A 55,596-nucleotide genomic window follows, 5' to 3' on the forward strand; every position below is an offset into this window, starting at 1 on the left:
CGCATGATCAAGGTGCGCATCGCCGCGGACGGCAAGTAACCCCAATTGTTCAAAAGGATATTTCTGACATGGCCGAAATCAAGGACCGCGAGAACGCGCTTATCATGGACACGACCAAGGGCAAGGTCGTCATCGAATTGTTTCCAGATCTGGCGCCCGGCCATGTCGGCCGTATCAAGGAGCTGGCGCGCGAAGGCGCCTATGACGGCGTGGTCTTCCACCGCGTCATCGACGGCTTCATGGCGCAGACCGGCGACGTGAAGTTCGGCAATTCCAACAAGCCGTCTTTCGCGCCATCGCGCGCCGGCACTGGCGGTTCCGACAAACCCGATCTGAAGGCCGAGTTCTCCAACGCCAACCACGGCCGCGGCACCTGCTCGATGGCGCGCTCGCAGAACCCGAACTCGGCCAATTCGCAGTTCTTCATCTGCTTCGACGATGCCGCCTTCCTCAACCGCCAGTACACGGTATGGGGCCAGGTCATCGAAGGCATGGACAACGTCGACAAGATCAAGCGCGGCGAACCGGTGCAGGATCCTGACAAGATCGTATCGCTCAAGGTCGCGGCCGACGTGAAATGACCAGCCGGGCTGTCGCGGCCATCGCAATTATGCTCGCCGCGGCGGCCACTCCGGCGCTGGCAACGGAATCGATCGTCTGCAGCGCCGACGGCGGCGCGGCATCGATTGATGTTTTGATGGGACACACGGCCGTCATTGCGGTGGCGCGTGTGTGGCTGGATGCCGGCGGCAAGACATGGACCACGGACGGACAGCCAGGCTCAACGAAAGTCATCGTTGGACAGGCATTCGAAGACGACGAGCGCATGCTGATCGATCTCACTGATGAGGGCCTCAGCTCGATCGTCGCCAGATTGCGGCTGGTCAAGGCCAGCGAGCAGTCCAGCTTCGCGATGGGCGGCACATTGAGCATAGACGGTGTCGGCGCCTGGGCGGTGACCTGCCCGGAACCTTGAGGCGGGGATCTCTTGCGCGTCGACCTTTTCGACTTCGATCTGCCGGAGGAGCGCATCGCGCTTCGCCCAGCCGAGCCGCGCGACAGTGCCAGGATGCTGGTGGTCAGGCCGGGTGAGGGGCTCGAAGACCGGACGGTGCGCGACCTGCCAGCCCTGCTCGAGGCCGGTGATGTGCTGGTCTTCAACGACACCAAGGTCATTCCGGCACAGCTGAAAGGCATCAGGCGGCGCGGCGAGGCGGCGGCGCAGGTCGAAGCCACGCTGCATATGCGGATGGCGCCCGACCGCTGGCTCGCCTTCATGCGTCCGGGCAAGCGCATCGCCGCCGGCGATCGTATCCATTTCGGTCATGACGCCAATTCCTGCCTTCTCGGCCAGCTCGACGCGACCGTGATCGAGAAGGGAGAAGGCGGCGAGGTGCTGCTCGGCTTCGACCTGTCAGGTCCGTTCCTCGACGAGGCGCTGCATGCAGTCGGCCACATCCCGCTGCCGCCCTACATCGCCTCCAAGCGTGACGACGACGAACGCGACCGCAGCGACTATCAGACCATTTATGCGAGGGAGGAGGGCGCGGTCGCCGCGCCGACGGCAGGGCTGCATTTCACGCCGGAGCTGTTTGCGACGCTCGACGCCAAGGGCATAGAGCGCCGTTTCGTCACGCTGCATGTCGGCGCCGGCACGTTCCTGCCGGTGAAGGCGGACGACACCGCCGACCACAAGATGCACGCCGAAACCGGTTCGGTCAGCCCGGAAACCGCCGAGGCGCTGAATGCGGCGAAAGCAAAAGGAGGGCGCATTATCGCTGTCGGCACGACATCGCTGCGCTTATTGGAGAGCGCGGCTGGCGAGGACGGCAGGCTGGCCGCATGGTCAGGCCCGACAGACATCTTCATCACGCCCGGCTATCGTTTCAAGACCGCAGACTTGCTGATGACCAATTTCCATCTGCCGCGTTCGACGCTGTTCATGCTGGTTTCGGCCTTCTGCGGTTTGCAGACGATGCGGGCGGCCTATGCGCATGCCATCGAGAATCGCTACAGGTTTTATTCCTATGGAGACGCAAGTCTTCTGTTCAGGGAGGATACCGATGGACGATGACCTGGAAACCTTCGACCGGGAAGCCTTGATCGCCGAGGTCAGGAAACTGCGCGCCGGCATCCGCCAACACCGCGACGCCACCGGCCATGATCTGTGCTGGCACCATCCCGACCTCTGGTCACTTTTGCCCGAAAAGACCGACCCGGCGATTGCCGTGCCGCCGTGGCCGAAATTCATGCGCGGCTGCATCCGCTACCGGCAATCACTCGACAAGCAGGCCCCGGACGCGCCGGTATTCGACAAGGAGTTCGATGGCTAGGGAATTCAATGATTGACGCATTCACCTTCAAGGTGCTGGCGACCGACGGCAGGGCGCGGCGTGGTGCAATCACCATGCCGCGCGGGGAAATCCGCACGCCTGCCTTCATGCCGGTCGGTACCGGCGGCACGGTGAAGGCCATGTATATGGATCAGGTGCGCGGCCTCGGCTCGGACATTATCCTCGGCAACACCTACCACCTGATGCTAAGACCCGGCGCCGAGCGCGTGGCGCGGCTCGGCGGCCTGCATGAATTCGCCCGCTGGCCGCATCCAATCCTGACCGACAGCGGCGGCTTCCAGGTGATGTCGCTGTCGAAGCTGCGGAAACTGACCGAGAACGGCGTTACCTTCCGTTCGCATATCGACGGCGGCGCCTACGAGATGTCGCCGGAGCGTTCGATAGAGATCCAGGGGCTGCTCGATTCCGACATCCAGATGCAGCTCGACGAATGCACGGCTCTGCCGGCCAAGCAGAACGAGATCGAGCGTGCCATGGAGTTGTCGTTGCGCTGGGCCGAGCGTTGCAAGACGGCATTCGGCGAGCAGCCCGGCAAGGCGATGTTCGGCATTGTGCAAGGCGGCGACGTGCCGGATCTGCGGCTGCGCTCGGCGCAGGCGCTGAAGGCAATGGAGCTGAAGGGCTACGCGATCGGCGGGCTGGCTGTCGGCGAGCCGCAAGCGGTGATGCTGGAGATGCTCGACATCACTTGCCCGGAGCTGCCGGCTGACCGGCCGCGCTACCTGATGGGCGTCGGCACCCCGGACGACATTTTGAAGTCGGTGGCGCGCGGCATCGACATGTTCGACTGCGTGATGCCGACGCGGGCAGGGCGCCACGGCCTGGTCTACACACGGCGCGGCAAGGTCAATCTGCGCAACGCCCGCCATGCCGACGATCCGCGTCCGCTCGATGAGGAAAGCGACTGCCCGGCCGCACGCGACTATTCGCGGGCCTATTTGCATCATCTGGTGCGCTCGCAAGAGGCGCTTGGGGCGATGCTCCTGACCTGGAACAATCTGTCCTATTACCAGCAGCTGATGCGCGACATTCGTGAAGCGATCGAGGCTGGCAGGTTCGCCGAAGAAGCCGAGATCATCACGCAGCAATGGGCAAACGGTGACCTCGCCGTCCGGTAGGCATGCTCGCCAGGAATCCGGCTCCAGGGAGGAGTTGTCCCTGCCATGAACTGTTTTGAAACGACTGCCCAATAAGCATTGCCGGACGACATCGGGCGAGGATCAAGAACCTGTTCGTTTCGCGGCAAGTTTCAGTTCCTGGCACGACGGTGCGGACGAACGGCATCGCCGAGCCTTCGCCTTCGACCCCCATCGCGGTTCAGCGATGGAGGGCTGGGTCGTTGCTTGCGATTCTGGCGATCGCAGTGACCGGCCTGGTCTTGCGCTTGCTTGGCGCGCGCGGCGACCTTTGGCTGGACGAGATCTGGAGCTTTGCGCTGATCGAGCCGCTGACCTCGATCGACCAGATATTCTGGCGCGTCAATCACGACAACAATCATTTCCTCAACTCGGTCTATCTCTATCTCATTGGCCCCGATGCTTCGCCGCTGATCCAGCGAGGTCTGTCGATAGCATTAGGTGTTGCCACGATCGGTGCGGCGGCAGCGAGCGCCGCATCGCGCGGACGACAGGCGATGATTGCCACAAGCCTGTTGTTTGCCGTGAGCTACCCAATGGTCCATTACGGCTCGGAGGCGCGCGGCTATGCCGGCCTTGTGCTGTTCACGCTGCTCTCGGTGGTTTTTCTGGAGCGCCGGCTCGACAATAGACGGTGGTCTGGCGCGGCCTTGGCAGCGGCGATCCTTTTCGGCTTCCTGTGCCATCTCACAATGATCGGAATGGTGGCGGTCCTCGCAATCTGGACCGCCTGGCTCGCCTGGCAGCGTACGGCGAAGGTCGGCCGCGTCGTTGCGGACCTGGCGTCGATCTTCCTGCCGGGCTTGCTTGCCGTGCTGCCGCTGGCTGTCGGCGTGTTTGTCGGCTGCAGGCTGTTCGGCTTCAGTGTCGGTGGTGTTTCGCCATTCTCGATTGCCGCCTTCGCGCAGGGCTATGGCGGGATGATCCGCTCTCTGTTCGGCCTGCCACCCTGGTTTGGCGACGGGCCTTATATAGTTGCCGCCTGCGGTCTTGTCGGCCTCTCCGCCGGTGTCTGGCGCGGTCGTCGAGCCAGCCTTTATGCCATCGGGATTATCGGACTGCCTTTGCTCATGGCGGCGGCGCATCTGCCCAACCTTGAGTTCCCGCGCTATTTCATCATCAGCGGAACATTGCTGCTGCTCTGGGCCGGCGAGATGATTGGCCGGGGCTTGGATGCTCGCGGGACTGCCAGGCTGCTTGCGATGGGAGCGCTGGCGATCGTGGTGAGTGGAAGCATTTCGTCGCTGCTTCAGTTCTATAAATTTGAACGCGGCTCCTACGCCGCTATCGTTGATGAAATGACCAGGAACGGCGCAACCACCTATGCCAGCGACGGTAATTTCCGCACCCCGATTGTCGTCAACTATTTTGCGGCGCGAATGGATCGTCGGGCATTGCTGGTTCCAGACGACGGGATGTGCACCGAACGGCCCGCCTGGCTGGTCCTCGAGGGGGACGTGGACAAACAAGCCGAACATGTCCAACCGACGGCCGCATGCGCTCTGGCGTATGAACGGGCCGATGCGTCGAGGCATTGGGGGTTTTCTGGCCTGAGCTGGACGCTCTACCGGCGACAGGATTGAAACACCCCTTTAGGTGCTGAGCGACGTGGACGCACGCAGGCTGCAGCCGGTGATCCGAAAGCTGCCGTCAGGCTGTAGTTCGAGCGTGTAGACCGCCTCGTAGTCCTTGCCATCCGGGCCGACGATCAGCACTTGCTGGATGATCGACGTCGGGCTCGTCTCACGAACCTTGCCGAAGGAGTAGGTCTGCGGTTGGCGCACCGGTGGATACCCTTTTGTCACCATGTTCATGAAGGTATCGACGGTCGGAAAGATGCGTTTCACATTCGGTGCGGCAAAGCTGTAGGCCGTCATTCCGTCATTGGCGATGAAGGCCCTCAACTGCCCATCGATGACTGTCTGCGCCGCTTTGACTTCGGCGTCGCCAGCAAAGGCCTGGGATGCGAAAATGAATGGAACGACTGCGAATGCGAAAAACGCGCGGCGCATGGCCTGTCTCCGTTGTCCCTGAGAAATCGCTGCCTGAAGGTACATGATACCATACGCTTTGCAGTGCTTCAGGGTTTCAGCCGAGCGCAAACATTCGGCGTGGCAGTCCGTGTCCGAGCCGAGAAAGCATTGTCGAGGCGAGAACAGCCTGAGCGATTGCCGATGCTTGAAAGCCGGGCGGCAGTCTGCCACAAGGGCCGCTCGATTAGAGCGTGCGATGTGAGCAGGACCAGGCAATGAAGGCATTTTTCGTGCAGATAAAATGCGATCTGGGCAAGGCCTACGACGTTGCCAGCGCCCTGGCCGATGCCGAGATCGCTTCGGAAATCTACTCGACAGCCGGAAACTACGACCTGCTCGCCAAATTCTATGTCGACGACGAGGAAGACATCGGCCACTTTGTCAACGAGAAAGTGCAGATTCTTCCCGGCATCAAGGACACGTTCACGGTCGTCACCTTTCGCGCGTTTTGATCCGCATCCGGCATCTGCCCGGACACCAGGCAAAGCCTGATCAAGGCCCTATTGGTGCTGCCTTAATTTTAGGCAAGTGCGATATACTGATCGCCGGCGCCCAACAAATCACCGATTGCGCTTGATTTTCTCCAGCCAGGTCAGTGAAATGGCGCCACAGGGGAGTATGCGATTGGCAGCGTTCGATGAAATGCTTCCGGAAGTTTCCGGGCTGAGAAAACCGTATTCGGCTTACGATCGCTGGCTGAAGGAACAGGACCCGGCCAGACTTACCGAGAAGATGCAGGACGCCGAACGCGTCTTTCGCAAGACAGGCATCACTTTCGCCGTCTACGGCGAGCAGGAAGCATCGGAGCGGCTGATACCCTTCGATATCGTTCCGCGCATCATTTCGGGCAACGAATGGCGACGGCTGACGCAAGGCATCGAGCAGCGCGTCCAGGCGCTGAACGCCTTTCTCGACGACATCTACCATCGCCAGGAGATCTTACGCGCCGGCCGGGTGCCGAAGGAGTTGATCGCCAAGAACGAGGCGTTCCTGCCCGAGATGATCGGGGTGCGGCCGCCGGCCGGCGTCTATACCCACATCATCGGCGTCGACATCGTACGCATCAGCGAGAACGAGTTCTACGTGCTGGAGGACAACGCGCGCACGCCGTCCGGCGTCTCCTACATGCTGGAGAACCGCGAGACGATGATGCAGCTCTTTCCCGAGCTGTTCCAGCAGATCAAGGTGCGGCCGGTTGAGAATTACCCGCAGCTCTTGCGCCAGTCGCTGGCGGCAGTGCGGCCGCAAAGCACCAAGGGCGCGCCGACCATTGCCGTGCTGACGCCGGGCAGCTTCAACTCGGCGTATTTCGAACATGCTTTCCTTGCCGACCAGATGGGCGTGCAGCTTGTCGAGGGGCAGGATCTGCGCGTCGTCGATGGCCATGTCGCGATGCGCACCACCGAGGGCTACAAGCAGATCGACGTGCTTTACCGTCGTGTCGACGACTCGTTCCTCGATCCGCTGACCTTCCGCCCCGACTCGGCACTTGGCGTGCCGGGCATTATGGACGTCTACCGCGCCGGCAACATCACGATCGCCAATGCGCCGGGAACCGGCATCGCCGACGACAAGGCGATTTATTCCTACATGCCCGAAATCGTCGAATTCTATACCGGCCGCAAGGCGATCCTCGGCAACATCCCGACCTGGCGCTGCTCGGAGCCGGACAGCCTGAAATACGTGCTCGAACACATCGACGAATTGGTGATCAAGGAAGTCCACGGCTCCGGCGGTTACGGCATGCTGGTCGGTCCGGCGGCGACCAAGAAGGAATGCGAAGAGTTTTCCAAAAAGCTCGCGGCAAAACCGTCGAACTACATCGCCCAGCCGACGCTGGCGCTGTCGACCTGTCCGATCCTGACGGACAAGGGGCTGGCGCCGCGCCATGTCGATCTGCGCCCCTATGTGCTGGTTTCCGACCGTATCCAGATCGTGCCCGGCGGGCTGACCCGAGTAGCGCTCAAGGAAGGCTCGCTGGTCGTCAATTCCTCGCAAGGCGGGGGCACGAAGGATACGTGGGTGTTGGATGATTAGAGTGAAAGTAGTGAATAGTGAATAGTGAATAGTGAATAGTGAATAGTGAATAGGTAAGGATGTGGGTCGTTGATGTTGGTGAAATGCCCTGAAGTGAAGCGCGCGGAATCGTGCCCTGGAATCCGGATAGTCACCATTCACCATTCACCTTTCACTATTCACCACAGGACCGCCTGACATGCTTCTCGGCCGCACCGCCAACGGGCTCTACTGGATGAACCGCTACATCGAGCGGGCGGAAAACATGGCGCGGCTGGTGGATGCCGGCTTGCGCATGGCGCTGACTCGTACCCAGAACGCTTCGGAGGAGTGGAATTCGGTGCTGCTCAGCGCCGGTTCGGACGCCAGCTTCACGCAGAAATATTCCGACTACACCGCCGCCAATGTCGCCGACTATCTGCTGCGCGACACATCGAACCCGTCGAGCACGATGTCGTCTATCGAAACGGCCCGTAACAATGCCCGCATGGTGCGTACCGCACTGACGCGTGAGACCTGGGAAAGCATCAACGAAGCCTGGATGTCGCTGAAGCGGATGCTGGCCAAGCCGATCGACGAGCGCGACCTGCCCAACGCGCTCGACGCAATCAAGCGCGAGACGGCGCTGATCCGCGGCTCGTTCTACGGCACGATGCTGCGCAACGAGATTTTCGATTTTTCGCAGCTCGGCACGTATGTCGAACGCGCCGACAACACCGCGCGTATCCTGGATGTGAAATACTACGTGCTGTTGCCGTCGATCTCCTGGGTCGGCTCGACGCTCGACAACTACCAGTGGGAATCGATCCTGCGCTCGGTGTCGGCGCACCGTTCCTATCGCTGGGTCTATGATGCCGACTACAAGCCGAGCAACATCGCCGATTATCTGATCCTCAACGTCCGCATGCCGCGCTCGCTGACCTTTTGCTACCGCTTCCTGACGGAGCATCTCAAATTCCTGGGTGACGACTATGGGGAGCGCCACGCCTGCCATGCGACGGCTGCCAAGACCCAGGCCATGCTGACGGCCGGGTCGATCAAGGATATTTTCGACGCCGGCCTGCACGAATTCCTGGCCAATTTCATCCGCGACAACACCAGGCTCGGCGACGAGATCGCGCAGGATTACAGGTTCTATTGAGCATGACCCCAAAAAGCGGAGACCGGTTTTCGGAAAAGCTCATGCTCCAGGGACGAGTGCGATGCGGCTGAAGATCACCCACCTGACGGAATACCGCTACGATGCGCCGGTGCATTATCTGTTGCAGCGTTTGCGGCTGCTCCCGGTGAACGGGCGCACCCAGACGGTGCTGTCCTGGGCGCTGAGGATCGAAGGCGCACGCGAGGAAGTGCGCTTCACCGACCATTTCGGCAATGATACCCGGCTGTTGAGCGTCGAGGGCGAGCGCGACTTCATCACCGTCGAAGCAGCCGGCGAAGTGGTGACGCGCGACACCGCTGGCGTCTGCGGACCGCACCAGGGTTTCGCGCCGCTCTGGCTGTTCGGCCAGGAAACGCCGCTGACGACGATCGGAAGCGGCATTCGCGAGCTTGCTGCCTCGGTCGGCAAGGGTACCGACATCGAAAGGCTGCACCGGTTGATGGCGGTGATCGGCGAGCGCGTCGCTTATACGCCGGACACCACCAACGTGACGACGCCGGCCGAAGAGGCCCTGGCGCTCAAGACCGGCGTTTGCCAGGACCACAGCCACATCTTCGTTGCCGCGGCGCGTGCCATGGATTTTCCGGCCCGCTATATCAGCGGCTACCTGATGATGGATGCGGCCATCGAGCAGGCGGCAAGCCACGCCTGGGCCGAGGCGCATGTCTCGGGCCTCGGCTGGGTCGCCTTCGATGTCGCCAACGGCATTTCTCCGGACGAGCGTTATGTGAAGGTGGCGACCGGCCGCGATTATCGCGACGCCACGCCGGTATCTGGAATTCGGCTGGGACAGGCGGAAGAACAGCTTGCGGTCACCGTCACCGTGGAGCAGTAATCCCCGGCAAGATTGTTGCCAAAGAGATTCGATGACCTATTGCGTCGGCCTGAAGATCGATCGCGGGCTCGTGTTCATGTCGGACACGCGCACCAACGCCGGCATGGATTCGATCTCGACCTTCAGGAAGATGCATGTCTGGGAAGAGCCGGGCGAGCGCGTCATCGTTTTGATGTCGGCCGGCAATCTGGCGACGACGCAGGCCGTGGTCAGCCTGCTCGACGAACGCACCAAGGCAGTGGCGGAGCGCCGTGCCACACTGCTCGAAACGCCCTCCATGTACCAGACAGTCCGGTTGGTCGGAGACACCGTCAAGGAGGTCATCGCCAGTTCGTCGCCGGCGGGCGAAAAGGCGGATTCCTACTTCAACGCCTCCTTCATCCTCGGCGGTCAGATCAAGGGCAGCGCGCCGCGCCTGTTCATGATCTATCCGGAAGGCAATTTCATCGAATCCACCGACGACACGCCGTTCTTCCAGATCGGTGAGACCAAATACGGCAAGCCGATCATTATCCGTGCGTATGAAAGGACCATGAGTTTCGCCGAGACGGTGAAGTTGCTGCTGGTGTCGTTCGACTCGACGCTGAAGTCGAACCTGTCGGTCGGCCTGCCGCTCGACCTGCTGTTCTATGAAAAGGACACTTTCAAGGTCGGCCTCAAAAAGCGAATAACCCAGGACGATCAATATTATCGTACGATCTCGGATAGCTGGTCGAACGCGCTGAAGACCGCCTTTGCCAGTCTGCCTGATTTTCCCGAATGAAAACCTTCGTTTTTCGTGCTCTTTGATCGCGGCTCGATGAGGCGCTACGGAGGCGAAGATGAATAGCAACGAATTCCGCGAATGGTCGCTGCGAGCGGCTGAATGGGGCGCCGACTACAGAAACAGCCTTCGCGAAAAACCGGTGCGGCCGCTTGTCGAGCCGGGCGAAATCTTCAAAAGCATCGATGCCGCGCCGCCGGAAGACGGCGAAACGATGCAGGCAATCTTCGCCGATTTCGAACAAAAGATCTTGCCGGGCATGACGCACTGGCAGCATCCGCGTTTCTTCGCCTATTTCCCGGCTAACGCGGCACCGGTCTCCGTCGTGGCCGAGTATCTGGTTTCCGCGATGGCCGCGCAATGCATGCTCTGGCAGACCTCGCCGGCGGCAACCGAGCTCGAGACGCGTGTCGTCGACTGGATGCGGCAGGCGCTTGGTTTGCCGGAGGGATTTTCCGGCGTCATGCAGGATTCGGCTTCATCGGCGACGCTTGCCGCCGTGCTGACCATGCGCGAGCGCGCGCTCGACTGGCAAGGCAACAAGAACGGCTTGCAAGGGCAGCCGGTCGTGCGGATCTATTCTTCCGACCAGGTCCATACTTCTATCGACCGGGCGATCTGGGTGTCGGGCATCGGCGAGGCGAACCTCGTGCGCATTCCGGTCGCCGGACGCTTCCGCGCCATGCAGACGGCGGCTCTGGAAGCCGCGATCGTTACCGACCGCGAAAACGGCATGCTGCCGGCGGGCATCATCGCCAGCGTCGGCGGCACAAGTACCGGCGGCACCGACAATGTGGCGGCTGTTGCCGAGGTGGCGAAGCGGCACGGGCTCTACCTGCATGTCGATGCCGCATGGGCCGGCTCCGCCATGATCTGCCACGAGTTCCGGCATTTCTGGACCGGCGCCGAAAATGCCGATTCCATCGTCTTCAACCCGCATAAATGGTTGGGGGCACAGTTCGATTGCTCGATGCAGTTCATCCGCCAGCCGGAAGAGCTGGTCCGCACGCTGGCGATCAAGCCCGAATTCCTGAAAACGCATGGCCGCGACGGGGTCATCAACTACTCCGAATGGTCGGTGCCGCTCGGACGGAGGTTCCGCGCTCTGAAACTTTGGTTCCTGCTGCGTGCGTATGGCTTGGAAAATCTGCGGAACATGATCCGCAACCATGTTGCCTGGAGCGAGAGCCTCGCCGCGCGGCTGGCTCGGGAACCGGATTTCGAGATCGTCACGGAACCCATGCTGTCGCTATTCTCATTCCGCCATCTCGCGGCTGCGGCCATCGACTCTGACGAGCACAATTTGCGGTTGGTCAGCGCGATCAACGATGACGGCCGCATTTACCTGACGCAGACCCGGGTGGACGGGCAGGTGGCGATCCGCTTTCAGGTCGGGCAGTTCGAAACGACTGCGGCGGACGTCGATACTGCTTTCTCGGTCATCACTGAGATCGCGCGGGGGCTGAGTTGATAGCCTCGTCGAGATTGCACCGGAGCTTTTCTCGCTGCAGTCGCCCGATTTTCATTAGCCGGCCCATACCTGTTCATGGCTTTCGTTTTCAGCTATAGACGAGAAAAACGAAAATGAGAGGTTGCTAGATGTATCTGTCGCCGCGTCATTCCGAAATCATCCAGATGGCCAAGGACCATGGCCGCGTACTGGTCGAGGAGCTGGCGACGCATTTCAACGTGACGCCGCAGACGATCCGCAAGGATCTCAACGATCTCTGCGGCCAGCGGCTCTTGTCCCGCATCCATGGCGGGGCATTGTTCCCCTCCGGCATCGAGAACATGGAATATGAGGCTCGGCGCAAGATCGCCGCCGAGGAGAAGGAGGCGATCGGCCGCGCAGCAGCCCGGCTGATCCCCGACAACGCGTCTCTGTTCATCAATATTGGGACAACGACGGAAGCTGTCAGCAAGTCGCTTCTCGATCACAGCGGCCTGATGGTCATCACCAATAACATCAATGTTGCCAACAGGATGCGCATATATCCTTCGATCGAGGTGGTGATCGCCGGCGGTGTCGTGCGCGGTTCCGACGGCGGTGTGGTCGGCGAGGCCGCGGTCGATTTCATCAGGCAGTTCAAGGTCGATTTTGCGGTGATCGGCGCCTCGGCCATCGACCATGACGGCGCACTGCTCGACTTCGATTTTCGCGAGGTGAAGGTGGCTCAGGCGATCATCGCCAACGCCCGACATGTGATCCTGGTGTCGGACCAGACCAAATTCGAGCGCACCGCGCCCGTCCGCATCGGCCATCTGTCGCAGGTCAACACCTTTATCACCGATCGTTGCGACATCCCGTCGGTGCGTAAGATCTGCCAGGAGGCAGAAGTTCAGCTGATCGAAACGTCGCTATCCTAGAGATGCCGTCGCGGCATCTTCCGCCTATCACATTTCGTTTGACATTCGTTATCATTTCGAAATAATTCCCGTACGGTTTCGCAAGAACCCAAAAATGCTGCTATGCGAAATCGAGGGAGGATTCTTTGAGCGCATCACCGATTCATGACATTTTCGTCATCGGTGGCGGCATCAATGGCTGCGGCATCGCCCGCGATGCCGTTGGACGTGGCTTTTCGGTCTTTCTTGCCGAGATGAACGATCTGGCCAGCGGGACCTCTTCCGGCTCGACCAAACTGATCCATGGCGGCTTGCGCTATCTCGAATTCTACGAATTCCGCCTGGTACGCGAAGCGCTGATGGAACGCGAGGTCCTGTGGAGGAACGCGCCGCACATCATCTGGCCGATGCGCTTCGTGCTGCCATACGCCAAGGGGCTGCGTCCGGCCTGGCTGATCCGGCTCGGGCTTTTCCTCTACGACCATATTGGCGGGCGCAAATTGCTGCCGCCGACGAAAACGCTGGACATGGCTAAGGATCCGGCCGGCAAGCCGCTGAAGCCGCTGTTTCGAAAGGCGTTCGAATATTCGGACGGTTGGGTCAACGATGCCCGGCTGGTTGTGTTGAACGCCCGCGACGCTGCCGAACGCGGTGCAACCATTCGAACCCGAACAAAGGTCGTCAGCGCACGCCGCGAAGGCAATCTCTGGACGGTCAGGCTTGAAAATGTGCGGACCGGCGATACCGAGGAGGTCAAGGCGCGGCTGCTGGTCAATGCCGCCGGCCCGTGGGTCGATCAGGTGCTGTCGGCCACCGTCGGCCTGAACGACGTGCACAATGTCCGCCTCGTACAAGGCAGCCATATCGTCGTGGGCAAGAAATTCGACGACCCACGCGCCTATTTCTTTCAGAACAAGGACGGGCGCATCATTTTCGCCATCCCTTACGAGGACGAATTCACGCTCATCGGCACCACCGACCGTGACTATCCCGGCGATCCGCACGACGTCAGGATCAGTGACGCCGAGATCGGCTATCTCTGCGCTGCGGCAAGCGAATATTTCGCGCAGCCGGTCAAGCCGTCGGATATCGTCTGGACCTATTCCGCGGTGCGACCGCTCTACGACGATGGCGCCTCAAAGGCGCAGGAAGCCACCCGAGACTATGTGCTGAAGGCCGATGGAGGCGAGGATGCCGCCCCGATCGTCAACGCCTTTGGCGGCAAGATCACGACCTACCGCCGATTGTCGGAATCGATGCTCGAGAAGATCGAGGGTTTTCTCGGCAAGCGCGGCAAACCATGGACGGCAAACGCGCCGCTGCCTGGCGGTGACTTTCCCGTCACCGGCTTCGATGCCGAGGTGGCGAAACTGAAAACGGCGTACCCGTTCCTCGACGCCCGGCTGGCCCGCCGGTTGACCCGGCTCTACGGCACCCGCGCAAGGAAGCTGCTGGGCCTCGCCAAGTCGAACGTCGATCTTGGCCGCAACTTCGGCGCCGATCTCTACGAAGCCGAGGTGCGCTACCTCGTCGAAAACGAATGGGCGATGACTGCCGAGGATGTATTGTGGCGCCGGACCAAGCGCGGCCTGCGTCTCAGCCGTGAGCAGGCGGCAGTGCTCGACGAGTTCATGCGCGGAATAAGCCGGCAGCACGTAGCGGCTGCCGAATAGGAACGGCCGACTGATGCAGAAAGCCTGGGAGGAGGCATCATGCTTGAACTGAGAAACGTGACGAAGACGGTGGGTGCGGCGGAACATATCCGCGACGTCTCGCTGACGCTTCAGCACGGCTCGCTCAACGTCCTGCTCGGGCGGACGCTCTCCGGCAAGACCAGCCTGATGCGGCTGATGGCGGGCCTCGACGTGCCGACCTCGGGCTCGGTCTGGTTCGATGGCAAGGATGTCACCGGCATGCCGGTGCAAAAGCGCAACGTCGCCATGGTCTACCAGCAATTCATCAATTATCCGGCGATGACGGTCTACGAAAACATCGCCTCACCGCTGCGGGTGGCCGGCACGGATCAGGCAACGATCGACAGGGAGGTGCGCAATGCCGCCGCCCTTCTCAAACTAACGCCCTATCTCGACCGGACGCCTCTCAGTCTGTCGGGCGGCCAGCAGCAGCGCACCGCGCTGGCCCGCGCGATCGTCAAGAATGCCAGCCTCGTGCTGCTCGACGAGCCGCTCGCCAATCTCGACTACAAGCTGCGCGAAGAATTACGCGCGGAACTGCCGAAAGTCTTCGCGGCCGCCGGTACAATCTTTGTGTATGCCACGACCGAGCCGCACGAAGCCTTGCTGCTCGGCGGCAACACGGCGACGCTTTCCGAAGGCAGCATCACCCAGTTCGGGCCGACCATCGAAGTGTTCCGCAAACCGGTTGATCTGGTGACGGCGAGAACCTTCGCCGATCCGCCGCTCAACACCATCGTGCTTGCCAAGAAGGGTCTGGATTTCCTGCTCGAGGGCGGCGTGAAATTGCCGGTGCCGGCGGAACTCTTCGGCATTGCCGATGCGATCTATACGATCGGCTTCCAGCCGCATCATTTGTCCCTCGATCGGCCCAACGCCGCCGCAGTGCCGGTGCGCGCAAAGGTGACGATCACCGAGATCACCGGATCGGAAAGCTTCGTCCATCTCGATTTTGCCGATGCGCGCTGGGTCATGCTGACCCATGGCATTCGCGACTTCGAGCCGGACGAGGAGGTCGAGGTGTTCATCGACCCGCGCCACATCATGGTCTTCGACGAGCACGGCCGCGCCGTGGCCGCGCCGAAGCTGGCGGCCTAGGAGGAAGCGATGGCGCGCATCGATGTCAATCATATCCGCCACTCCTATCTGCAGAACCCGCGCACGGATGCCGATTTCGCGCTGAAGGAAGTGCACCACACGTTCGAGGATGGCGGCGCTTATGCGCTGCTCGGCCCATCCGGCTGCGGCAAGACCACGCTGCTCAACATCATTTCGGGATTGCTGCATCCCTCGCATGGCCAGCTGCTGTTCAACGGCAGGGACGTGACCAATCTGTCGACCCAAGAGCGCAACATCGCCCAGGTCTTCCAGTTCCCGGTGATCTACGACACGATGACCGTCTACGACAATCTGGCGTTCCCGCTGCGCAATCGCGGCGTGCCGGAGCCCGACGTCGACCGCAAGGTGCGCGAGACGCTGGAGATGACCGGGCTGGCCGATATGGCCAAACGAAAGGCGCGCCGACTGACCGCCGACCAGAAGCAGAAAATCTCGCTCGGACGCGGGCTGGTGCGCTCCGACGTCAACGCCATCCTGTTCGACGAGCCTTTGACAGTCATCGACCCGCATATGAAATGGGTGCTGCGCTCGCAGTTGAAGCAGCTTCACCGCCGCTTCGGCTACACCATGGTCTATGTCACGCACGACCAGACCGAGGCGTTGACCTTCGCCGACAGGGTGGTCGTCATGTATGACGGCGAAATCGTGCAGATCGGCACACCGGCAGAGCTGTTCGAGCGCCCGCGCCACACCTTTGTCGGCTATTTCATCGGCTCGCCCGGCATGAATGTCATGCCGGTGGCGATCGACGGCAAGACAGCGAAGCTGGGCTCGCAGCAGATCGAACTGCCGGGCGTGCCCAAGGCGGGCGGCGGCGCCATCGAACTCGGCATCCGTCCCGAATATGTGCGCCTAGGCAGCCAGGGCATGGCCGTCCGGATCAGCAAGGTCGAGGACGTCGGCCGCCACAAGGTGGTCCGTGCCAATCTTGAAGGGCGCGAGATCGCCGCCGTCATCGGCGAGGACGAGACAGTTCCGGCTGATCCGAAGGTGCGGTTCGACCCGGCCGGCATCAACATCTATGCCAATTCCTGGCGCGTCGAGATGGGAGCCTGAAGTGGAAAAGACCTGGAACAACAGAGCCTGGTTCCTGGTGCTGCCGGTGCTGCTGCTGGTGGCGTTCTCGGCGGTCATACCGCTGATGACGGTCGTCAATTATTCGGTGCAGGACACTTTCGGCAATAACGTCTTCTTCTGGGCCGGCACGGAATGGTTCGAGGAACTGCTTTCCTCCAGCCGCTTCTGGCAGGCGATGATCCGCAACCTTGTCTTCTCCTTCATCATCCTGGCGATCGAAGTGCCGCTCGGCATCTTCATTGCGCTCAATATGCCGAAGAAGGGTTGGGGCGTGCCTGTTTGCCTTGTTTTGATGGCGTTGCCGCTGCTGATCCCGTGGAACGTCGTCGGCACCATCTGGCAGGTGTTCGGGCGCAACGACATTGGCCTGCTCGGCTATTACGTCAACGCGCTCGGCATCGACTATAATTATGTGCAAGACCCATACGACGCCTGGGTCACGGTCATCATCATGGACGTCTGGCATTGGACCAGCCTCGTCGTTCTGCTCTGCTATGCCGGCCTGGTCTCGATCCCGGATGCCTTTTATCAGGCGGCCAAGATCGACGGTGCCTCGCGCTGGGCGGTGTTCCGCTACATCCAGCTGCCGAAGATGAACCGCGTGCTGCTGATCGCCGTGCTGCTGCGCTTCATGGATAGCTTCATGATCTACACCGAACCGTTCGTGGTGACCGGCGGCGGACCCGGCAACTCGACGACCTTTCTTTCGATCGATCTCGTCAAGACGGCGCTCGGCCAGTTCGACCTCGGCCCGGCGGCGGCGATGTCGCTGGTCTACTTCCTTATCGTCCTGTTGTTGTCATGGGTGTTCTACACCGTGATGACCAATTACGACGCGGAGCGCTGAGATGAGCCGCACCGAAGAGAGAGCCGATAGGGTGAGCGAGACGACAGCTTCGGAAGGGCTCGCCAGCACGCTACGGCAGGACGAGATCGCACGGCTGATGCGCCGTCGCGGCGAGGAGTCGCGTTGGTGGTGGATCGTGCCGACGCTCTACATCATCGTTCTGCTTTTGCCGATCTACTGGCTCATCAATATGAGCTTCAAGACCAATGGCGAGATCGTCTCGTCGCTGACGCTCTACCCGCACGCACCGACATTGGCGAATTACCGCACCATCTTCACCGACGCGTCCTGGTATTCGGGCTACATCAACTCGATCACCTATGTGGTTATGAACATGGTGATTTCGGTGGCTGCGGCACTGCCTGCTGCCTATGCCTTTTCGCGCTATCGCTTCCTCGGCGACAAGCATCTGTTCTTCTGGCTGCTGACCAACCGCATGGCGCCGCCGGCGGTGTTCGCGCTGCCATTCTTCCAGCTTTATTCGGCCTTCGGCCTTATCGACACCCACATCGCCGTGGCTCTGGCGCATTGCCTGTTCAACGTGCCGCTGGCGGTGTGGATCCTCGAAGGCTTCATGTCGGGCGTACCCAAGGAGATCGACGAGACCGCCTATATCGACGGCTATTCGTTCCCGCGCTTCTTCATCAAGATCTTCATGCCGCTGATTGCGAGCGGCATCGGCGTGGCGTGCTTCTTCTGCTTCATGTTCTCGTGGGTGGAGCTCTTGATCGCCCGTACGCTGACGACAACCGATGCCAAGCCGATCGCCGCGACCATGACCCGCACCGTTTCGGCCGCCGGCATGGATTGGGGGCTGCTCGCCGCAGCCGGCGTGCTGACGCTGATTCCCGGCGCGCTCGTCATCTGGTTTGTGCGCAACTACATCGCCAAGGGCTTTGCCCTGGGGAGGGTATAATGGAGCAGGTCGACAGAAGCCCATGGTGGTGGGCCGTGCTGCTTCTCGCCCTGGTCGTCGTGGCCTGGGTGGCACTTCAAATCGATTTCGTGGCAATAACGGTAGGCTTCAGCGATCCGGCTAATATCCGCCTGTGGGGCTTTAACCTCTCGTCCAACCTCGATTTTTCGTGGATGGCCTGGACGTGGCCGACCGCGGCCTTCTTTGGAACCATCTTTCTGCTGCTTTGCGGCATGGCGTTGTGGGAATACGTCTCGCCGGGCGGCAATCCGCGCGTCGGCGTGCTGCGGTTCGAAACGACGCGCGGCGACCGCCTGTTCCTGTCGCTGCTTGGCAGCGCCTTTATCCATCTCGCTTGGCTGGGTCTAGTCGGACCCAATCTGTGGTGGGCTCTCGCTCTCTCCGTGGTCTACGCCGTCGGCGTGTTCCGCTACGTATAGAGGGGGAAACTGTTGGAACGGCGGCGTGCCGGCCGCCGATCCAGATCGCACTTTGAACTTTAACAGTGGAGGAAATACATGCGACGGCAATTCCTGACATCAACAACTGCGCTTGTCCTATTGCTCGGGGCAAGCAATGCCTATGCCGGAATGGACGAGGCCAAGGCCTTCCTCGATAAGGAAATCGGGCCCCTTTCGACGCTTTCGCGCGCCGACCAGGAAGCCGAGATGCAATGGTTCATCGATGCCGCGAAACCTTTCGCCGGCATGGATATCAAGGTGGTTTCCGAAACCATCGCCACGCATCAGTATGAATCGCAGGTGCTGGCGCCGGCCTTTACGGCCATCACCGGCATCAAGGTTACGCATGACGTCATCCAGGAAGGCGACGTCGTCGAGAAGATCCAGACCCAGATGCAGACCGGCCAGAACCTCTATGACGGCTGGGTCAACGATTCCGATCTGATCGGCACGCACTGGCGCTACCAGCAGGTGCGCAACCTGACCGACTGGATGGCAGGCGACGGCAAGGATGTCACCAACCCGAATCTCGACCTGAAGGATTTCATCGGCACTTCGTTCACCACCGCGCCCGACAAGAAACTCTACCAACTTCCCGACCAGCAGTTCGCCAACCTCTACTGGTTCCGTTACGACTGGTTCAACGACGAGAAGAACAAGGCGGACTTCAAGGCCAAATACGGCTACGACCTCGGCGTGCCGGTGAACTGGTCGGCCTATGAGGACATTGCAGCGTTCTTCACCGGGCGTGAGATCGACGGCAAGAAGGTCTACGGCCATATGGACTATGGCAAGAAGGACCCCTCGCTCGGCTGGCGGTTCACCGACGCCTGGCTGTCGATGGCCGGCAATGGCGACAAGGGCATTCCGAACGGTCTGCCCGTCGACGAATGGGGCATCAAGGTCGACGAGAATTCGCGTCCGGTCGGTTCCTGCACGGCGCGCGGCGGCGACACCAATGGTCCGGCTTCCGTCTATGCCATCCAGAAGTACCTCGATTGGCTGAAGGCCTATGCACCGGCGGAAGCCCAAGGCATGACCTTCTCCGAATCGGGGCCAGTTCCGGCGCAGGGCGCGGTTGCCCAGCAGATCTTCTGGTACACCGCCTTCACGGCCAGCATGGTCGACGCCAGCGCCAAGGCGGTGCTGAACGACGACGGCACGCCGAAGTGGCGCATGGCGCCGTCGCCGCATGGCGTCTACTGGAAGGACGGCATGAAGCTTGGCTATCAGGACGTCGGTTCCTGGACGCTGATGAAGTCGACGCCGACCGACCGCGCCAAGGCCGCCTGGCTCTACGCGCAGTTCGTCACCTCGAAGACGGTCGACGTGAAGAAGAGCCATGTCGGCCTGACCTTCATCCGCGAGAGCACGATCCACGACAAGAGCTTCACCGAACGTGCGCCAAAGCTCGGCGGCCTGATCGAGTTCTACCGCTCGCCAGCGCGCGTCCAGTGGTCGCCGACCGGCACCAACGTGCCGGACTATCCGAAGCTGGCACAGCTCTGGTGGCAGGCGATCGGCGATGCTTCGTCGGGTGCCAAGAGCGCGCAGGAAGCGATGGACTCGCTCTGCGCCGAGCAGGAAAAGGTGATGAGCCGCATCGAGAAGTCGGGCGTTCAGGGCGATATTGGCCCGAAGATGGCCGAAGAGCATGACCTCGCCTACTGGAATGCGGACGCGGTCAAGAAGGGCAATCTCGCTCCTCAGCTCAAGATCGAGAACGAGAAGGAAAAGCCGGTCACCATCAACTACGACGAGCTGGTGAAGAGCTGGCAGCAATAGGACCGTTTGATGCGGGCGTCCGCGCCCGCATCGCCATGCTCAGGGGAGGCGGCATGTTGCCGTCTCCCCTGTTTGCGTGAACGGCTCCGCGCCATCTGGCGTCGAGACATCGCAGCACCTTGAATTCGCTTCGACGGGAGAGAGAATGACCGGATATATCCTTGCAATCGACCAGGGGACGACATCGAGCCGGGCGATCCTGTTCGACGACAAGATGATGGTCGTCGGCAGCGGGCAAAAGGAATTCACCCAATATTATCCGGCCTCCGGCTGGGTCGAGCACGATCCCGAGGAGATATGGGCAAGCGTCGTGGAAACGGTGAAGGCCGCGCTGAAGACAGCCGGCCGCAACGCAGCGGAAGTCGCCGCGATCGGCATCACCAACCAGCGCGAAACGGTCGTCATCTGGGACAAACAGACCGGCAAGCCGATCCACAACGCGATTGTCTGGCAAGATCGTCGCACCGCGCCGCTATGCCAGAAACTGAAGAAGCTGGGGCTGGAGAAGAAATTCACGAGAAAGACCGGCCTGCTGCTCGATCCCTATTTCTCCGGCACCAAGATCGCCTGGATGCTGGACAAGGTGAAGGGCGCCAGAAAATGCGCCGAGAAGGGCGAACTGCTGGCCGGCACCATCGACAGTTTTTTGATCTGGCGGCTGACCGGCGGCAAGATCCACGCCACTGACGCCACCAACGCCTCGCGCACGCTGGTCTACAACATCGAACAAAACGCCTGGGACGACGAGCTGCTGGCCATTCTTGGCATACCGGCAAGAATGCTGCCACAGGTGAAAGATTGTGCCGATGATTTTGGAATAACCGACAAAAGCCTGTTTGGTGCAGAGATCAGAATCCTCGGTGTGGCCGGCGACCAGCATGCGGCGGCAATCGGCCAGGCCTGTTTCGAGCCAGGCATGATGAAGTCGACCTACGGCACCGGTTGCTTTGCGCTGCTCAACACCGGAAGCGATCTCGTGCGTTCTAAGAACCGGCTTTTGACCACCATCGCCTACAGGCTGAACGGCAAGACCACCTATGCGCTGGAGGGCTCGATCTTTATCGCCGGCGCCGCCGTGCAATGGCTGCGCGACGGAATCAAGGTAATCGGCAGGGCCGAGCATAGCGGCAAATTGGCGGCGGAAGCCGATCCAACGCAGAACGTCTATCTGGTGCCGGCTTTCGTCGGGCTCGGCGCACCGCACTGGGATGCCGAGGCGCGCGGCGCCATCTTCGGGCTGACCCGCAATTCGGGGCCGGCGGAATTTGCCCGCGCGGCACTGGAATCCGTTGCGTTCCAAACGCGCGATCTGCTTGACGCCATGCGCCGGGACTGGAAAGGCGCCTCGGTCAAGACCGTGCTCAGGGTCGATGGCGGCATGGTGGCGTCGGACTGGACGATGCAGCGGCTGGCCGACATTCTCGATGCGCCGGTCGACCGGCCGACAATTCTCGAGACGACAGCACTCGGTGCGGCTTGGCTGGCCGGCTCGAAGGCGGGTGTCTGGCCGAAGGCCGCGGAATTCGCCAGGAGCTGGGCGCTCGAGCGCCGGTTCAAGCCGGACATGGATGCTTCGACACGTGCCGCCAAGCTGGCAGGTTGGCGCCACGCTGTGCGCAGGACGCTAAGTGCGCAATAGGCAGGGATGCCACCGGATTCGCACTAATGAAAAACCCGCGCCGTTGCGGGCGCGGGCTTGCAGCCTCTAATCTGGGACTCAGTAAGGCGACCGGCACTGCCGGCGCGGACCGTAGTTGGGCTGGTAAGTGTTGTCAGAAGCGCGATAGCTCCGATAATGATCATAGCACCACTGCACGTGGGCATCGCCACGATAGACACGATTCTGGTTGACAATCGCGCCAGTGATCAGCGCTCCGGTAGCAAACGCGGCCAGCGGGAACCAGAAGTCGCCGTGGCGGCGGTAGCCGGGACGGTAGTAGCGATAGCCGCGATGGCCACGCCAGTACATGCCGTCGTCACGCGAAAAATTGCGACGGGAGAAATCGCGACGCGAGAAATCGCGATTGAAACTCCGGTGCCTCCGCCACGGCTCGTACTGGACGGTCTGGACATTCGAGGTGAGCCCCTGGGCAGGGGGCGCATAGCTGGGCTGAGCGTTGACTGGCACGATCTCCGCGGCAGCGAATGAGATCGAAAGGGTGGTCGCCAGCAGGCCCGACATGATCCTATTCATGATCTTCTCCTTGAAACGCATGTCCCTTGTCGCGGAAAAACGGACAGGCTGCGCAAATTGTTCCGCCAAAAATCCCAAGTTGCTGATCTGCAAAGGTTCTCTCGATTCGCTGCTTGCGCTTGTCCCGCAAAGCGCGAGCTTCGGCCTTGCGCGAGGGGGAGGCAGTTCCGTCAACGCCGAAGCGCACCGCACGGCATGATGACGCGGCAGGAAAGTCCGGTTTGGGAGCCGTCTTTTTCCGGTTGACCGGTAGAGGCACTCTCCCTATGTTCCGCGCAATTTCGAGGGCGGCCTTTCTGAGCCCGCGGGAGCGCGTAGCTCAGCCGGTAGAGCAACTGACTTTTAATCAGTAGGTCATGGGTTCGAATCCCATCGCGCTCACCAAAATCAAGATTGTCCAACCCGGAGACATAGGTAACAGATTGTACCTAAGACATGGGTGACAACCTCGTGCCGAACGCATGCAGTGGCTTTAGCCGCCCGCCCCATCGTCCATCATCGTGCCGGTGAGCGCCTCATACGCTCTGCTGCACAGCTGTGAATGCGGACAATCCTTCAAGATAAGCACTGGCACCACGGTGAGAACCGCTGCGGCAAGGATTTGCAGGCAAAGACCGACGGCGCTTACCTTCCTGCCGAACACACCGGCCAGGAAAAAGTAGAGACCCTGGGCCATGCAGGCTGCCGTCAGAATGCCCAGAAGCGTGCTGGTCGCTCTTGCGAAGGGCGCTATGTAGCCGTCGGGAAAACCCGACATGCCGAGATCCATCGACCATTGCAGCGCCAGCATGACACTCAGTGCTGACCAGACGAGGGCCGTCATACGAGTGAACAGCATCTGCTTTGGTTTGTTGCTCGGATCGGCCATCGGAATCACGTCGGGATTGCTTGCGGTGACATGCGCAAGCTCTCGGTCAGATCAGCGAGACGTTGCCGCCGGGATGGCGTTCGAGCCGTCCGGCGAGGTCGAGCTCCAGCAGCACCATGAACACTTGAGCGGGATGCAGGCCGGTGTGACGGATGATCTCGTCGACTGCTACCGGCGTCGGGCCGAGCGCCTCGACGACGCGGTCGCGGTCGTCCTCGCGCGGCGGCGGTGTTGCTGAAAAGTCGGGCGGCTCTTCAAGCGGCGATGTCCTTGGCGACCAGCCGCCGACCAGCGGCGCTATCGCACTGGTGATATCGGCGGCCTCGGTGACAAGGATGGCGCCGTCCTTGAGCAGGCCATTGGTGCCGGCAGCGCGCGGATCGAGCGGCGAACCGGGAACGGCGAAAACCAGCCGGCCCATCTCGCCGGCAAGCCGGGCGCTGATCAGTGAGCCGGAGCGCTGTGCGGCCTCGACCACCACCAATCCCAATGCAGCACCGGCGACGAGCCGGTTGCGGCGCGGAAAATCCTGTGCGCGTGGCTGCCAGCCAAACGGCATTTCGGAAATGATGGCGCCGCCGCGCTCGGCGATCTCGTCGCACAGGCCGGCATTTTCGGGCGGGTAGGGCAAATCGAGGCCGCCGGCGAGCACGCCGATTGTGCCAGTCGCAAGGCTGCCCTGGTGCGCGGCCGTATCGATGCCGCGCGCCAGGCCGGAGACGATGCCATAGCCGTCGCGGCCGAGATCCGCCGCCAGCATTCGCGCCATCTTGATGCCGGCCAGCGATGCGTTGCGAGCGCCGACGATGGCGACCGCTGGCAAGCGGAACACCGCGCTATTGCCCCTGACCGCGAGCAGCGGCGGCGGATGATCCATGCTTTTCATCAGCGGCGGATAATCCGCTTCGCCGATGCCGACGAAGCGGGCGCCAGCCCGCCGGGCGGTCTCCAGCTCCGCCTCGGTCTCGGCAATGGACGGGATGCGGACGATTTTTTTGGCGCCCCCCGAAATCATCAGCTCGGGCAGCATCGATAGCGCTGCTTCGGCCGAACCGAACCGGTTGATCAGGTCGCGAAAGGAAGCCGGGCCGACATTCGGCGTGCGGATCAGACGAAGCCAGCTCAGCCGCTGCCGGTCGCTGAGGCGCGGCCCGGCGTCGGGCTCGCTCACTCCTTGGCCCCGATCTTACCCTCGGTGCCGGCAAGCAGCCGCGCAATGTTGGCGCGGTGCTTTACGATGACGATTAGGCTCATCGCCGCGAAAAGCCCGGCAATCTGCGGCGTGCTCAGGAAATACAGCGCCATGGGCACCACGACTGCTGCCGTCAGTGCCGCAAGCGAGGAGAAGCGGAACAGGAAGGCCACCGCCAGCCAGACGACGGCGAAGATCAGCGCCGCCTGCCAGGCAAGGCCGATCAGCACGCCAAGGTAAGTGGCGACACCCTTGCCCCCCTTGAAGCCGAGCCAGACCGGAAAGAGATGACCTAAAAACGCGCCGAAGCCGGCCCAAAGTCCGAACTCGGGCGCAAAGCGGCCTGCGATCAGCACCGCCGCGGTGCCTTTAAGGGCGTCGAGCAGAAGCGTGGCCGCGGCCAAGCTCTTGTTGCCGGTGCGCAGCACATTGGTGGCGCCGATGTTGCCGGAGCCGATGTTGCGCACGTCGCCGAGGCCGGCGGCACGGGTGATCAGCAGGCCAAACGGGATCGAGCCGAGAAGATAGCCGAACACCAATGCCAAGACGGGACTGTAAGCCATTGTTTCCCCGAACTTTCCTTGGCTGAGCGGATTTTAAGCCGTGACACCTGTTTTCGTCCTAGGCCGAAAACACTGTGCGGCCCGCCACCATCGTTTGCAAGACCTTGCCTTGCAGTCGTGCGCCTTCGAAACAGGTGTTTTTCGAGCGTGAGCGGATGCCGCTCTCGCTGACGACCCATGGCTCGTCCAGATCGACGAGCGAAAGGTCGGCCAATGCCCCCGGTTTCAGCGTGCCGCCGGGCAGGCCGAACAATCTTGCCGGCGCGGTCGACAGTGTCTCGACCAGCCGGAGCAGCGTCACGTCGCCATTGTGATAGAGCCGCAGCGCTGCGCCTAGCAGCGTTTCCAGGCCGATGGCGCCGGCCGCGGCATCGGCAAAGGGAAGGCGCTTGGTGTCGACGTCCTGCGGGTCGTGCGAGGAGACGATGAGATCGATGGTGCCGTCCTTGATCGCTTCGATCATCGCCAGCCGGTCTTCCTCGGCGCGCAGCGGCGGCGTCAGCCGGAAGAAGGTGCGGTACTCGCCGACATCATTCTCGTTGAGCGACAGATTGTGGATCGACACGCCTGATGTGACATTGGCGCCATCGGCTTTCGCGCGTGCTACCGCGCTTGCCGCCATAGCCGTCGAAATCTTGGCAGCGTGATAGGCGCCGCCGGTCAGGCGAGCCAACGCGAGATCGCGCTCCAAGGGGATCGATTCGGCTTCGCGCGGAATGCCGGCAAGGCCAAGCCAGCTTGCGTAAAGGCCTTCGTTCATCACGCCGGCCGAAGCGAGGTCGGCGTCTTGGGTTTCATGCGCGATGACGCCACCGAAATCGCGCGCATAGGTCAGCGCGCGGCGCATCACCAGCGCGCTGGCAATAGAATGCCGGCCATCGGTGAAGGCGACCGCGCCGGCCTCGCGCAGCAGGCCGAATTCGGTCATCTCGCGGCCTTCCAGCCCCTTGGTGATCGCTGCTGCCGGCAAGATGTTGACGATGGCGGTGTCCTTGGCGGTGCGCAGCACGAACTCGACCAGTGCGACATTGTCGATCACCGGGTCGGTATCGGGCATCATGACGATTGAGGTGACGCCGCCGGCCGCCGCAGCGATGCTCGCCGAAGCAATGGTCTCCCGGTGTTCGCCGCCGGGTTCGCCGATGAAGACGCGCGCGTCGATCAATCCGGGGATGATAGTCTTGCCGGCGCAGTCGATGATGGTGGCGCCGTCGGGCGCGCCCTGGTTCAAGGCCGCCTTGCCGGCGGCAACGATTTTGCGGCCTTCAACGATGACGGTGCCGACCTCATCGATGCCGCGCGACGGGTCGACGATGTGGGCCCGGCGGAAGACCGTAATGCTCATCAGGCGCGGCCCTCGTGATTTCGACGGGGGTCGAGCAGCGCTTCCATAACCGCCATGCGCACGGCGACGCCCATCTCAACCTGTTCCTGGATAACGCTTTGCGGGCCGTCGGCGATCTCGGAGGCGATCTCGACGCCGCGGTTCATCGGGCCGGGATGCATGACCAGCGCACCGTCCTTGGCCGCCTTCAGCTTCTCCGCGTCGAGGCCGAAATAGCGGAAATATTCGCGCACCGACGGTACGAAAGCGCCTTCCATGCGTTCGCGCTGCAGGCGCAGCATCATTACCACGTCGGCGTCCTTCAGACCCTCGGCCATGGAACGTGTGACGATGACGCCCATCTTCTCGATGCCGGCGGGCAAAAGCGTCGAAGGGGCGACGACCCTGACCTGGGCACCAAGCGCGTTGAGCAGGATGATGTTGGAGCGGGCCACGCGCGAATGCAGGATGTCGCCGCAGATCGCCACGATCAGCTTCGACAACGGACCCTTGACGCGGCGGATGGTCAGTGCGTCGAGCAGCGCCTGGGTAGGGTGCTCATGGGCGCCGTCGCCGGCATTGACCACCGAACAGCCAACTTTTTGGGCAAGAAGTGCTGCCGCGCCGGCCGATTGATGGCGGATGATCAATATGTCGGGACGCATGGCATTCAGCGTCATCGCCGTATCGATCAGCGTCTCGCCCTTTTTCACCGACGAACTCGCTACGGACATGTTCATGACGTCGGCGCCGAGCCGTTTGCCGGCCAGCTCGAATGACGATTGCGTACGGGTCGAGGCTTCGTAGAAGAGATTGATCTGGGTGCGGCCGCGCAGCGTCGATGTCTTCTTGTCCGACTGCCGCGAGATGGCAACGGCCCTGTCCGCCCGGTCGAGCAGAAGCTCGATGTCGGCAGGGGAAAGATCGCGGATGCCCAGAAGATGGCGGTGGGGATAAAGCGGCAGGGACGATGCGTCGGTCATCTCAAGTCGCTGCTATAGGGGGGAGGCTCCGCGGCTGCAAGCACCGGCTTGGGATTGGATTGGTTCTCCCCGGTATTTTCGTCGCGCGCCGCTGGCCATAGGCTATAAACCGCCTTGGCTTTGGATTCGCAGCCTTCAGGTGATAAGGACGAAGCGTGACCGACGACGTGACCAACCAGCCGCCGCCGCTGGCCGGCGGCAACGCCTGGCGGGGCGATCCGTTGCTGATCCAGCTTGCCGAGCGCTTTTCCGATCCGGTGCGCAAGGACCTCGACGGGCTTGGCCGGTTCGTTCTGACCCATGAGGCGCAGGAACTGGCCCGTCTTGCCAATGTCGAGACGCCGAAGCTCAGGACCCACGACCGCCAGGGTCGGCGCATCGACCAGGTCGAGTTTCACCCCGCCTATCACGCACTGATGCGCCGCTCGGTCGCCAACGGGCTGCATTCGTCGGTCTGGGAGAATGGCGATGCCGAGATAGGCCGCCGCCATCAGGTGCGCGCCGCGCGCTTTTACCTCACGGCTGAGCTCGAGACCGGGCATCTCTGCCCGATCACCATGACCAGCGCTTCGCTGGCGGCGCTGATGGCCAGCCCGAAGCTGTTTCGCGAATGGGCGCCTCGGGTGACGACGCGCAAATACGATCAAAGCCAGAAGCCTCCGGTCGAAAAAGCCGGGCTGACGCTCGGCATGGGCATGACCGAGAAGCAAGGCGGCACCGATGTCCGTGCCAACGTCACCAGGGCCGAGCGCGCCGGCAGCGGGTTTTATCGCCTGACCGGCCACAAATGGTTCATGTCGGCGCCGATGTCGGATGCCTTCCTGGTGCTCGGACAGGTGCCGGAGGGACTGTCGTGCTTTCTCGTTCCCCGCCTGCTCGCCGACGGATCCGGCAACGGCTTCCGTTTTCAACGGCTGAAGGACAAGCTCGGCAACCGATCCAATGCCTCGTCGGAGGTGGAATTCGTCAATGCCATCGGCGAGATGGTCGGCGAGCCCGGCGCGGGCGTGAAGACGATCATGGACATGGTGACCCTGACGCGGCTCGACTGTGCCGTCGCCTCATCGGCGATCATGCGGGCCGGACTGGCCGAGGCCGTCCACCACACGCGCCACCGCAAGGTGTTCGGAACCAATCTGGTCGAGCAGCCGCTGATGCAGCGGGTGCTGGCCGATATGGCGCTCGACGTTGCCGCTGCTACTGCGCTGTCGTTCCGGCTGGCGCGCTCCTTCGACGAGGCGGCCGGCGACCGCGGCGAGGCGGCCTTCGCGCGCGCCATGACGCCGGTCGTCAAATACTGGGTCTGCAAGATTGCGCCGCCGCTGCTCTATGAAGCGATGGAGTGCCTCGGCGGCAATGGCTATGTCGAGGAGGGGCCGCTCGCCCGCTACTATCGCGAAGCTCCGGTCAACGCGATATGGGAGGGATCCGGCAACGTCATGGCGCTCGACGTGCTACGTGTGCTGGGGCGTGCACCCGGCCTGTTCGATGACGTGCTGGCCGGCATCGACCGCGATCTCGGCGCCGGCGGACGCGGCACCGTCGGCGTGCTCAAAGCGGCAATGCAGGTCGCTGCAACCGACGAGGGCTCGGCGCGGCTCTTGACCGAGCAATTGGCATTGTCGGCGGCGGCGGCAGAGCTTCGCAGGTTGGGGGCAGGGCGGATCGCCGACGCCTTCGTCGAAACGCGCCTCGCCGGCCAGTGGCGCAATACCTATGGCATGATCGATTCCCGCCATGATGCGCGCATGATCATCGATACGCTCTACCCGCCGATCAACTAAGGGCCGTCGCCCAATTCGCTGCCGCTCTCGCGACCCTGTGGATGGCCGTTAACCTTAACGAATGGTTTCCATTGCGGCGGCCGGTGGCAAAGCCCAGTGTTATGGTTAAGGCAAGGATTGTTCAGCTTGAGCGGCTTTGCCCTGCGAAGCAGGAGCGTCATGCGGCATATTCTGAGCTCTTTTCTGGCATTGCATTGGGCGGCCGTTTTCGCCCTGCTGGCGTTCATTTGCATCGACGGGAATCGAGGCGTGGCGACGGCCCTTGGCGTACTGGGCGTTCCCGTCCAGAACACTCGATTTGCCGATCTCGAAAACGCCGTCGTCGTGGCGCCGCTCGCCGTGGCACTGCTTGTCGTCGCGGTGCTGTTCTGCTGGGCCTTTGTTGAAGCACTGACCAGCGACACGACCAACCCGGATCCCGCCGACAGCGTCATGCGAATCGCCTTCATTTCCGCCTTAGGCGTGCTGTCGCTGATCGTCATCGGCGGCGCCGCGCAAGGCATCAATGGGCTGTTCATGATTGTCGCGGTGCAATTGGCGGCACTTCTGGCGTCCTATGTCGCGGTGCTCGCGGAGCGGCGGTCGACCGTTGCCGCGGCAGCTCCAGGGACCGGCGAAATCCGAGCGGCCGCGCATGTCATGGCCAAGGCAGCGGCGCATAATTCCTCGCTTGCCCGCATTTCCGGCCGGCTGGATTCGAGGGATGACCGCTGATGCGCACCTTGTTCGCGCTGTGGGCGGCTCCGCTCCTCTTGTTTTGGGGCTGGTTCTTTCTGTCGCTCAACGACATCAATTTCGGCTATGTCATGCTGAGCCGCCAATTACACGATCTCGTCTTCCAGCTCTATGGACAGATGCTGGGCGTCGATCCGGCGCTCATTCCGGGCATGGTGGCGAAAGCTTGCGTATTCGACGGCGTGCTGCTGGTGGCGTTCTGGGCATTTCGCCGCCGCAAGACGATTGGTGGCTGGATCACGGCGATGCGCAACCGCTATTTCGACCAGGCATCGACGCCGAGCGCCTGAAGCCGGTCGAGAACGCCCTGGAGGATGAAAGCGGCCGCCGCTGAATCGATCTTGCCGGCGCGTTTCTTGCGGGAAAAATCCATCTCGATCAGTGTTCGCTCGGCCGCCACCGTCGACAGCCTTTCGTCCCAAAAGACGAACGGCAGATCGGTCAATCCAGCCATGTTGCGGACGAAAGCGCGGGATTTTTGGGCGCGCGGGCCTTCCGAGCCGTCCATGTTGATGGGGAGGCCGATTGCCACGGCGCCGGCATTCTCCTTCTGCAACAGGGCGAGCAGCACTGCGGCATCGAGCGAGAATTTCTTGCGCATGATGACGGGGCGCGGGTGCGCGAACGACAAGCCGCGGTCCGAAACCGCCACGCCGATCGTTTTGTCGCCAAGGTCGAGACCGGCCAGGGTCTTGCCGCCGCCCAGCCGGGCCGGCAACTCCTCGATGGTGATGATGCCCAACGGCTTTTCCTTTGACCGCGACGCCGCACGTCCTATACGCGCAAAGCGTGCGCGGCACTTTAATTTCGCCGCCGGCGTTCTATCCTCTACCGAAGCAAAAATCGAGGAAAGCATTGATGAAACTGACCTGGTACGGACATTCGGCATTCAGAATCGAAATCGAAGGCGCGAAAATCCTCATCGACCCCTATCTGGTCGGCAATCCGTCATGGGCGGGCGGCTGGGAAGGGCCGGCCGAAGGGATCACGCACGTGTTGCTCACCCATGGCCACAGTGACCACATCAGCGGCGCCGTCGAAGTGCTCAAGAAGAGCGGCGCGATGCTGGTCGCCAATTTCGAGATTTGCATGTACCTGGTCGGCAAGGGTGTCGGTGACAAGCAGATCAATCCCGGCAATATCGGCGGCACCGTCGATTGCGGCGGCTTCACCACCACCTTCGTTCAGGCTCTGCATTCATCGTCCTTTCCGGGCGAGGGTGGCCAGAATACCTATCTCGGCAATCCGGGCGGGCTCGTCCTGCACTTTCCCGAGGACAAGACGCTTTATCATATGGGCGACACCGACATTTTTTCCGACATGGCGCTGATCAACGAGTTGCACGAACCGAAGATCGGCATCGTGCCGATCGGCGACCGCTTCACCATGGGTGGCGCGGTAGCAGCCCTTGCCTGCCAGCGTTTCTTCAAGTTCGAGACGGTCGTTCCCGCTCACTTCGGCACATTTCCGATGATCGATCAGACCGCCGACAAATTCGTGGCCGGGCTGGATGGATCGGGTGTGAAAGTTGCGTTGCCGAAGATCGGCGAGACGATTACGCTGTAAAGAAAGCCGGTCCGGAACGATACGATGCGCTTGAGAAATTCTCTTTGCATTTCAATGCTGGTTGCCGCGTCGCCGACGCTGGCCGCGGAAAATTTCATCGAGGGCGTCTATCTGCAATCGGAGGACCTCTGCGCGCAGGCCAAAAAGGATACGCTGCAGACGGTGATCGAGGGCGGCAATATCGTGCTGTCGGCAAATGGCCTGGAAAGCATCGAATATAATTGTGAATTCCTGCAGATCACCAAAGCGACACGCTCACCGAGCTGGGCGGTGACCGCTATATGCCAGGAGCCGGGCTACGTCTTTCCCGATGTTCTCTCACTGACACAGATGAGCCCGACGCAGATCGACCTGGTATCGGTTCGGCCTGCCGCCGACGAAGGCGAGCAGAGCGGCAACGGCGGCAGTTATTTCCTCTGCGACGGCGTGGCGATGCCATAGGGCAGTTGAAGGCACGATGCATGTTGCGCGGCACGCGCCGCGCCGCTATAGCGCTGGTTTTCCCCGAGGCACAAACATGTCCGTTGATATAAAAACCGTGAAGCGCGTCGCGCATCTTGCCCGTATTGCGGTGAGCGAGGAGGATGCAGAGCGCATGACCGGCGAATTGAACGCCATTTTGGGCTTTGTCGAGCAGTTGAACGAGGTCGATGTTTCCGCCGTCGAGCCGATGACCTCGGTCACGCCGATGGCGATGAAAAAGCGCCAGGACGTCGTCACCGACGGCGGCAAGGCAGCCGACATCGTCGCCAATGCACCGGCGACCGAAGAAAATTTCTTCCTTGTGCCGAAGGTCGTGGAGTAGCAGGCCGATGGCAATCGACATCGCGGCTGAGACGCCGCTGCAGGACGATGTGCGTGGGCTGATCGAGGAGCTCAACGCCACATTGCTGGAGCTGACGCCGCCAGAGCATTGCTACCACTTGACGGTCGAGCAGATGGCGGACCGCAACACGACCGTCTTCATCGCCCGCGACAACGGCCTTGCCATCGGGTGCGGCGCACTGAAGCGCCACGATGCTGTCGTAGGCGAGGTCAAGCGCATGTATACGCGACCGTCGCATCGCGGCCACAAGATCGGCGCGAAGATTGTCGAGCGTATCGAGGCGCTGGCGCGCCAAGAAGGGCTTAAGCGTCTGGTGCTGGAGACGGGCGACCGTCATCCCGCCGCCTGGACCGTCTACGAACGCGCCGGTTTTTCGCGCTGCGGCCCGGTACTGGATTATCCCGATTCCGAGTGGTCGGTGTTTTACGAAAAGAGCCTTGCCTGATGAGCGACCTTACCCAGCTGACGATTTCGCAGGCCCGCGCCAAATTGCGCTCCAGGGAGATCACAGCCACCGAAATCACCGAGGCTTATCTATCGGCGGTCGAGCGAGCCAATCCGGCGCTCAATGCCTACGTCGTGGTCACCGACGACAAGGCGCGCGACATGGCCAAGACCTCCGACGCGAAACTGGCCAAGGGCGAGGGCGGGTCGCTCGAGGGTATCCCGCTCGGCATCAAGGATTTGTTCGGCACCGAAGGCGTCCACACCCAGGCCTGCAGCCATGTGCTGGACGGCTTCAAACCGCGCTACGAATCGACGGTCACCGCCAATCTGTGGGCGGATGGTGCCGTCATGCTCGGCAAACTCAACATGGACGAGTTCGCCATGGGCTCGTCCAACGAGACCTCGCATTACGGGCCGGTCATCAACCCGTGGCGGCGTTCGCGCCTCGACACGGTGGTGATGCCGACGACACATCAGGGCGAGGGCGGCTTCGTTTCGGCGGGCGGCACCAGGACCGCGCGCACGTTGGACAATGCCCAACTGGTGCCGGGCGGTTCGTCCGGAGGCTCGGCATCAGCGGTCTCGGCCTTCCTGTGCGCCGGCGCCACCGCCACCGACACCGGCGGCTCGATCCGCCAGCCCGCCGCCTTCACTGGCACAGTCGGCATCAAGCCGACCTATGGCCGCTGCTCGCGCTGGGGGATCGTAGCTTTCGCCTCTTCGCTCGACCAGGCCGGGCCGATCGCGCGCGACGTCCGCGATGCCGCGATCCTGTTGAAGTCGATGGCTTCGGTCGACCCGAAGGACACGACGTCCGTCGACCTGCCGGTGCCGGACTACGAGGCGGCGATCGGCCGCCCGATCAAAGGCATGAAGGTCGGCATCCCAAAGGAATATCGTGTCGACGACATGCCCGCGGAGATCGAGGCGCTGTGGCAGAAAGGCATTGCCTGGCTGCGGGATGCCGGCGCCGAGATCGTCGATATCTCGCTACCGCACACAAAATACGCGCTGCCGGCCTATTACATCGTGGCGCCGGCCGAAGCCTCGTCCAACCTCGCCCGTTACGACGGCGTCCGCTATGGCTTGCGCGTGCCCGGCAAGGACATTGTCGACATGTATGAAAAGACCCGCGCCGCCGGCTTCGGGCGGGAGGTCAAGCGCCGCATCATGATAGGCACCTATGTGCTTTCCGCCGGCTATTACGATGCCTACTATCTGCAGGCGCAGAAGGTTCGAACCCTGATCAAGCGTGACTTCGAAAATGTATTTGCAGCAGGCGTCGACGTCATCCTGACGCCGGCAACGCCTTCCGCTGCCTTCGGCATCGCCGACGAGGACATGGCCGCCGACCCGGTCAAGATGTATCTCAATGACATTTTTACGGTGACGGTGAACATGGCCGGCTTGCCCGGCATAGCGGTTCCAGCCGGGCTCGACGCCAAGGGACTGCCGCTCGGCCTGCAGCTGATCGGCCGGCCTTTCGACGAGGAAACGCTGTTCCAGACCGCCCACGTCATCGAACAGGCGGCCGGCACATTTCAGCCGGAAAAATGGTGGTAGGATCGTTTCTCATCTGAGGGGTGAGGGATGTTCTTCTATGTCTCCAAGGCTCTGTGGCTCTTCGTCCAGCCGCTTAATCTCGCGATCATCCTGCTGCTGGCTGGATTGCTTGCGGCATTGGTCGGGCGCAAGAGGCTGTTTGCCACCGGCAGCGTGCTGGCATTCCTTGTCCTTGCACTCTCGGCGTGGACCTCGCTCGGCGCAGTGATGCTTAATCCGCTCGAGGAGCGTTTCCCCAAGCCACCGCTGCCGGAACGAGTTGACGGAATCGTTGTGCTCGGCGGCGGTATGGAGAGCGCCATCAACTTCGTCCGCGGTGGCTATGAACTCAACGCCAGTGGCGACCGATTGGTCGAGGCAGCCGTGCTGGCACGGCGTTTTCCGACAGCGAGGGTCGTCATTTCAGGTGGCCCCATTGCAATGGTCCGCGAAGACGAGGGCGATGCGGCGACAGCTCCACGCCTGTTCACTGCGCTCGGCGTGACGGCCGATCGGCTGGTCCTTGAGGGCAAATCACGCAACACCTACGAGAATGCGGTCTTCACCAAGCAACTGATCACGCCAAAACCGGGCGAGACCTGGCTGCTGGTGACCTCGGCCTTCCACATGCCGCGCGCCAAGGCGCTGTTCGACAAAGCCGGCTTTCCGACGGTTCCGTGGCCGGTCGACTACCGCACCTCCGGCAAGGAAGGCATCGGCCTGTTCCGCACAGATGCCAACGAAGCACTGCAGACCACAACCATCGCGACCCGTGAATGGATCGGGCTGATTGCCTACTGGCTGTCAGGCCGGATAGACCGGCCTTTTCCGGCGCCGGATGTTGGGCCGGGCGGCTGACCGAGCACTGCTTGTCGCGCCGCGGAGAAAAACTGCCGGCGCACCAGCACCGCCAGGAGCAGCAGCGTCGACAGGACGAACACCGTGGGATCGACGAACCAACCGAGATAGCCGATCGAGAAGAACACGCCGCGCAGGCCCGAATTGAAATGCTTTCCGGCCAACATGTTCATGCGCGCGGCACGCCACACCGCCGTTTCGGTGACCGGATTGCGCGACGCCTCGCCATGCGGAATCGGCACGGCGCCGATCAGGATCGAGCAATAGTTGAACAGCCGGTAAGCCCAGCCGAATTTGAAGAAGGAAAAGGCCAGGATCAGCACCAGCCCGAGCACCTTCGTCTGGAAGGCTGCGCGTGAGGACGTGGCGCCAAACGGCAGGTCGCTCAGCACGGTCAGAACCTGATCGGAGGCGCCGAGCAGGGCAAAACAGCCGCCGATCGCAATCAGCGAACTGGAGGCAAAGAAGGCGGTCCCCTGTTGCAGCCCGCTCATGATGGCGGTGTCGACGATGCGGATCTCGCGTTCGGCCATGGTCCGCATCCAGGCCTCGCGCTGCGTGTTCATAGCCCTCGTCAGCGACATGCGGCTGACCAGCATTCCATCGGCGGCGAGCGTATGCAGCACCCACGCGGCAAGGAAGAACCCCAGCGCCGCAAGGTCGGCCGTCGATAGGTGAAAGGAATCGCTCATGCGTTGCTTTTACCACAGGCGGCAGTAATGCTTCGATGGCCGAAGTTGGAATGTCGCTGCCGGAGCAAACAAGGTCGGCAGGCGCAGCGCCGCAATCTTCAAAACAGCGGAAAACATCATGGGAATTCCTATATATAGACCTCAACAGGGTCCCAGGAGAAAACGCCCACGTGTTCCTTTCGGTTTTCGACTTGTTCAAGATCGGCATCGGCCCATCGAGTTCGCACACGATGGGGCCGATGACGGCCGCGCGGCGGTTTCTCGACGAGATTGCGGGAGACGACTGGCCGCGCCCGGCCGGCGCCAAGGTCGACCGGATCGCTGCCAGCCTGCATGGCTCGCTCGCCTACACCGGCATCGGCCATGGCTCCGACCGAGCCGTGGTGCTCGGCCTCGCGGGCCAGACGCCGCAGACGGTGGATCCCGACCTAGCAGACGGCATCGTCGCTGGCATCGCCGCCGAGAAACGGATTTCGCCGCCCGGCCATCCGTCCTACCGTTTCGACCCGGCAACGGATCTTGTGCTGGATCGCAAGACGCCGCTGCCGGGTCACGCCAACGGCATGGCCTTCTCTGCCCATGATGCCGGCGACCGGTTGCTGCTGAGGCGCGTCTATTATTCGCTCGGCGGCGGCTTCGTAGTGTCCGAGGAAGAACTGCAGCGGATCAAGGCGAGGGGCTCGGCGACAACCGAAGGCAAGAAGGTTCCGTATCCGTTCAAGAACGCCGTCGAAATGCTGTCCATGGCAGCGAAAAGCGGGCTTTCCATTGCCGAGATGAAGCGCGTCAACGAGGAGACACAGATGTCGCGCGGGGAGCTCGACGCCGGCCTCGACGGCATCTGGAGCGCCATGAAGGGCTGCATCGAGCGCGGCCTGTCGCAAGACGGCATCATGCCGGGCGGACTCAAGGTGCGCCGCCGTGCCCGGATGCTGCACGACAAGCTGCAGGAGCAATGGCAGCAGAACCGGCCTAACCCGCTGCTCGCCAACGACTGGCTGTCGATCTATGCGATGGCGGTCAATGAGGAGAACGCTGCCGGCGGCCGTGTCGTCACCGCGCCAACCAATGGGGCGGCCGGCACTCTGCCCGCAGTGCTGCGCTACTGGTTGCATTTCCATCCCGAAGCCGACCAGCCCAGCATTCGCGATTTCCTGCTGACGGCGGCGGCCGTCGGCGGCATCATCAAAACCAATGCTTCGATCTCGGGGGCGGAAGTCGGCTGCCAAGGCGAGGTCGGTTCGGCTTCGGCAATGGCTGCGGCGGGATTGTGCGCCGTCATGGGCGGCACGCCCGAGCAGGTCGAGAATGCTGCCGAGATCGCGCTGGAACATCATCTCGGCATGACCTGCGATCCGGTCGGCGGCCTGGTGCAGGTGCCGTGTATCGAGCGCAACGCGCTTGGTGCCGTCAAGGCGGTGACCGCCGCTTCGCTGGCCATCAAGGGCGACGGCGTTCATTTCGTGCCGCTCGATGCCGCGATCGAGACGATGCGCCAGACCGGCCTCGACATGAACGAAAAGTACAAAGAAACCAGCCTTGGCGGATTGGCCGTCAATGTCGTGGAGTGCTGAGCGCCAATCTGGCGGCATGGACCACCACTGTGGAGAAGTCGATCAGGCCGTTGACGCGTTCGCGTGCTGGACTAAACCTTAAACGATGTCTCTCAATCTCATAAAGCTTTGCGTCGGCTGTGACAGCGTCGAGGATCTGGAAGAGTGGATTGCCTTCCGTCTCGACGAGCGGCGCCGCGCCGGCGAACCGGCCGAGCACTACCACACCACCCGCATGGTGCCGACGCGTGGCGCCGAGATTACCGACGGCGGCTCGCTCTACTGGGTGATCAAGGGCAATGTCCAATGCCGCCAGCTGATCACCGAAATCCGGCCCTTCACCGATGACGAGGGCATCGGCCGTTGCCATCTGATCCTCGATCCCGAGGTCGTGCGCACTGACTGGCAACCGCGCCGTGCATTCCAGGGGTGGCGCTACCTGAAGCCGGCGGACGCGCCGGCCGATCTCGGCAAGGGCAAAGCCGGGCTGATCGAGATGCCGCCGAAGCTCAGGCGTGAGCTTGCCGATCTCGGCCTGCTCTGACGCCGAGAAACGCAACGCCAAGACCACCAGCCGAAGCGCTGTCCGCAGGTGCCATCATCACAGGTCCTCCAGGTCGCCTCATCTGGGCTTGCAAGCCGGGGGACAACGCCACATCTTGAATGTCATGAGCGACAAGAAGCAGCCCGTGCCTGCAAGGGCCAATCCTGCGCCGGTCGAGTCTCAATCGAGCACCGGCGAGATCGACGCGTTTCTCCGTCAGGCAAGGACGCTCGCTGCATCCGCCACCGGTTCAGGCAGGCTGATCCTGTCCCTCGACGCGACAATGAGCCGCCAGCCGACCTGGGATCTCGCCTGTGCGCTGCAGGCCGAGATGTTCGACGCCGTCGGCAAGGCCGGGGCGCTCAAGGTTCAACTTGTCTATTTTCGCGGCCTTGGCGAGTGCCGCTCATCCGCATTCGTCACCGATACCGCAGCTCTGAAACAGCTGATGACGCGCATCAACTGCCGCAGCGGCCGTACCCAGATCGGCAAGGTGCTCGCCCACGCGCTGAAACAGACGGCGGCGGCCAAGGTCAACGCGCTGGTCTATATCGGCGACGCGATGGAAGAAAACATAGATGATCTGGCCGAAAAGGCCGGCAGCCTCGGTCTGCACGGCGTTCCTGTCTTCGTCTTTCAGGAGGGCCATGATGCCGCTGCGGAAAAGGCGTTCAAGGAAATTGCGCGGCTGTCGAAAGGGGCCTGGTTCCGGTTCGATCGGCGGGCTGCCGCGACGTTGGCCGGCCTGCTTTCGTCCGTCGCCGTGTTTGCGACCGGCGGGCTGAAGGCACTGGAGGCCCGGGGCAGGCCGGAGGACCGACTGATGATCGAGCATATGCGGGGCGGCGGAAACTGATGGGCGCGATTATCGCTTTCGTAGCATTGCTTCTGGTGTTTCTCGGCATGCTCACCATCTTCCTGCGCGCCGATCCGGCGAAGCTTGCAGGCGGCATGAGGACGCTTGGACCTGTGCTGCTCGCGCTGGTCGGCGTCGCCGTGCTGCTGGTCGGGCGCGAGGGCATCGGGGGCTTGATCCTGTCGGCTGCGCTCGCCTGGTACGGCTCCATGCGCATGAATCGGCCGGCAGCCAAACTGGCGGCAGGCAAGCGTTCGACAGTTCGTACGGCGGCGCTTGAGATGGAACTCGATCACGATACCGGCGGCCTCGAAGGCCTTGTGCTGGCCGGGCGCCATGAAGGCAAGATGCTTGGCTCGATGGGGCTTGCCGAATTGCAGCAACTCTATCGCGAACTCTCCGGCGATCCGGAGAGCCGCCAATTGCTAGAGACGTATCTTGACGGCAGATTTCCCATCTGGCGCAAAGACGCTGATGCGAATGGTGGCGAAGGGCTGGGTGTTGCGCCAGGTTCTGGCGCCATGACTAAGGAGGAGGCCTACAAGATCCTTGGTCTTGAAGCGGGGGCTGCCGCGGCGGATGTCCGCAAGGCGCACCGCCGCCTGATGCAGCGCCTGCACCCCGATATCGGTGGCACGTCTTTCCTGGCGGCGCGGATCAATGAAGCCAAGGACGTCTTGCTCTCCAATCACAACTAGTCTCCTTCGACGCAGAACTTCGGGAAAGATATCGTTTCGCGCGCCGCTTACTGATGGACGGCGTAGCACTCGATCTTCTTCTTTTTCAAAGCGTTGCAGGCCTTCCAGGCAGCCGTCTTCGAACCGAAACCACCGAACCGGGCGCGGTAGTAGGTGACACCGTCCTTGTCGAAGGCGACGGTGAAACCGGAGGCATCGGTCAGAACGGAGGGCGCCTGCTTCGTCGCCTTGTCGAGGAAAGCCTTCGCTTCGGCCTGTTTTGGCGAAGAGGCGACCTGTATTGCCCAGCCGGATGGCACCGACGCCGTGCTGACCGGATCGACCTCTGCCGCCGGTTCGGCATAGGCTGCGGCGACCCGGGCTGTCGCCACGTCGTCCACCGTCGACACAGCCGCCGTCTTGACCCTCTTGGCCTGAACGACCGGAGCGGTCTCTTCGACGACGGGCGCATTTTCCTCGACAAGAGAGGCAACGGCATCGTCGTCCGGCTTACTGTCCGGTGTCGGCGCGTCATGCTTCGGTAGAAGCACCTTGGCCAAGGCTGAAATCGGATTGCCGCCGCCGGCCTTGGCAATCAGCACGCCGCCGCCGCGCGACGACGCCTGCGGCATGTAGGCATTGATCAACCCGGCCATCTGGCTGTCGCGGCTGCCTCCGGACCTGCCGCCCATGACCACCGCTACGATGCGCCGATCGCCATCCGAGACCGAGGAGACCAGATTGTAACCGGAGGCGCGGGTGTAACCGGTCTTGATGCCGTCGACGCCCTTGATGCGTCCGAGCAGACGATTGTGGCCGTTGATGCGCTGCCGCCCGTAAAGAAAGGAGCGCTGCGAGAAATAGCCGTAGTATTGGGGGAAATGCTCTCTCAGGGCGATGCCGAGCATCGCCATGTCGCGCGCGGTCGTGAACTGGCCGGGATCAGGCAAGCCGTTGGCGTTGCGGAAAACGGTTCCCCTCATGCCCAGCGCCCGCGCCTTGGCGGTCATCATGCGGGCGAAATTGGCTTCGTTGCCGCCGAGCATCTCGCCAAGCGCCGTTGCGGAATCGTTTGCCGATTTGGTCACCATCGACAGGATCGCGGTCTCGACCGTGACCGAGCCGCCCCGCTTGACGCCGAGCTTCGTCGGCGGTTCGGCAGCGGCATTGGCCGAGAACACGACCGGGGAATTCTTGCTGATCCTGCCCTTCGCCAACGCCTCGAACGTCAGATAGAGCGTCATCATCTTGGTAAGCGAAGCCGGATAGCGCCGGCCATCGGCATCCGACGAATAAAGCACCTTGCCGGTCTTGGCATCGATGACGATGGCCGCCGACTTGGCCGCCATGGATGAGGCCGCGTCCGCGACGACGAAGCTCATCGCCATGGCGAGGATCATGATCGTTTTGAGGGGGGACGCGGATTTGGAAACGAAGCCCGACAACGCCTTACGCACTGATAGTTCCTTTGAATTTCCGTTGCCTTGGAGGCGGCAAAGGGTCCTGCCTCACCTCCGGCCACGCTAACGCGGGCAGCGTTACCAATCCGTTTATGGTAACCGCCGCGTTCACCATTTTCTGTGGGATTGAGCTTCTCTTTATTCGAATCTTAGCGATTGCCGGCAGCTCACGATCCGCATTGCAGCGGGAATCTTGACTTTTGTGCACTGCACAATATATTTACACGCATTGCACAACGCGGCCCGGACAAGCCGCGTCTATCGTCCAAGGCAACCGTTCAAGGGAATGCGTGAAATGACCCAGACCTATGAAGATTTCAGCAAATACGGCAAGGAATTTGCGGACACCGGATTGAAGAGCTTCGCCTCGCTGTCCAAGGGGGCGCAGGCTATCGCCGCCGAGGCGGGTGAGTACACCAAGAAAAGCTTCGAAGCCGGTAGCGCCGCTGTCGAGAAGCTCTTTTCCGCCAAGTCGCTGGACAAGGCGATCGATATCCAGTCCGACTATGCCAAGCAGTCCTATGAGAGCTTCGTCACCGAGGCCACCAAGCTTGGCGATCTCTATGCCGAACTCGCCAAGGAAGCTTACAAGCCGTTCGAATCGATCGTCGCCAAGGCGAAGTAAATTCGACGAACATTCCGAGCCGGCCCTTGGGCTTGCAAAGACAGACCCGGTCGCGAACGCGCGGCCGGGTTTTTTCATGCCAGCCCGAAATCGGGGGCCTGCGGTCTTCACGATTTGAAAAATCGGTCAAGTTTGGCCACCTAGCCATATTGTCAGCTAAACAGAAGGGCTTAAAATCGTCCATCGAACACCTACATGTCGAGCATGCATGAGGATTCGAAAGAGGCAGGACTACGTGACTATAGGTTTGACTGCCACGAGCTACGTGGTGCGAATGCAGAACGGCAGCAACGGCAATGAGGCCGGTCGCGGCACGGCCGTCATCACGCGCACAAAAACCAAGACCAAGAAGCCCAGTCTGTATCGGGTCCTCATTCTTAACGACGACTACACACCCATGGAATTCGTGGTCCACGTGCTGGAGCGCTTTTTCCAGAAGGACCGCGAAGCCGCCACACGCATAATGCTTCATGTTCACAATCATGGGGTGGGCGAGTGCGGGGTCTATACATTCGAGGTGGCCGAGACCAAAGTGTCTCAGGTCATGGATTTCGCCCGACAGAATCAGCATCCGCTGCAATGCGTGATGGAGAAGAAGTGAGGTAACATGCCGGCTTTCTCCCAAGGCCTGGAAAAGGCGCTTCACCAAGCGCTGACGCTCGCCAATGAGCGGCACCATGAATATGCAACCCTTGAACATTTGCTGCTCGCCCTGATCGACGACACCGAGGCGGCCGCTGTCATGCGTGCCTGCAACGTCGATCTCGACGAGTTGAAGCATACGGTCCTCACCTATATCGACACCGAGCTCGACAACCTCGTCACCGGCTACGATGAAGATTCCAAGCCGACTGCCGGTTTCCAGCGCGTCATCCAGCGCGCGGTGATCCATGTGCAGTCGTCAGGCCGCGAGGAAGTGTCCGGCGCCAACGTGCTCGTCGCCATCTTCGCCGAGCGCGAGAGCCACGCCGCTTACTTCCTGCAGGAACAGCAGATGACCCGCTACGACGCGGTCAACTACATCTCGCATGGCATCGCCAAGCGCCCCGGCGCTTCCGAGACGCGGACGCCGCGCGGCGCCGACGACGAGCAAGGCAGCCAGAGCGGAGCCGAGCCGCAAGAGGAAGGCGGCAAGAAGAAGCAGCAGCAGGACGCGCTGACTGCCTATTGCGTCAACCTGAACAACAAGGCCAAGGCCGGCAAGATCGATCCATTGATCGGTCGCGAGAGCGAGATCAACCGGACCATCCAGGTGCTGTGCCGCCGCTCCAAGAACAACCCGCTCTATGTCGGTGATCCTGGCGTCGGCAAGACGGCAATCGCCGAAGGCCTCGCCAAGCGCATCGTCGAGGGCGACGTTCCCGAAGTGCTGCACAATGCCACCATCTTCGCGCTCGACATGGGCACGTTGCTGGCCGGCACCCGCTATCGCGGCGATTTCGAGGAGCGGCTGAAGCAGGTCGTCAAGGAGCTCGAGGATTATCCCGGCGCCGTGCTGTTCATCGACGAAATCCACACCGTGATCGGGGCAGGGGCCACCTCCGGCGGGGCCATGGATGCGTCGAACCTGTTGAAGCCGGCGCTGTCTTCGGGCGCGATCCGCTGCATCGGCTCGACCACCTACAAGGAGTTCCGCCAGTTCTTCGAGAAGGACCGCGCGCTGGTCCGGCGCTTCCAGAAGATCGACGTCAACGAGCCGACTGTCGAGGACGCCATCGAGATCATGAAGGGCCTCAAGCCCTATTTCGAGGAGTTCCACAAGGTCCGCTACACGAGCGAGGCGATCAAGGCTTCGGTCGAGCTCTCGGCGCGTTACATCAACGACCGCAAGCTGCCGGACAAGGCGATCGACGTGATCGACGAGACCGGCGCCTCGCAGATGCTCGTGCCGGAAGCCAAGCGCAAGAAGACCATCGGTATCAAGGAGATCGAAGCGACGATCGCCACGATGGCGCGTATCCCGCCGAAGACGGTTTCCGCCGACGACGAGAAGGTGCTGCAAGGCCTCGACATCGAGTTGAAGCGCGTCGTCTACGGCCAGGACACCGCGATCACCGCGCTGACTTCGGCCATCAAGCTGGCGCGGGCCGGCCTGCGGGAACCGGAAAAGCCGATCGGCTCGTACCTGTTCTCGGGTCCGACCGGTGTCGGCAAGACGGAAGTGGCCAAGCAACTCGCCGCGTCGCTCGGCGTGGAGCTGATCCGCTTCGACATGTCGGAGTATATGGAACGCCACACCGTTTCGCGGCTGATCGGTGCCCCTCCCGGCTATGTCGGGTTCGACCAGGGCGGCCTTCTGACCGACGGCGTCGACCAGCATCCGCATTGCGTGCTGTTGCTGGACGAAGTCGAGAAGGCGCATCCGGACCTGTTCAACATCCTGTTGCAGGTCATGGACCACGGCAAGCTGACCGACCATAACGGCAAGCAGATCGACTTCCGCAATGTCATCCTGATCATGACCACCAATGCGGGCGCGTCCGATGCGCAGCGCGCGGCCATCGGTTTCGGTTCGACCAAGCGCGAAGGCGACGATGTCGAAGCGATCAACCGGCTGTTCACGCCGGAGTTCCGCAACCGTCTCGATGCGATCATTCCGTTCGGCTCGCTGCCGGTGCCGGTCATCCATCAGGTGGTGCAGAAGTTCGTCATGCAGCTGGAAGCGCAGCTTTCCGAGCGCGGCGTGACATTCGACCTGTCGCAGGAGGCGATCGCATGGCTGGCCGACAAGGGCTATGACGAGCGCATGGGCGCCCGGCCGCTTGGCCGTGTCATCCAGGAGCACATCAAGAAGCCGCTGGCCGACGAGGTGCTGTTCGGCAAGCTCAAGAAGGGCGGCACGGTACGTGTCACCGTCGAGAAGAAGGAAACCGGCGAGACCGGCCTGAAGCTCGAATCGCTCGCCGACGAGGCGCCGGTGAAGCCGAAGAAGGAAGAGCCGGACGACGTGCCGAAGGCCAAGAAGGCCGTGGCGAAGAAGCCCGCCGCGAAAAAGGCGGTGGCGCCGAAGCCGGAGCCGAAAGGCAAGGATGGTGGCAAGCGCAGCCTTGTGCCGCAACTGCCGCGTAAGAACTGACGAATCCACAAGTCAAAAAAGCCCCGGCACCGGGGCTTTCTTTATGACATTTTCCGGTTAACCGCCCGGCGCCCGCCAGGGCGGTTGCGCCGGTTCAGCTTGCCAGCGCCATCCGTATCTTGCCGGCGTTTTCGGCCAGGACTTCAGGCTTTTCCATCTGTCCGCTGTGCGGCTTCAAGGGAATGCCGTCGAAGCGCGGAATGACATGGACATGGAGGTGGAAAACGGTCTGCCCCGAAGCTGGTTCGTTGAACTGCATAACCGTGACGCCATCGGCATCGAAGGCCTTCTTTACGGCCCGCGCAACTTTCTGGACGTGAACGAAGAGCGGGCCAAGCACCGCCGGATCCGCGTCGAGCAGGTTGCGCGACGGCGCTTTCGGCACCACCAGCGTGTGACCCTGCCCTTGCGGCATCACATCCATGAAGACGATGACCGCGTCATCTTCGTAGACGTGGTGCGAAGGGATTTCTCCGCGCAGGATTTTTGCGAAGATGTTGCTGCTGTCGTAGGTTGCTTCGGCCATGCGGCGCGCTCCGGTTCTTGGCTCGCTGTCTGGTGTAGCGAAGCTATTCCGGGCGGGCAAGACGATCGGCCGACATCGGCCATGCGGCCCGTGCGGCTGAGCGAGTGGGGTCTCGCTGCTCTACTCCGCCATGTCCTTGCGGAACGGGGTGTGCTCTTCCAGATATTCGCTCATCCGCTCGACTTCGCGCCGCTCGCGCTGGAGGTAGTCGGCCACTGCATTGCGCAGACCTGGATGGGCGATGTAGTGCGCCGAATGCATCGTCACGGGCCGGTAGCCGCGCGCCAGCTTGTGCTCGCCCTGCGCACCGGCTTCAACCACCTTCAGCTTGCGCGAGATGGCGAAATCGATCGCCTGATGGTAGCAGACCTCGAAATGCAGGAACGGGTGGTCCTCGATGCAGCCCCAATTGCGGCCGTAGAGCGCGTCTGAACCGATGAAGTTGATGGCACCTGCAATGTAGCGCCCGCTGCGTTTGGCCATGACCAGCAGGATGTCGTCGGCCATGCGTTCGCCGATAAGTGAGAAGAAATCGCGGTTGAGGTAGGGCCGGCCCCATTTCCTGCTGCCGGTATCCATGTAGAACGCGAAAAAGTCGTCCCAGGCCTTTTCGGTCAGATCCTTGCCGGTCAGCCAGTCGATCGAGATGCCGTCGGCGAGGGCCTCGCGCCGCTCTTTCTTCATTGCCTTGCGCTTGCGCGAGGCTAACGTTGCGAGAAAATCGTCGTAGCTCGAAAAGCCTTCGTTGAAGAAGTGAAACTGCTGGTCGGTGCGATGCAGGAAGCCGGCCGCCGCCAATACCTGGACGTCGTCCTCCGGCGCGAAAGTAACATGCGCGGAAGACACGCCGAGCTTATCCGTCACCGCCTTCAGGCCCGCCGCAAGACCGGCCTTGACGGTGGGGCTGTCCTCGCCCCTGCCGACCAGCAGGCGAGGGCCGGTGACGGGTGTGAACGGCACCGCGCATTGCAGCTTCGGATAGTAGCGCCCGCCGGCGCGTTCGAACGCGTCCGACCAGCCATGGTCGAAGACATATTCGCCCTGGCTGTGCGACTTCAGATAGCAGGGGACCGCTCCGAGCAACTTGCCTCGCGCGGTTTCCAGCCTGAGGTGATGGCCTTGCCAGCCTGTGCGCCGAACAGCGCAGCCGGAATCTTCCAGCGCGCTCAAAAAAGCGAATGAAACAAGCGGGTTGTAGCCGTATTCTGCATCGCCGCGTGTAGTGCCGCCGAGGCTGTCCCATTCAGCGCTGGTAAAGGCGCCGATGCCCGCGGCGATGCGGATCGACAGCTCCGCATTCGCCGTTTGTCTTTCGCAGTCGTCCCCTTGATCCATGAGGTTTACTTAAGCTCGCTGCGGACCCATACAAGCCCGCTCAGGCGAGCCGTACCAGATCTGGCTCGAATCCTTCGAACGTCATCTGGTCGGCATATTTGAAGGTCAGGTCGACGGCAGGCTGGTCGTGCACGGTCCAGGTGATCACCGGCATGCCGAGTCTCTCTCGCACGAAGGAGACGAACCGGTTCGGCAGGTCGCCGGCAGCGTAGGAGGTGAAGGCGATGTCATGCGCCAGCATGGCGAAATGCGCCTCGATCAGGTGGTTGTCGTTGCCATAGGCGGTCAACCCGCCGGGTATGCCGGGTGCATATTTCGGGAACTCGCGGATCAGCCAATGGTCGAACGACATGATCGCGGTCTTGCCCTTGTAATGCTTGAGCATCTTGCCGACGCTTTCGACCAGGCCTTCGTCGTGCCCGGCAGCACCTTTCAGCTCGACAACCATCGGCACATGGCCGTCGACCAGATCAAGCGCCTGCTGCAGCGTCGGCAAATGGTCGGCGGTGCCGCCGACCTTCAGCGCCGTGATCTCGGCAGCCGTACGCTGCCAGACGAAGCCGTCCTCGCCGGTCAGCCGCCGCAGATCGCCATCGTGGATGATGACGGGGACGCCGTCGGATGACAGGTGCACATCGCATTCGATCGCGTAGCCGCGCTCGGTCGCCGCAGCGAAGGCGGAAAGGGTGTTCTCCCAGCGCGTCTTGTTCATGTCGTGGAGGCCGCGATGGGCGACGGGCCGGGCGGTCAGCCAGGAAAGATCGGTCATGGTTGCAGTCCCGGTCATTCGACTTCGAAGATCGCTTCGATTTCCACTGCGGCATTAAGCGGCAGGGAGGCGGTGCCGACGGCGGAGCGAGCGTGCTTGCCACGATCGCCGAGCACGGCGGCGAGAAAATCCGAGGCGCCGTTGGCAACCAGATGCTGTTCGACAAAATCCGGTGCCGAGGCGACGAAGACGGTGATCTTCACCAAGCGACGGATTTTCTCGAGATCGCCAAGTGCCGCCTGAGCCTGGGCCAATATGTTGATCGCACAGTATTTTGCGGCTTCCTTGCCGGTCGCGGTGTCGACATCGCGGCCAAGCAGTCCGCTCGCCTGGAGCTTGCCCTCCTTGAGCGGCAACTGCCCGGCGGTGAACAGCAGATTGCCGGTCCGGCAATAGGGCACGTAATTGGCGGCGGGCGCGGCGGCGGCCGGCAGCGTCACGCCGAGATCGCTTAGCCGCTTTTCGATTGTTTCGCTCATGCTATTTCCCTATTGCTTGAAGGTGCCGCGCAGGCCGGGCCGAAATTGCTATTTTTGCCTCGCTTCCGCCACGACTTTTTTTAAGCTGGACCATCTTTCCATGCGGCTTGCCACTAGCCGCGATGATCGGAGCACCCCATGCGCGCAACGCGCCTCGCATTCAACGCCGTTCTCTTGACAGCGGCTTCCTGGGCGGCTCCCGCTTTTGCGGTGCCTGCGCTGCAGGCGCATCGTGCTGTTTACGACATTTCACTCGACAAGGCTTCAGACCGTTCCGGCATTACCGGCATCACCGGCCGCATGGTCTACGAGTTCAACGGCTCGCCTTGCGAGGGCTATACGGTAAAGTTCCGTTTGGTGACCCAGATCGTAACCAGCGACAACACAAGGCTGACCGACCAGCAGATGACCACCTTCGAGGATGCCGAGGGCAAGACCTTCTCCTTCGTGAACAAATCCTTTGTCGACCAGAACCTCGACAAGGAGGTCAAGGGTACCGCAACGAAGGAAGCCAACGGTCTCAAGGTCGATATCGACAAGCCCGAGAAGAACAGCCTGGAACTCGCGCCGACCCAGTTCCCGACCCAGCAAATGGTCGAAATGATCGGCAAGGCGGAAAAGGGCGAGCGTTTCTACGAAACCAACCTGTTCGACGGCTCTGAGGACGCCAACAAGGTGGTGACCACCACCGTCGTCGTCGGCAAGCAAGCCGATGCCGACAATGCCGATCCGGAAGCGCCGGCGCTGGCCAAGCTCGCCACCGACAAATACTGGCCGGTCGACATCGCCTATTTCGATGATGCCGACAAAGGCGGCGAGGAGGTGCCGGAATACCGGATCAGCTTCAAGCTGCACAAGAACGGCATCACGCGCGATCTCGTCATGGACTATGGCGAGTTCTCGATGACCGGCAAATTGGTCAATCTGTCACTGTTCGATCAGCCTAAGACCTGCCCGTCTAAATAAGCTCGAGTGAACGGCAAGCCGCCGGCCGCTATCCGGGATAGTAGCGCTTAATCTTGCGGGGCAAGTCGCATCGACTTGAGCATGCCGCAATTGCCTATCAACGTTTTATTACGGTATGCGCCGCGGGGGAGCAGGTTGAGCAGGATCGACGTTTTTGTGGCGCCGCGGCCCAATGCGACACTGATCAACGCTATGACATTCGTCAACCGGATTGTCATGCTGCACGGCATTCCGGGGTTTCGCGACCTGTTGCCATTCAACCGTCTGGCCGGTTTGCGCGGCGTCGCCAATGTCCGCCACATCGATTTTCCGGAGGATGACCGGCAAAGGCTGAAGGCTTGTTGCGGCGCGGGCAAGGCGACGTTCATCACGCCCAACCATCCTGAATTCTTTACCGACTGGATGATCGACAAGGAGGTCGTCTCGCGGGTAAGCCCGCTGGCGGCATCCTGGGCCACGCACGGCGTCGTCAACGGGCTTGGCCGGCTGATGCAGAAATTCTGGTTGGCCAACAATCTGATCGCGCAAATCCCGGGCAACAGCGCGGCCGCCAAGGAACATTCGGTGGCCTGGGCGCTGAAGGGGCACGGCGTGCTCCTGCATCCCGAAGGCGGTGTCGGCTGGCATGCCAACATCATTGCCCCGCTGCTGCCGGGCGCGGTCGAAATGGGGTTCGAGGCGTTGAAGCGCGGCCGCCTGACGGATCCGGATTTCAAGGTTTGGATCGCGCCCGTGATCTGGAAGCTTGCTTTCACGGGGAATGTCGAGGCAGCGCTGGCAAAGGAATGCGCCTATGTCGAGCACAGCCTGAAAATCGAACGCCGTGCCGCCGATTCGCTGCCGGAGCGCATCCATCATATCTATGCGACGTTGCTGTCTCGCGATGAGGCTGCATATGGCCTGCGGTCCGATGAGCGGGCTTCGTATGACGCACGTCAAAAGGACCTGCTGACCGAACTCGGCCGTCGCCTTGCCGAACTTGTCTCGGTCGACGCCGGCACGCTCGACAATGCCGACCTTTTGCGCCGTTCGCGGCGCTGGCTGCGGGAAAGCACGGATGGCAGCGGAAGCCAGAAGCAGGTCCGAACGCTGGCAGATGCGATCCAGCGCCTGCAGCGTGTCGGGCCGTGGGCCTCAGCCAACCCGCGCATCACGCGGGAGGAGATCGCCGAACATTTGAAGCGGATCCGCAACGATTATTGCAAGGGTACGCTGCGCGATGCGATCAACCGTTTCGTGCCGCAGCCGGCAGGCCCACGTCGCGCCTATGTCCGGGTACCGGAGCCGCTAGGCTTGCACGCCTATCAAGGCTCCGTCGAGGAGGCACTCGCCGAACTGCACGACCGGATGCAGGAGACCGTCACCAAGACGATGACGCAACTCGAGGCTGGCGGCGGCTTCATTTTCTATGCCAATCCCTTCTATCATCGTTAGCGGTGTGTTGGTCGGCGCAAGATGAAGGAGTGCGGCAAGCCTGTGGCGGTCTATGTCGATGCGGCGATCTGGAAATGGGTCGGCCACCGCTGGTGTCATCTGCTGGCAGACGACACCGACGAGCTGCATCGCTTTGCCGGGCAGCTCGGCATCAAGCGCGCGTCCTACCAAGGACCGCCAAAAACATCCGCGCCGCACTATGACATAACCGGGTTCGAGCGCGACCGCGCAGTGCGGTTAGGCGCCATCGAGTGCAGCCGCGAGGAGATCGTCGCCGTTTTCCGGCGTGTGCGGGTGCCGAAGGGGAAGATGCGGCAATGACACCGGTGCGCTGATCGCCGCACGCTGAGCCGCAAGACGCCACAGCGCTTGCGTTTGTCGCGCTTCCCCTCTATATGCGCGCTCATTCCACACACGGACTTTGGTGTCTGCCCGGGAGAAATCCGGCTGAAACCTCCGGTGGCGTTCGAGGACAAAGTCCAAAAATGCCTGTGTCCGTGGAGGCTAACCGGAAAGGAAATAAGAATGGCTCTGCCTGATTTCAGCATGCGCCAGCTATTGGAAGCTGGCATTCACTTCGGCCACCAGACCCACCGCTGGAACCCGAAAATGGCGCCCTATATCTACGGCGCCCGCAACAACATCCACATCATCGACCTCTCGCAGACAGTGCCTTTGCTGCACCAGGCGTTGAAGCAGGTTTCCGACACTGTTGCCAAGGGCGGCCGGGTGCTGTTCGTCGGCACCAAGCGCCAGGCCTCCGACATCGTCGCCGATGCCGCGCAGCGCTCGGCCCAGTACTATGTCAACTCGCGTTGGCTCGGCGGCATGCTGACCAACTGGAAGACGATCTCGAATTCCATCCAGCGCCTGCGCAAGCTCGACGAAATGCTGGCCGGCGAGGCTCAGGGCCTGACCAAGAAAGAGCGCCTCAACCTCGACCGCGAGCGTGAGAAGCTCGACAAGGCGCTGGGCGGCATCAAGGATATGGGTTCGACGCCCGATTTGATGTTCGTGATCGACACCAACAAGGAAGCGATCGCCATTCTCGAGGCCAAGCGTCTCGGCATCCCGGTCGTTGCCATCATCGATTCCAACTGCGACCCGGACAAGATCGACTTCCCGATCCCCGGCAATGACGACGCGGCCCGCGCCATCCAGCTGTATTGCGATTTGATCGCGAAGGCAGCTATCGACGGCATCGCCCGTCAGCAGGGCGCGCTCGGTGTCGATATCGGCGCATCGGTCGAGGCTCCGGTCGAGCCGGCGCTCGATCAGACCCCGGCCGCCGAGAGCCCGGCAGCCCAGACCCCGGAAGCATAGTAGCGAAGGCCGGCTGCGGCCTTCATCTTTCCAATATGTTGGCGCGGTAAGCGCTACCAGCACCAGGCGCATCATCGAAAATCGATGGTGCGTCAGTGCATTTAGACAAAGAGGCGACAATGAGCATTTCGGCTGCACAGGTCAAAGAACTCCGCGACTTGACCGGCGCGGGCATGATGGATTGCAAGGCGGCGTTGAACGAGACCAACGGCAATATGGAAGAAGCCATCGACTGGCTGCGCAAGAAGGGCATTTCCAAGGCCGACAAGAAGGCTGGCCGTACCGCTGCCGAAGGCCTGATCGGCGTAGATTCCGGTGTCCGCGAGGCAGCGATCGTCGAGGTCAATTCCGAGACGGACTTCGTTGCCCGCAATGCTGCGTTCCAGGAGATCGTCGCCAATGTCGCGAAGGTCGCGCTTGCCTATGGCGGCAAGACCGAGGCCGTTGCCGCCGCTCCCTATCCGGGCTCGGGCAAGTCGGTCGCCGAGACCATCAAGGACGCTGTCGGCACCATCGGCGAGAATCTGGGCTTCCGCCGCTCGGCCAAGCTCACCGTCGAGCACGGCGCTGTCGCAACCTACGTTCACAATGCGGTCGCCGACGGCCTTGGCAAGCTCGGCGTGCTGGTGGCCATCGAGACGACAGGCAACGCGCATGCCGCCAACGCCTTCGCCCGTCAGGTTGCCATGCATGTCGCTGCCACCAATCCGATGGCCCTGACCACCGAAGAGCTCGATCCGGCCGCAGTGGAACGCGAGAAGGCGATCTTCGCCGACCAGGCGCGCCAGTCCGGCAAGCCGGAAGCGATAATCGAGAAGATGGTCGAAGGCCGTTTGCGCAAGTTCTATGAAGAGGTCGTGCTGCTCAAGCAGGCTTTCGTGCTCAATCCCGACATTACCGTCGAGAAGGCGCTGAAGGATGCCGAAAGCGAAATCGGCGCGCCAGCCAAAATCGCTGCCTATCTGCGCTTCGCGCTCGGTGAGGGCATCGAGAAGGAAGAGACCGATTTCGCGGCGGAAGTCGCGGCAGCGGTCAAGAAGTAACTATTCGTTTGAAAGGCTTTTTCGGCCGGGTATCCGCGAGGATGCCCGGCCGATTTCTTGCGCGGTGTCGATGAAGGCGCGGAGCTTCGGGGCCATCGAGGCGCGGCGCGGGAAATAGAGGAACAGTCCCGGTTCCTCGATCGATACCTCGCCAAGGACTTCGACCAACCGGCCTGCCTCGATGTCGGGCTTGACAAGCGGCTCGAACAGATAGGCGAGGCCGATACCGGCAAGCGCCATTTCCCTTGCCGACAGCGGATCGCTGACGACCACGCTGCCGCGTGTCTCGACGCTGATATCCTTGCCCTGATCGGACAGATCCCAGCGATAGAGCGCACGTGATCGCAGCAGCCGATAGCCGATGCAGTTGTGCGCGGCGAGATCGGCCAACGCCCATGGCCGCCCGCGCCGGGCGACATAGGCCGGCGAGGCAACGATGATGCTGCGGAAAGGCCCTGTCAGTCGCACCGTCACCATATCCTCGGCGATCATCTCGCCCAGCCGGATGCCGGCGTCAAAACCCTCGCCGACGATATCGCTCAGACGTTCGTCGGTGACGATCTCCACCGTCACGTCAGGGTAACGTTCCGCCATCGCCGTCAGGATGGGCATCAGCGCCAGAGGCAGCGCCAAACGCGGCGCGTTGATCCTGAGCAGTCCGCTTGCCCGGCCTTTGACAGAGCGGATACGTTCGATCCGGTCGGCAATGTCTTCCAGCGCCGGCTCCGCCGCAGCGACAAGCGCGGTGCCAGCCTCGGTCAGCGAGACGCTGCGCGTGGTGCGGGCAAACAACGGCTGGCCGATTCGCTCCTCTACCAGCCGAACCGCATGGCTGACCGCTGACGGGCTCATGCCGAGCTCGGCGGCTGCCGGCGCGAAGCCGCCACGCCGCGCGACGGCAACGATTATAGGTAGGTGGCTAAGCAGATCGCGGTCCATTCATGCATGATATCGCATAGTCCATTCGGATAATGCAATCTTATCGGTGGGGAAAGGAGGGCGCATCTTTGGCTGCATCACACGGCAATCGCCGAGCAGCCAAGGAGACGTCTAATGACCGACCTCGATTCCGGACGAACCCGTAATATCGAGACCGTGCGTAAATTCTTTGATCTGATGCACCGCAAGGACATTGAGGCATGGGGCGACCTTTGGGCTGAAGATGGCCGTATACTTGTCTTCTACCCGCCGGCAGGATTTGGAAACAGCATCGATGGTAAGGCCGCGATCCTGGCGGCCTTCCGAGGCCTCTTCGGTAATTTCGAATCCTTCGATTCGCAGCTGACAGCCATCTATCCGGCAGCGGATTCGGACGCGATCGTCGTTGAGTACAAGAACCGCGCGGTGCTGATCGGCGGCACTGAATACACCAACAGCAATATCGCGATTTTCCACTTCAAGAGCGGTCTGATCAGCGCCTACCACGATTATTTCGATCCGCGCCGCTTCCAGGTGGTGGTCGATGCGCTGGCCAAGGCCTGACTGCGTATCCCAGGCAAGACCTCAATCCCGCTTTTCAAACTTCAGGAGAAATCCATGACCATGTCCTACTACACGCTCGGCAACAGCGGGCTGCGTGTCACCCGCCTGGCGCTCGGCACCATGACGTTCGGCACGGAATGGGGCTGGGGCGCGGAGAAGGAAACCGCGCGCGCCTTGGTTGATGCCTATGTCGAAGCCGGTGGCAATTTCTTCGATACCGCCGATCTCTATACCGGTGGCACGGCCGAAACCTGGCTCGGCGAATTCATCGCCGAGCGTGGGCTGCGCGACAAGGCGGTGATCAGTACCAAATTCACCTACAACGCCGAACCGGGCAACCCGAACGCGGGGGGCAACGGCCGCAAGAACATCCTGCGAGCAGTAGACGGTTCGCTGAAGCGGCTCGGCACCGACTACATCGACCTCTACATCCTCCATACCTGGGACAGGCTGACGCCGCCGGAGGAGGTGATGCGGACGCTGGACGATCTGGTGCGCGCCGGAAAGATCCGGCATGTCGGTCTGTCCAACGTGCCGGCCTGGTACGCAAGCCGGGCGCAGGCCGTCGCCGAGCATCGCGGCTATGAACCGGTTTCGGCGCTTCAGCTCGAATATTCGCTGGCCGAGCGCAACATCGAGCACGAGTTCGTGCCGTTCGGCACGCGCTATGGCGCCGGAATCATGGTCTGGAGTCCATTGGCCAGCGGCCTGCTCAGCGGAAAATACCGTTTCGATACAATCGTCGAGGATGGTGGCCGGCTGGAGACAATGCGTGGTTCGACCAATCCCGGTTTCCAGAAATTCACCGATCGCAACTGGCAAATCGTCGCCGAACTGGAGAGGGTTGCCGGCCAGCTCGGCCGCAGCATGGCCCAGGTCGCCCTGAACTGGACGGCAAACAGGCCAGGCATTGCGTCCGTCATCGTCGGCGCCACCAGGCTTGACCAGCTCAAGGACAATCTCGGCACGCTTGATTTCGATATTCCCGAAGATCTTCGGGCACGGCTCGATGCGGTGAGCCGGCCGGTCACGCCCTTTCCGTATTCGTTCTTCGGCCCTGAAATACAAGGCGGCCTGACCGGTGGGCAGGCGGTTGGCGGCAAGCCGGCAAGCTATCTGCCGGATCTGCTCATGCGAGGAACTTTTGCCGGCGTGAGCTGACGGCTATCCCGGTCCACGATCTCAACTTTCCGGCTCGGGGGGGGGGGGGGGCACCCGCCGGGCGGCCCTGTGTGTGCGCCGCGCGCGAGGTGGGGGGGCGCCCAACCCCGACCCGCCCCGCGCCCGGGCCCGCGATAGGGGGGGGGACCCCCACCACCCGCGCTGGTGG

The 55,596-nt window shown here is 62.0% G+C and carries 60 protein-coding genes and 1 tRNA gene (1 of these 61 only partly in view); 46 read left to right on the top strand and 15 right to left on the bottom strand.

Annotation, left to right across the window (positions count from 1 at the left end):
• From NKH30_RS20200 to NKH30_RS20230, 7 genes are all read left to right on the top strand, one after another.
• On the top strand, nt 1–39 hold the 3' end of the coding sequence (locus NKH30_RS20200; RefSeq protein WP_352471695.1) for a peptidylprolyl isomerase. 552 nt of this gene lie to the left of the window's left edge; 39 of the gene's 591 nt are visible here — the last part of the coding sequence; the start codon falls outside the window, past its left edge; it ends in the stop codon at nt 37–39.
• Nucleotides 40–68: 29 nt separating this feature from the next.
• On the top strand, nt 69–581 hold the full coding sequence (locus NKH30_RS20205) for a peptidylprolyl isomerase (protein WP_254817363.1): 513 nt from the start codon (nt 69–71) through the stop codon (nt 579–581).
• Nucleotides 578–976, top strand: a complete 399-nt coding sequence (locus tag NKH30_RS20210; protein WP_352996726.1) for a hypothetical protein — start codon at nt 578–580, stop codon at nt 974–976. The genes NKH30_RS20205 and NKH30_RS20210 overlap by 4 nt, the downstream gene beginning before the upstream one ends.
• A gap of 12 nt (nt 977–988) precedes the next feature.
• Entirely contained in the window at nt 989–2,074 is a 1,086-nt protein-coding gene (gene queA / locus NKH30_RS20215; RefSeq protein WP_352996728.1) for a tRNA preQ1(34) S-adenosylmethionine ribosyltransferase-isomerase QueA, read from the top strand.
• A complete protein-coding gene (locus NKH30_RS20220) occupies nt 2,064–2,333 on the top strand; it encodes a hypothetical protein (protein WP_352471691.1) in 270 nt (89 codons plus the stop codon). The genes queA and NKH30_RS20220 overlap by 11 nt, the downstream gene beginning before the upstream one ends.
• 8 nt (nt 2,334–2,341) lie before the next feature.
• Nucleotides 2,342–3,472, top strand: a complete 1,131-nt coding sequence (gene tgt, locus NKH30_RS20225) for a tRNA guanosine(34) transglycosylase Tgt (RefSeq protein WP_352996730.1) — start codon at nt 2,342–2,344, stop codon at nt 3,470–3,472.
• A 221-nt stretch (nt 3,473–3,693) separates the two neighbouring features.
• On the top strand, nt 3,694–5,073 hold the full coding sequence (locus NKH30_RS20230; RefSeq protein WP_352925237.1) for a glycosyltransferase family protein: 1,380 nt from the start codon (nt 3,694–3,696) through the stop codon (nt 5,071–5,073).
• A gap of 9 nt (nt 5,074–5,082) precedes the next feature.
• On the opposite strand, the gene NKH30_RS20235 is transcribed toward NKH30_RS20230, so the two are convergent.
• The gene (locus tag NKH30_RS20235) at nt 5,083–5,502 is read right to left on the bottom strand and encodes a DUF4864 domain-containing protein (RefSeq protein ID WP_352455762.1); all 420 of its coding nucleotides are present in this window, start codon (nt 5,500–5,502) and stop codon (nt 5,083–5,085) included.
• 236 nt (nt 5,503–5,738) lie between these two features.
• Here NKH30_RS20235 and NKH30_RS20240 point away from each other — a divergent pair, with 236 nt between their 5' ends.
• From NKH30_RS20240 to glpK, 15 genes are all read left to right on the top strand, one after another.
• Nucleotides 5,739–5,975 (top strand): Lrp/AsnC ligand binding domain-containing protein, encoded by a 237-nt coding sequence (locus NKH30_RS20240; protein ID WP_023674883.1) that lies wholly within the window; start codon nt 5,739–5,741, stop codon nt 5,973–5,975.
• A gap of 172 nt (nt 5,976–6,147) precedes the next feature.
• Nucleotides 6,148–7,560, top strand: a complete 1,413-nt coding sequence (locus tag NKH30_RS20245) for a circularly permuted type 2 ATP-grasp protein (protein WP_352613762.1) — start codon at nt 6,148–6,150, stop codon at nt 7,558–7,560.
• Nucleotides 7,561–7,738: 178 nt separating this feature from the next.
• A complete protein-coding gene (locus NKH30_RS20250; RefSeq protein ID WP_023674885.1) occupies nt 7,739–8,680 on the top strand; it encodes an alpha-E domain-containing protein in 942 nt (313 codons plus the stop codon).
• Nucleotides 8,681–8,741: 61 nt separating this feature from the next.
• Entirely contained in the window at nt 8,742–9,536 is a 795-nt protein-coding gene (locus NKH30_RS20255) for a transglutaminase family protein (protein ID WP_352448779.1), read from the top strand.
• A gap of 31 nt (nt 9,537–9,567) precedes the next feature.
• On the top strand, nt 9,568–10,299 hold the full coding sequence (locus NKH30_RS20260; protein WP_254817354.1) for a proteasome-type protease: 732 nt from the start codon (nt 9,568–9,570) through the stop codon (nt 10,297–10,299).
• A 58-nt stretch (nt 10,300–10,357) separates the two neighbouring features.
• Complete coding sequence (locus NKH30_RS20265; protein WP_352872383.1) at nt 10,358–11,770, top strand: pyridoxal phosphate-dependent decarboxylase family protein; 1,413 nt, start codon at nt 10,358–10,360, stop codon at nt 11,768–11,770.
• 128 nt (nt 11,771–11,898) lie between these two features.
• Nucleotides 11,899–12,666 (top strand): DeoR/GlpR family DNA-binding transcription regulator, encoded by a 768-nt coding sequence (locus NKH30_RS20270; RefSeq protein ID WP_352996733.1) that lies wholly within the window; start codon nt 11,899–11,901, stop codon nt 12,664–12,666.
• Between the two features lie 125 nt (nt 12,667–12,791).
• Nucleotides 12,792–14,318, top strand: coding sequence for a glycerol-3-phosphate dehydrogenase (glpD, locus tag NKH30_RS20275; RefSeq protein WP_352996735.1), 1,527 nt, complete (start codon nt 12,792–12,794; stop codon nt 14,316–14,318).
• 39 nt (nt 14,319–14,357) lie between these two features.
• Nucleotides 14,358–15,437 carry an ABC transporter ATP-binding protein gene (locus tag NKH30_RS20280; RefSeq protein ID WP_352996737.1) on the top strand — a complete coding sequence of 360 codons (1,080 nt, stop codon included), beginning with the start codon at nt 14,358–14,360 and terminating at the stop codon, nt 15,435–15,437.
• 9 nt (nt 15,438–15,446) lie between these two features.
• The gene (locus tag NKH30_RS20285) at nt 15,447–16,514 is read left to right on the top strand and encodes an ABC transporter ATP-binding protein (RefSeq protein ID WP_352996739.1); all 1,068 of its coding nucleotides are present in this window, start codon (nt 15,447–15,449) and stop codon (nt 16,512–16,514) included.
• A gap of 1 nt (nt 16,515) precedes the next feature.
• Nucleotides 16,516–17,382 (top strand): carbohydrate ABC transporter permease, encoded by an 867-nt coding sequence (locus NKH30_RS20290; RefSeq protein ID WP_023674893.1) that lies wholly within the window; start codon nt 16,516–16,518, stop codon nt 17,380–17,382.
• Nucleotide 17,383: 1 nt separating this feature from the next.
• Entirely contained in the window at nt 17,384–18,298 is a 915-nt protein-coding gene (locus NKH30_RS20295) for a carbohydrate ABC transporter permease (RefSeq protein WP_352448784.1), read from the top strand.
• Between the two features lie 173 nt (nt 18,299–18,471).
• Nucleotides 18,472–18,738 carry a DUF2160 domain-containing protein gene (locus NKH30_RS20300; protein ID WP_352471796.1) on the top strand — a complete coding sequence of 89 codons (267 nt, stop codon included), beginning with the start codon at nt 18,472–18,474 and terminating at the stop codon, nt 18,736–18,738.
• Between the two features lie 78 nt (nt 18,739–18,816).
• A complete protein-coding gene (locus NKH30_RS20305; RefSeq protein ID WP_352682868.1) occupies nt 18,817–20,544 on the top strand; it encodes an ABC transporter substrate-binding protein in 1,728 nt (575 codons plus the stop codon).
• A gap of 145 nt (nt 20,545–20,689) precedes the next feature.
• Complete coding sequence (gene glpK / locus NKH30_RS20310) at nt 20,690–22,183, top strand: glycerol kinase GlpK (RefSeq protein WP_352996741.1); 1,494 nt, start codon at nt 20,690–20,692, stop codon at nt 22,181–22,183.
• A gap of 78 nt (nt 22,184–22,261) precedes the next feature.
• On the opposite strand, the gene NKH30_RS20315 is transcribed toward glpK, so the two are convergent.
• Nucleotides 22,262–22,738 carry a BA14K family protein gene (locus tag NKH30_RS20315; protein WP_352471794.1) on the bottom strand — a complete coding sequence of 159 codons (477 nt, stop codon included), beginning with the start codon at nt 22,736–22,738 and terminating at the stop codon, nt 22,262–22,264.
• A gap of 308 nt (nt 22,739–23,046) precedes the next feature.
• Here NKH30_RS20315 and NKH30_RS20320 point away from each other — a divergent pair.
• Nucleotides 23,047–23,122: transfer RNA gene (locus NKH30_RS20320), tRNA-Lys, on the top strand.
• 88 nt (nt 23,123–23,210) lie between these two features.
• Here NKH30_RS20320 and NKH30_RS20325 read toward each other — a convergent pair.
• Genes NKH30_RS20325 through NKH30_RS20345 form a run of 5 tightly spaced genes read right to left on the bottom strand, consistent with a single transcriptional unit; the run spans nt 23,211 to nt 27,668 of the window.
• Entirely contained in the window at nt 23,211–23,606 is a 396-nt protein-coding gene (locus NKH30_RS20325; protein WP_352996742.1) for a hypothetical protein, read from the bottom strand.
• A gap of 46 nt (nt 23,607–23,652) precedes the next feature.
• The gene (gene dprA / locus NKH30_RS20330) at nt 23,653–24,777 is read right to left on the bottom strand and encodes a DNA-processing protein DprA (RefSeq protein WP_352471678.1); all 1,125 of its coding nucleotides are present in this window, start codon (nt 24,775–24,777) and stop codon (nt 23,653–23,655) included.
• Nucleotides 24,774–25,361 (bottom strand): glycerol-3-phosphate 1-O-acyltransferase PlsY, encoded by a 588-nt coding sequence (gene plsY, locus NKH30_RS20335; protein WP_352682860.1) that lies wholly within the window; start codon nt 25,359–25,361, stop codon nt 24,774–24,776. The genes dprA and plsY overlap by 4 nt, the downstream gene beginning before the upstream one ends.
• Before the next feature lie 58 nt (nt 25,362–25,419).
• Nucleotides 25,420–26,706: a dihydroorotase gene (locus tag NKH30_RS20340; protein WP_352540579.1), complete on the bottom strand. Its 1,287-nt coding sequence runs from the start codon at nt 26,704–26,706 to the stop codon at nt 25,420–25,422.
• Entirely contained in the window at nt 26,706–27,668 is a 963-nt protein-coding gene (locus NKH30_RS20345) for an aspartate carbamoyltransferase catalytic subunit (RefSeq protein WP_352448791.1), read from the bottom strand. Before NKH30_RS20345 ends, NKH30_RS20340 begins: the two co-directional genes overlap by 1 nt.
• Before the next feature lie 155 nt (nt 27,669–27,823).
• Between NKH30_RS20345 and NKH30_RS20350 the strand changes: the two genes are divergently transcribed.
• The 3 genes from NKH30_RS20350 (at nt 27,824) to NKH30_RS20360 (ending at nt 30,477) form a co-directional block, all read left to right on the top strand.
• The gene (locus NKH30_RS20350) at nt 27,824–29,452 is read left to right on the top strand and encodes a DNA alkylation response protein (protein ID WP_352996743.1); all 1,629 of its coding nucleotides are present in this window, start codon (nt 27,824–27,826) and stop codon (nt 29,450–29,452) included.
• A 159-nt stretch (nt 29,453–29,611) separates the two neighbouring features.
• The gene (locus NKH30_RS20355; RefSeq protein ID WP_352471674.1) at nt 29,612–30,166 is read left to right on the top strand and encodes a hypothetical protein; all 555 of its coding nucleotides are present in this window, start codon (nt 29,612–29,614) and stop codon (nt 30,164–30,166) included.
• The gene (locus NKH30_RS20360) at nt 30,166–30,477 is read left to right on the top strand and encodes a DUF6105 family protein (protein WP_352471672.1); all 312 of its coding nucleotides are present in this window, start codon (nt 30,166–30,168) and stop codon (nt 30,475–30,477) included. Before NKH30_RS20355 ends, NKH30_RS20360 begins: the two co-directional genes overlap by 1 nt.
• Here NKH30_RS20360 and ruvX read toward each other — a convergent pair.
• Nucleotides 30,444–30,929, bottom strand: a complete 486-nt coding sequence (gene ruvX, locus NKH30_RS20365; protein ID WP_352833069.1) for a Holliday junction resolvase RuvX — start codon at nt 30,927–30,929, stop codon at nt 30,444–30,446. The two genes, NKH30_RS20360 and ruvX, sit on opposite strands and share 34 nt — an antisense overlap.
• Before the next feature lie 116 nt (nt 30,930–31,045).
• Here ruvX and NKH30_RS20370 point away from each other — a divergent pair, with 116 nt between their 5' ends.
• From NKH30_RS20370 to NKH30_RS20395, 6 genes are all read left to right on the top strand, one after another.
• Nucleotides 31,046–31,753 carry a metal-dependent hydrolase gene (locus NKH30_RS20370; RefSeq protein WP_352471670.1) on the top strand — a complete coding sequence of 236 codons (708 nt, stop codon included), beginning with the start codon at nt 31,046–31,048 and terminating at the stop codon, nt 31,751–31,753.
• Between the two features lie 24 nt (nt 31,754–31,777).
• Nucleotides 31,778–32,194: a hypothetical protein gene (locus tag NKH30_RS20375; RefSeq protein ID WP_352996744.1), complete on the top strand. Its 417-nt coding sequence runs from the start codon at nt 31,778–31,780 to the stop codon at nt 32,192–32,194.
• Nucleotides 32,195–32,270: 76 nt separating this feature from the next.
• Entirely contained in the window at nt 32,271–32,558 is a 288-nt protein-coding gene (gene gatC, locus NKH30_RS20380) for an Asp-tRNA(Asn)/Glu-tRNA(Gln) amidotransferase subunit GatC (protein WP_352981134.1), read from the top strand.
• Nucleotides 32,559–32,565: 7 nt separating this feature from the next.
• Nucleotides 32,566–33,024, top strand: a complete 459-nt coding sequence (locus NKH30_RS20385) for a GNAT family N-acetyltransferase (RefSeq protein ID WP_352502374.1) — start codon at nt 32,566–32,568, stop codon at nt 33,022–33,024.
• Nucleotides 33,024–34,589, top strand: a complete 1,566-nt coding sequence (locus tag NKH30_RS20390; RefSeq protein ID WP_352816535.1) for an amidase — start codon at nt 33,024–33,026, stop codon at nt 34,587–34,589. Before NKH30_RS20385 ends, NKH30_RS20390 begins: the two co-directional genes overlap by 1 nt.
• 27 nt (nt 34,590–34,616) lie before the next feature.
• Nucleotides 34,617–35,426, top strand: coding sequence for a YdcF family protein (locus NKH30_RS20395; RefSeq protein WP_352816519.1), 810 nt, complete (start codon nt 34,617–34,619; stop codon nt 35,424–35,426).
• On the opposite strand, the gene NKH30_RS20400 is transcribed toward NKH30_RS20395, so the two are convergent.
• Nucleotides 35,363–36,118, bottom strand: coding sequence for a DUF599 domain-containing protein (locus NKH30_RS20400; protein WP_352996747.1), 756 nt, complete (start codon nt 36,116–36,118; stop codon nt 35,363–35,365). The genes NKH30_RS20395 and NKH30_RS20400 overlap by 64 nt on opposite strands.
• A gap of 170 nt (nt 36,119–36,288) precedes the next feature.
• On the opposite strand from NKH30_RS20400, the gene NKH30_RS20405 reads away from it, so the two are divergent.
• From NKH30_RS20405 to NKH30_RS20420, 4 genes are all read left to right on the top strand, one after another.
• On the top strand, nt 36,289–37,692 hold the full coding sequence (locus tag NKH30_RS20405) for an L-serine ammonia-lyase (RefSeq protein ID WP_352996749.1): 1,404 nt from the start codon (nt 36,289–36,291) through the stop codon (nt 37,690–37,692).
• Nucleotides 37,693–37,777: 85 nt separating this feature from the next.
• Nucleotides 37,778–38,215, top strand: coding sequence for a DUF1489 family protein (locus NKH30_RS20410; protein ID WP_352466463.1), 438 nt, complete (start codon nt 37,778–37,780; stop codon nt 38,213–38,215).
• A gap of 124 nt (nt 38,216–38,339) precedes the next feature.
• Complete coding sequence (locus NKH30_RS20415) at nt 38,340–39,071, top strand: vWA domain-containing protein (RefSeq protein WP_352613752.1); 732 nt, start codon at nt 38,340–38,342, stop codon at nt 39,069–39,071.
• Nucleotides 39,071–39,769 carry a DnaJ domain-containing protein gene (locus NKH30_RS20420; protein WP_352471663.1) on the top strand — a complete coding sequence of 233 codons (699 nt, stop codon included), beginning with the start codon at nt 39,071–39,073 and terminating at the stop codon, nt 39,767–39,769. The genes NKH30_RS20415 and NKH30_RS20420 overlap by 1 nt, the downstream gene beginning before the upstream one ends.
• Nucleotides 39,770–39,816: 47 nt before the next feature.
• On the opposite strand, the gene NKH30_RS20425 is transcribed toward NKH30_RS20420, so the two are convergent.
• A complete protein-coding gene (locus NKH30_RS20425; RefSeq protein ID WP_352613750.1) occupies nt 39,817–41,205 on the bottom strand; it encodes an SPOR domain-containing protein in 1,389 nt (462 codons plus the stop codon).
• A 298-nt stretch (nt 41,206–41,503) separates the two neighbouring features.
• On the opposite strand from NKH30_RS20425, the gene NKH30_RS20430 reads away from it, so the two are divergent.
• From NKH30_RS20430 to clpA, 3 genes are all read left to right on the top strand, one after another.
• A complete protein-coding gene (locus NKH30_RS20430) occupies nt 41,504–41,833 on the top strand; it encodes a phasin family protein (protein ID WP_352471661.1) in 330 nt (109 codons plus the stop codon).
• Between the two features lie 274 nt (nt 41,834–42,107).
• Nucleotides 42,108–42,434 carry an ATP-dependent Clp protease adapter ClpS gene (clpS, locus tag NKH30_RS20435; RefSeq protein WP_023717744.1) on the top strand — a complete coding sequence of 109 codons (327 nt, stop codon included), beginning with the start codon at nt 42,108–42,110 and terminating at the stop codon, nt 42,432–42,434.
• A gap of 6 nt (nt 42,435–42,440) precedes the next feature.
• On the top strand, nt 42,441–44,909 hold the full coding sequence (gene clpA, locus NKH30_RS20440; protein WP_352613749.1) for an ATP-dependent Clp protease ATP-binding subunit ClpA: 2,469 nt from the start codon (nt 42,441–42,443) through the stop codon (nt 44,907–44,909).
• Between the two features lie 94 nt (nt 44,910–45,003).
• On the opposite strand, the gene NKH30_RS20445 is transcribed toward clpA, so the two are convergent.
• From NKH30_RS20445 to NKH30_RS20460, 4 genes are all read right to left on the bottom strand, one after another.
• Nucleotides 45,004–45,435, bottom strand: a complete 432-nt coding sequence (locus tag NKH30_RS20445; RefSeq protein ID WP_352540572.1) for an HIT family protein — start codon at nt 45,433–45,435, stop codon at nt 45,004–45,006.
• Nucleotides 45,436–45,555: 120 nt separating this feature from the next.
• Nucleotides 45,556–46,770, bottom strand: coding sequence for a GNAT family N-acetyltransferase (locus NKH30_RS20450; RefSeq protein ID WP_352971283.1), 1,215 nt, complete (start codon nt 46,768–46,770; stop codon nt 45,556–45,558).
• Between the two features lie 40 nt (nt 46,771–46,810).
• Nucleotides 46,811–47,539, bottom strand: coding sequence for a glycerophosphodiester phosphodiesterase (locus NKH30_RS20455; RefSeq protein WP_352540570.1), 729 nt, complete (start codon nt 47,537–47,539; stop codon nt 46,811–46,813).
• Nucleotides 47,540–47,553: 14 nt separating this feature from the next.
• On the bottom strand, nt 47,554–48,018 hold the full coding sequence (locus NKH30_RS20460) for a RidA family protein (RefSeq protein ID WP_352448812.1): 465 nt from the start codon (nt 48,016–48,018) through the stop codon (nt 47,554–47,556).
• 138 nt (nt 48,019–48,156) lie between these two features.
• Between NKH30_RS20460 and NKH30_RS20465 the strand changes: the two genes are divergently transcribed.
• The 5 genes from NKH30_RS20465 to tsf all read left to right on the top strand — a co-directional run bounded on the left by NKH30_RS20465 (nt 48,157) and on the right by tsf (nt 52,784).
• Nucleotides 48,157–48,984, top strand: a complete 828-nt coding sequence (locus NKH30_RS20465) for a cell envelope integrity EipB family protein (protein ID WP_023674927.1) — start codon at nt 48,157–48,159, stop codon at nt 48,982–48,984.
• Nucleotides 48,985–49,119: 135 nt separating this feature from the next.
• The gene (locus NKH30_RS20470) at nt 49,120–50,418 is read left to right on the top strand and encodes a lysophospholipid acyltransferase family protein (protein WP_352996752.1); all 1,299 of its coding nucleotides are present in this window, start codon (nt 49,120–49,122) and stop codon (nt 50,416–50,418) included.
• Nucleotides 50,419–50,460: 42 nt separating this feature from the next.
• The gene (locus NKH30_RS20475) at nt 50,461–50,739 is read left to right on the top strand and encodes a DUF4031 domain-containing protein (protein WP_352540673.1); all 279 of its coding nucleotides are present in this window, start codon (nt 50,461–50,463) and stop codon (nt 50,737–50,739) included.
• A gap of 204 nt (nt 50,740–50,943) precedes the next feature.
• A complete protein-coding gene (gene rpsB, locus NKH30_RS20480; RefSeq protein ID WP_031211288.1) occupies nt 50,944–51,741 on the top strand; it encodes a 30S ribosomal protein S2 in 798 nt (265 codons plus the stop codon).
• A 119-nt stretch (nt 51,742–51,860) separates the two neighbouring features.
• Nucleotides 51,861–52,784: a translation elongation factor Ts gene (gene tsf, locus NKH30_RS20485; RefSeq protein WP_352471655.1), complete on the top strand. Its 924-nt coding sequence runs from the start codon at nt 51,861–51,863 to the stop codon at nt 52,782–52,784.
• Here the strand turns inward: tsf and NKH30_RS20490 are convergent, their stop codons facing one another.
• Entirely contained in the window at nt 52,785–53,723 is a 939-nt protein-coding gene (locus tag NKH30_RS20490; protein WP_352448816.1) for a LysR family transcriptional regulator, read from the bottom strand.
• A 114-nt stretch (nt 53,724–53,837) separates the two neighbouring features.
• Here NKH30_RS20490 and NKH30_RS20495 point away from each other — a divergent pair, with 114 nt between their 5' ends.
• Nucleotides 53,838–54,266, top strand: a complete 429-nt coding sequence (locus NKH30_RS20495) for a nuclear transport factor 2 family protein (protein WP_352471652.1) — start codon at nt 53,838–53,840, stop codon at nt 54,264–54,266.
• A 54-nt stretch (nt 54,267–54,320) separates the two neighbouring features.
• Nucleotides 54,321–55,427 (top strand): aldo/keto reductase, encoded by a 1,107-nt coding sequence (locus tag NKH30_RS20500; RefSeq protein ID WP_352996755.1) that lies wholly within the window; start codon nt 54,321–54,323, stop codon nt 55,425–55,427.
• Nucleotides 55,428–55,596: the final 169 nt, after the last annotated feature.

The organism is Mesorhizobium sp. M1273 (assembly GCF_040318195.1).
Lineage (GTDB): Bacteria > Pseudomonadota > Alphaproteobacteria > Rhizobiales > Rhizobiaceae > Mesorhizobium.

What these genes read in the sequence shown, in the direction of transcription:
- NKH30_RS20205 (WP_254817363.1), top strand. Translation starts at nt 69, where the DNA reads ATGGCCGAAATCAAGGACCGCGAGAACGCGCTTATCATGGACACGACC.
- NKH30_RS20210 (WP_352996726.1), top strand. Translation starts at nt 578, where the DNA reads ATGACCAGCCGGGCTGTCGCGGCCATCGCAATTATGCTCGCCGCGGCG.
- NKH30_RS20220 (WP_352471691.1), top strand. Translation starts at nt 2,064, where the DNA reads ATGGACGATGACCTGGAAACCTTCGACCGGGAAGCCTTGATCGCCGAG.
- tgt (WP_352996730.1), top strand. Translation starts at nt 2,342, where the DNA reads ATGATTGACGCATTCACCTTCAAGGTGCTGGCGACCGACGGCAGGGCG.
- NKH30_RS20235 (WP_352455762.1), bottom strand. Translation starts at nt 5,502, where the DNA reads ATGCGCCGCGCGTTTTTCGCATTCGCAGTCGTTCCATTCATTTTCGCA.
- NKH30_RS20240 (WP_023674883.1), top strand. Translation starts at nt 5,739, where the DNA reads ATGAAGGCATTTTTCGTGCAGATAAAATGCGATCTGGGCAAGGCCTAC.
- NKH30_RS20250 (WP_023674885.1), top strand. Translation starts at nt 7,739, where the DNA reads ATGCTTCTCGGCCGCACCGCCAACGGGCTCTACTGGATGAACCGCTAC.
- NKH30_RS20255 (WP_352448779.1), top strand. Translation starts at nt 8,742, where the DNA reads ATGCGGCTGAAGATCACCCACCTGACGGAATACCGCTACGATGCGCCG.
- NKH30_RS20260 (WP_254817354.1), top strand. Translation starts at nt 9,568, where the DNA reads ATGACCTATTGCGTCGGCCTGAAGATCGATCGCGGGCTCGTGTTCATG.
- NKH30_RS20265 (WP_352872383.1), top strand. Translation starts at nt 10,358, where the DNA reads ATGAATAGCAACGAATTCCGCGAATGGTCGCTGCGAGCGGCTGAATGG.
- NKH30_RS20270 (WP_352996733.1), top strand. Translation starts at nt 11,899, where the DNA reads ATGTATCTGTCGCCGCGTCATTCCGAAATCATCCAGATGGCCAAGGAC.
- NKH30_RS20280 (WP_352996737.1), top strand. Translation starts at nt 14,358, where the DNA reads ATGCTTGAACTGAGAAACGTGACGAAGACGGTGGGTGCGGCGGAACAT.
- NKH30_RS20285 (WP_352996739.1), top strand. Translation starts at nt 15,447, where the DNA reads ATGGCGCGCATCGATGTCAATCATATCCGCCACTCCTATCTGCAGAAC.
- NKH30_RS20295 (WP_352448784.1), top strand. Translation starts at nt 17,384, where the DNA reads ATGAGCCGCACCGAAGAGAGAGCCGATAGGGTGAGCGAGACGACAGCT.
- NKH30_RS20300 (WP_352471796.1), top strand. Translation starts at nt 18,472, where the DNA reads ATGGCCTGGACGTGGCCGACCGCGGCCTTCTTTGGAACCATCTTTCTG.
- NKH30_RS20305 (WP_352682868.1), top strand. Translation starts at nt 18,817, where the DNA reads ATGCGACGGCAATTCCTGACATCAACAACTGCGCTTGTCCTATTGCTC.
- glpK (WP_352996741.1), top strand. Translation starts at nt 20,690, where the DNA reads ATGACCGGATATATCCTTGCAATCGACCAGGGGACGACATCGAGCCGG.
- NKH30_RS20315 (WP_352471794.1), bottom strand. Translation starts at nt 22,738, where the DNA reads ATGAATAGGATCATGTCGGGCCTGCTGGCGACCACCCTTTCGATCTCA.
- NKH30_RS20325 (WP_352996742.1), bottom strand. Translation starts at nt 23,606, where the DNA reads ATGGCCGATCCGAGCAACAAACCAAAGCAGATGCTGTTCACTCGTATG.
- plsY (WP_352682860.1), bottom strand. Translation starts at nt 25,361, where the DNA reads ATGGCTTACAGTCCCGTCTTGGCATTGGTGTTCGGCTATCTTCTCGGC.
- NKH30_RS20340 (WP_352540579.1), bottom strand. Translation starts at nt 26,706, where the DNA reads ATGAGCATTACGGTCTTCCGCCGGGCCCACATCGTCGACCCGTCGCGC.
- NKH30_RS20345 (WP_352448791.1), bottom strand. Translation starts at nt 27,668, where the DNA reads ATGACCGACGCATCGTCCCTGCCGCTTTATCCCCACCGCCATCTTCTG.
- NKH30_RS20355 (WP_352471674.1), top strand. Translation starts at nt 29,612, where the DNA reads ATGCGGCATATTCTGAGCTCTTTTCTGGCATTGCATTGGGCGGCCGTT.
- NKH30_RS20360 (WP_352471672.1), top strand. Translation starts at nt 30,166, where the DNA reads ATGCGCACCTTGTTCGCGCTGTGGGCGGCTCCGCTCCTCTTGTTTTGG.
- NKH30_RS20370 (WP_352471670.1), top strand. Translation starts at nt 31,046, where the DNA reads ATGAAACTGACCTGGTACGGACATTCGGCATTCAGAATCGAAATCGAA.
- NKH30_RS20375 (WP_352996744.1), top strand. Translation starts at nt 31,778, where the DNA reads ATGCGCTTGAGAAATTCTCTTTGCATTTCAATGCTGGTTGCCGCGTCG.
- gatC (WP_352981134.1), top strand. Translation starts at nt 32,271, where the DNA reads ATGTCCGTTGATATAAAAACCGTGAAGCGCGTCGCGCATCTTGCCCGT.
- NKH30_RS20385 (WP_352502374.1), top strand. Translation starts at nt 32,566, where the DNA reads ATGGCAATCGACATCGCGGCTGAGACGCCGCTGCAGGACGATGTGCGT.
- NKH30_RS20390 (WP_352816535.1), top strand. Translation starts at nt 33,024, where the DNA reads ATGAGCGACCTTACCCAGCTGACGATTTCGCAGGCCCGCGCCAAATTG.
- NKH30_RS20395 (WP_352816519.1), top strand. Translation starts at nt 34,617, where the DNA reads ATGTTCTTCTATGTCTCCAAGGCTCTGTGGCTCTTCGTCCAGCCGCTT.
- NKH30_RS20400 (WP_352996747.1), bottom strand. Translation starts at nt 36,118, where the DNA reads ATGAGCGATTCCTTTCACCTATCGACGGCCGACCTTGCGGCGCTGGGG.
- NKH30_RS20410 (WP_352466463.1), top strand. Translation starts at nt 37,778, where the DNA reads ATGTCTCTCAATCTCATAAAGCTTTGCGTCGGCTGTGACAGCGTCGAG.
- NKH30_RS20415 (WP_352613752.1), top strand. Translation starts at nt 38,340, where the DNA reads ATGAGCGACAAGAAGCAGCCCGTGCCTGCAAGGGCCAATCCTGCGCCG.
- NKH30_RS20420 (WP_352471663.1), top strand. Translation starts at nt 39,071, where the DNA reads ATGGGCGCGATTATCGCTTTCGTAGCATTGCTTCTGGTGTTTCTCGGC.
- NKH30_RS20430 (WP_352471661.1), top strand. Translation starts at nt 41,504, where the DNA reads ATGACCCAGACCTATGAAGATTTCAGCAAATACGGCAAGGAATTTGCG.
- clpS (WP_023717744.1), top strand. Translation starts at nt 42,108, where the DNA reads ATGCAGAACGGCAGCAACGGCAATGAGGCCGGTCGCGGCACGGCCGTC.
- clpA (WP_352613749.1), top strand. Translation starts at nt 42,441, where the DNA reads ATGCCGGCTTTCTCCCAAGGCCTGGAAAAGGCGCTTCACCAAGCGCTG.
- NKH30_RS20445 (WP_352540572.1), bottom strand. Translation starts at nt 45,435, where the DNA reads ATGGCCGAAGCAACCTACGACAGCAGCAACATCTTCGCAAAAATCCTG.
- NKH30_RS20450 (WP_352971283.1), bottom strand. Translation starts at nt 46,770, where the DNA reads ATGGATCAAGGGGACGACTGCGAAAGACAAACGGCGAATGCGGAGCTG.
- NKH30_RS20455 (WP_352540570.1), bottom strand. Translation starts at nt 47,539, where the DNA reads ATGACCGATCTTTCCTGGCTGACCGCCCGGCCCGTCGCCCATCGCGGC.
- NKH30_RS20460 (WP_352448812.1), bottom strand. Translation starts at nt 48,018, where the DNA reads ATGAGCGAAACAATCGAAAAGCGGCTAAGCGATCTCGGCGTGACGCTG.
- NKH30_RS20465 (WP_023674927.1), top strand. Translation starts at nt 48,157, where the DNA reads ATGCGCGCAACGCGCCTCGCATTCAACGCCGTTCTCTTGACAGCGGCT.
- rpsB (WP_031211288.1), top strand. Translation starts at nt 50,944, where the DNA reads ATGGCTCTGCCTGATTTCAGCATGCGCCAGCTATTGGAAGCTGGCATT.
- tsf (WP_352471655.1), top strand. Translation starts at nt 51,861, where the DNA reads ATGAGCATTTCGGCTGCACAGGTCAAAGAACTCCGCGACTTGACCGGC.
- NKH30_RS20490 (WP_352448816.1), bottom strand. Translation starts at nt 53,723, where the DNA reads ATGGACCGCGATCTGCTTAGCCACCTACCTATAATCGTTGCCGTCGCG.
- NKH30_RS20495 (WP_352471652.1), top strand. Translation starts at nt 53,838, where the DNA reads ATGACCGACCTCGATTCCGGACGAACCCGTAATATCGAGACCGTGCGT.
- NKH30_RS20500 (WP_352996755.1), top strand. Translation starts at nt 54,321, where the DNA reads ATGACCATGTCCTACTACACGCTCGGCAACAGCGGGCTGCGTGTCACC.